This window comes from Planktotalea sp. (genome assembly GCF_965659345.1).
GTDB lineage: Bacteria > Pseudomonadota > Alphaproteobacteria > Rhodobacterales > Rhodobacteraceae > Planktotalea.
On record NZ_CBFHVK010000008.1, the window covers coordinates 115,343 to 169,930 of the forward strand.

61 protein-coding genes (1 of these 61 running past the window's edge) are annotated in these 54,588 nt (G+C 52.7%); 24 read left to right on the forward strand and 37 right to left on the reverse strand.

What is annotated here, in order from left to right; all coding sequences use genetic code 11:
* The 5 genes in view from ACTG3Z_RS08270 to purC are tightly spaced (at most 46 nt apart) and all read right to left on the reverse strand, a layout consistent with a single transcriptional unit that may run on beyond the window.
* On the reverse strand, positions 1–15 hold the 5' portion of the coding sequence (locus tag ACTG3Z_RS08270) for a sigma-54-dependent transcriptional regulator (protein ID WP_439142481.1). It extends 1,320 nt beyond the left edge of the window; the window shows 15 of its 1,335 coding nt (coding positions 1–15); its start codon is at positions 13–15; the stop codon falls past the left edge of the window.
* 5 nt (positions 16–20) lie between these two features.
* Positions 21–1,853 (reverse strand): sensor histidine kinase, encoded by a 1,833-nt coding sequence (locus ACTG3Z_RS08275; RefSeq protein ID WP_439142482.1) that lies wholly within the window; start codon positions 1,851–1,853, stop codon positions 21–23.
* A 46-nt stretch (positions 1,854–1,899) separates the two neighbouring features.
* A complete protein-coding gene (purQ, locus tag ACTG3Z_RS08280; protein WP_439142484.1) occupies positions 1,900–2,568 on the reverse strand; it encodes a phosphoribosylformylglycinamidine synthase subunit PurQ in 669 nt (222 codons plus the stop codon).
* Entirely contained in the window at positions 2,568–2,798 is a 231-nt protein-coding gene (purS, locus tag ACTG3Z_RS08285; protein WP_439142485.1) for a phosphoribosylformylglycinamidine synthase subunit PurS, read from the reverse strand. Before purS ends, purQ begins: the two co-directional genes overlap by 1 nt.
* Before the next feature lie 33 nt (positions 2,799–2,831).
* Positions 2,832–3,593, reverse strand: coding sequence for a phosphoribosylaminoimidazolesuccinocarboxamide synthase (gene purC / locus ACTG3Z_RS08290; protein WP_439142486.1), 762 nt, complete (start codon positions 3,591–3,593; stop codon positions 2,832–2,834).
* 217 nt (positions 3,594–3,810) lie between these two features.
* Here purC and ACTG3Z_RS08295 point away from each other — a divergent pair, with 217 nt between their 5' ends.
* The 4 genes from ACTG3Z_RS08295 (at position 3,811) to ACTG3Z_RS08310 (ending at position 7,041) form a co-directional block, all read left to right on the forward strand.
* A complete protein-coding gene (locus tag ACTG3Z_RS08295; protein ID WP_439142488.1) occupies positions 3,811–4,125 on the forward strand; it encodes a DUF1476 domain-containing protein in 315 nt (104 codons plus the stop codon).
* Between the two features lie 357 nt (positions 4,126–4,482).
* The gene (gene bmt, locus ACTG3Z_RS08300) at positions 4,483–5,499 is read left to right on the forward strand and encodes a betaine--homocysteine S-methyltransferase (protein WP_439142489.1); all 1,017 of its coding nucleotides are present in this window, start codon (positions 4,483–4,485) and stop codon (positions 5,497–5,499) included.
* Between the two features lie 136 nt (positions 5,500–5,635).
* Positions 5,636–6,337, forward strand: coding sequence for a corrinoid protein (locus tag ACTG3Z_RS08305; RefSeq protein WP_439142490.1), 702 nt, complete (start codon positions 5,636–5,638; stop codon positions 6,335–6,337).
* 71 nt (positions 6,338–6,408) lie between these two features.
* Entirely contained in the window at positions 6,409–7,041 is a 633-nt protein-coding gene (locus ACTG3Z_RS08310) for a DUF1638 domain-containing protein (RefSeq protein WP_439142491.1), read from the forward strand.
* Positions 7,042–7,043: 2 nt separating this feature from the next.
* Here ACTG3Z_RS08310 and ACTG3Z_RS08315 read toward each other — a convergent pair whose 3' ends face one another.
* Entirely contained in the window at positions 7,044–8,186 is a 1,143-nt protein-coding gene (locus ACTG3Z_RS08315; protein ID WP_439142492.1) for a HupE/UreJ family protein, read from the reverse strand.
* 1 nt (position 8,187) lies between these two features.
* On the opposite strand from ACTG3Z_RS08315, the gene ACTG3Z_RS08320 reads away from it, so the two are divergent.
* The 4 genes from ACTG3Z_RS08320 (at position 8,188) to ACTG3Z_RS08335 (ending at position 11,594) form a co-directional block, all read left to right on the forward strand.
* Positions 8,188–8,997, forward strand: coding sequence for a DUF4198 domain-containing protein (locus ACTG3Z_RS08320; RefSeq protein ID WP_439142493.1), 810 nt, complete (start codon positions 8,188–8,190; stop codon positions 8,995–8,997).
* Positions 8,998–9,037: 40 nt separating this feature from the next.
* Positions 9,038–9,931: a PfkB family carbohydrate kinase gene (locus ACTG3Z_RS08325; protein ID WP_439142495.1), complete on the forward strand. Its 894-nt coding sequence runs from the start codon at positions 9,038–9,040 to the stop codon at positions 9,929–9,931.
* Complete coding sequence (locus tag ACTG3Z_RS08330; RefSeq protein WP_439142496.1) at positions 9,928–10,848, forward strand: pseudouridine-5'-phosphate glycosidase; 921 nt, start codon at positions 9,928–9,930, stop codon at positions 10,846–10,848. Before ACTG3Z_RS08325 ends, ACTG3Z_RS08330 begins: the two co-directional genes overlap by 4 nt.
* Positions 10,849–10,919: 71 nt before the next feature.
* Positions 10,920–11,594 (forward strand): DUF502 domain-containing protein, encoded by a 675-nt coding sequence (locus tag ACTG3Z_RS08335; RefSeq protein WP_439142497.1) that lies wholly within the window; start codon positions 10,920–10,922, stop codon positions 11,592–11,594.
* Positions 11,595–11,597: 3 nt separating this feature from the next.
* On the opposite strand, the gene ACTG3Z_RS08340 is transcribed toward ACTG3Z_RS08335, so the two are convergent.
* The gene (locus ACTG3Z_RS08340; RefSeq protein ID WP_439142498.1) at positions 11,598–12,617 is read right to left on the reverse strand and encodes a patatin-like phospholipase family protein; all 1,020 of its coding nucleotides are present in this window, start codon (positions 12,615–12,617) and stop codon (positions 11,598–11,600) included.
* A 5-nt stretch (positions 12,618–12,622) separates the two neighbouring features.
* A complete protein-coding gene (locus tag ACTG3Z_RS08345) occupies positions 12,623–14,164 on the reverse strand; it encodes a helicase HerA-like domain-containing protein (protein ID WP_439142499.1) in 1,542 nt (513 codons plus the stop codon).
* Positions 14,165–14,716: 552 nt separating this feature from the next.
* Here ACTG3Z_RS08345 and ACTG3Z_RS08350 point away from each other — a divergent pair.
* Entirely contained in the window at positions 14,717–15,328 is a 612-nt protein-coding gene (locus ACTG3Z_RS08350) for an invasion associated locus B family protein (RefSeq protein WP_439142500.1), read from the forward strand.
* 51 nt (positions 15,329–15,379) lie between these two features.
* Here ACTG3Z_RS08350 and ACTG3Z_RS08355 read toward each other — a convergent pair whose 3' ends face one another.
* The 4 genes from ACTG3Z_RS08355 to ACTG3Z_RS08370 all read right to left on the reverse strand — a co-directional run bounded on the left by ACTG3Z_RS08355 (position 15,380) and on the right by ACTG3Z_RS08370 (position 19,704).
* Entirely contained in the window at positions 15,380–16,591 is a 1,212-nt protein-coding gene (locus ACTG3Z_RS08355; protein WP_439142501.1) for a beta-ketoacyl-[acyl-carrier-protein] synthase family protein, read from the reverse strand.
* Positions 16,588–16,845: an acyl carrier protein gene (locus tag ACTG3Z_RS08360; protein WP_439142503.1), complete on the reverse strand. Its 258-nt coding sequence runs from the start codon at positions 16,843–16,845 to the stop codon at positions 16,588–16,590. Before ACTG3Z_RS08360 ends, ACTG3Z_RS08355 begins: the two co-directional genes overlap by 4 nt.
* Positions 16,846–16,881: 36 nt before the next feature.
* Entirely contained in the window at positions 16,882–17,973 is a 1,092-nt protein-coding gene (gene lpxD, locus ACTG3Z_RS08365; RefSeq protein ID WP_439142504.1) for a UDP-3-O-(3-hydroxymyristoyl)glucosamine N-acyltransferase, read from the reverse strand.
* Between the two features lie 120 nt (positions 17,974–18,093).
* Entirely contained in the window at positions 18,094–19,704 is a 1,611-nt protein-coding gene (locus ACTG3Z_RS08370) for a L,D-transpeptidase family protein (protein WP_439142505.1), read from the reverse strand.
* Between the two features lie 329 nt (positions 19,705–20,033).
* On the opposite strand from ACTG3Z_RS08370, the gene ACTG3Z_RS08375 reads away from it, so the two are divergent.
* Positions 20,034–20,636: a YcbK family protein gene (locus ACTG3Z_RS08375; protein ID WP_439142506.1), complete on the forward strand. Its 603-nt coding sequence runs from the start codon at positions 20,034–20,036 to the stop codon at positions 20,634–20,636.
* Positions 20,637–20,696: 60 nt separating this feature from the next.
* Here the strand turns inward: ACTG3Z_RS08375 and ACTG3Z_RS08380 are convergent, their stop codons facing one another.
* Entirely contained in the window at positions 20,697–21,434 is a 738-nt protein-coding gene (locus ACTG3Z_RS08380) for a heme-dependent oxidative N-demethylase family protein (protein WP_439142507.1), read from the reverse strand.
* A 135-nt stretch (positions 21,435–21,569) separates the two neighbouring features.
* Here ACTG3Z_RS08380 and dddP point away from each other — a divergent pair, with 135 nt between their 5' ends.
* Together dddP and ACTG3Z_RS08390 are read left to right on the forward strand one after the other, a co-directional pair.
* Positions 21,570–22,910 (forward strand): dimethylsulfonioproprionate lyase DddP, encoded by a 1,341-nt coding sequence (gene dddP / locus ACTG3Z_RS08385; RefSeq protein ID WP_439142576.1) that lies wholly within the window; start codon positions 21,570–21,572, stop codon positions 22,908–22,910.
* A gap of 118 nt (positions 22,911–23,028) precedes the next feature.
* Entirely contained in the window at positions 23,029–24,234 is a 1,206-nt protein-coding gene (locus tag ACTG3Z_RS08390) for a bifunctional alpha/beta hydrolase/OsmC family protein (protein WP_439142509.1), read from the forward strand.
* A 57-nt stretch (positions 24,235–24,291) separates the two neighbouring features.
* On the opposite strand, the gene ACTG3Z_RS08395 is transcribed toward ACTG3Z_RS08390, so the two are convergent.
* The 3 genes from ACTG3Z_RS08395 to ACTG3Z_RS08405 form a co-directional block, all read right to left on the reverse strand.
* Complete coding sequence (locus ACTG3Z_RS08395) at positions 24,292–24,891, reverse strand: biotin transporter BioY (protein WP_439142510.1); 600 nt, start codon at positions 24,889–24,891, stop codon at positions 24,292–24,294.
* 103 nt (positions 24,892–24,994) lie between these two features.
* The gene (locus ACTG3Z_RS08400) at positions 24,995–25,408 is read right to left on the reverse strand and encodes a DUF6314 family protein (RefSeq protein WP_439142511.1); all 414 of its coding nucleotides are present in this window, start codon (positions 25,406–25,408) and stop codon (positions 24,995–24,997) included.
* Positions 25,405–25,752 carry a hypothetical protein gene (locus ACTG3Z_RS08405; RefSeq protein ID WP_439142513.1) on the reverse strand — a complete coding sequence of 116 codons (348 nt, stop codon included), beginning with the start codon at positions 25,750–25,752 and terminating at the stop codon, positions 25,405–25,407. The genes ACTG3Z_RS08400 and ACTG3Z_RS08405 overlap by 4 nt, the downstream gene beginning before the upstream one ends.
* Positions 25,753–25,835: 83 nt before the next feature.
* Between ACTG3Z_RS08405 and purB the strand changes: the two genes are divergently transcribed.
* The 6 genes from purB to ACTG3Z_RS08435 all read left to right on the forward strand — a co-directional run bounded on the left by purB (position 25,836) and on the right by ACTG3Z_RS08435 (position 30,538).
* Positions 25,836–27,143, forward strand: coding sequence for an adenylosuccinate lyase (gene purB / locus ACTG3Z_RS08410; protein ID WP_439142514.1), 1,308 nt, complete (start codon positions 25,836–25,838; stop codon positions 27,141–27,143).
* A 115-nt stretch (positions 27,144–27,258) separates the two neighbouring features.
* Positions 27,259–28,308: a flagellar motor switch protein FliG gene (locus ACTG3Z_RS08415; protein WP_439142515.1), complete on the forward strand. Its 1,050-nt coding sequence runs from the start codon at positions 27,259–27,261 to the stop codon at positions 28,306–28,308.
* A gap of 87 nt (positions 28,309–28,395) precedes the next feature.
* Positions 28,396–28,701, forward strand: coding sequence for a ScnB-like protein (locus ACTG3Z_RS08420; RefSeq protein ID WP_375265099.1), 306 nt, complete (start codon positions 28,396–28,398; stop codon positions 28,699–28,701).
* Positions 28,698–29,015 carry an SH3-like domain-containing protein gene (locus ACTG3Z_RS08425; RefSeq protein ID WP_439142516.1) on the forward strand — a complete coding sequence of 106 codons (318 nt, stop codon included), beginning with the start codon at positions 28,698–28,700 and terminating at the stop codon, positions 29,013–29,015. The genes ACTG3Z_RS08420 and ACTG3Z_RS08425 overlap by 4 nt, the downstream gene beginning before the upstream one ends.
* Positions 29,005–29,646, forward strand: a complete 642-nt coding sequence (locus tag ACTG3Z_RS08430; protein WP_439142518.1) for a nitrile hydratase subunit alpha — start codon at positions 29,005–29,007, stop codon at positions 29,644–29,646. Before ACTG3Z_RS08425 ends, ACTG3Z_RS08430 begins: the two co-directional genes overlap by 11 nt.
* Positions 29,647–29,677: 31 nt before the next feature.
* On the forward strand, positions 29,678–30,538 hold the full coding sequence (locus ACTG3Z_RS08435; RefSeq protein WP_439142520.1) for a lysophospholipid acyltransferase family protein: 861 nt from the start codon (positions 29,678–29,680) through the stop codon (positions 30,536–30,538).
* Between the two features lie 3 nt (positions 30,539–30,541).
* On the opposite strand, the gene ACTG3Z_RS08440 is transcribed toward ACTG3Z_RS08435, so the two are convergent.
* Complete coding sequence (locus tag ACTG3Z_RS08440) at positions 30,542–31,237, reverse strand: DUF1223 domain-containing protein (RefSeq protein ID WP_439142522.1); 696 nt, start codon at positions 31,235–31,237, stop codon at positions 30,542–30,544.
* Positions 31,238–31,475: 238 nt separating this feature from the next.
* Between ACTG3Z_RS08440 and acnA the strand changes: the two genes are divergently transcribed.
* Both acnA and ACTG3Z_RS08450 read left to right on the forward strand, forming a co-directional pair.
* Positions 31,476–34,160, forward strand: a complete 2,685-nt coding sequence (gene acnA, locus ACTG3Z_RS08445; protein ID WP_439142524.1) for an aconitate hydratase AcnA — start codon at positions 31,476–31,478, stop codon at positions 34,158–34,160.
* A 156-nt stretch (positions 34,161–34,316) separates the two neighbouring features.
* Complete coding sequence (locus ACTG3Z_RS08450) at positions 34,317–34,541, forward strand: SDR family oxidoreductase (RefSeq protein WP_439142577.1); 225 nt, start codon at positions 34,317–34,319, stop codon at positions 34,539–34,541.
* A 15-nt stretch (positions 34,542–34,556) separates the two neighbouring features.
* On the opposite strand, the gene ACTG3Z_RS08455 is transcribed toward ACTG3Z_RS08450, so the two are convergent.
* From ACTG3Z_RS08455 to ACTG3Z_RS08515, 13 genes are all read right to left on the reverse strand, one after another.
* The gene (locus ACTG3Z_RS08455; RefSeq protein ID WP_375265073.1) at positions 34,557–35,096 is read right to left on the reverse strand and encodes a DsbE family thiol:disulfide interchange protein; all 540 of its coding nucleotides are present in this window, start codon (positions 35,094–35,096) and stop codon (positions 34,557–34,559) included.
* A complete protein-coding gene (gene ccmD / locus ACTG3Z_RS08460) occupies positions 35,089–35,241 on the reverse strand; it encodes a heme exporter protein CcmD (protein ID WP_375265072.1) in 153 nt (50 codons plus the stop codon). Before ccmD ends, ACTG3Z_RS08455 begins: the two co-directional genes overlap by 8 nt.
* Positions 35,238–35,966 (reverse strand): heme ABC transporter permease, encoded by a 729-nt coding sequence (locus ACTG3Z_RS08465; protein WP_439142526.1) that lies wholly within the window; start codon positions 35,964–35,966, stop codon positions 35,238–35,240. The genes ccmD and ACTG3Z_RS08465 overlap by 4 nt, the downstream gene beginning before the upstream one ends.
* 41 nt (positions 35,967–36,007) lie before the next feature.
* Positions 36,008–36,664 carry a heme exporter protein CcmB gene (gene ccmB / locus ACTG3Z_RS08470; protein ID WP_439142527.1) on the reverse strand — a complete coding sequence of 219 codons (657 nt, stop codon included), beginning with the start codon at positions 36,662–36,664 and terminating at the stop codon, positions 36,008–36,010.
* On the reverse strand, positions 36,661–37,278 hold the full coding sequence (gene ccmA / locus ACTG3Z_RS08475) for a heme ABC exporter ATP-binding protein CcmA (protein WP_439142528.1): 618 nt from the start codon (positions 37,276–37,278) through the stop codon (positions 36,661–36,663). Before ccmA ends, ccmB begins: the two co-directional genes overlap by 4 nt.
* Before the next feature lie 6 nt (positions 37,279–37,284).
* Positions 37,285–37,647 (reverse strand): Mth938-like domain-containing protein, encoded by a 363-nt coding sequence (locus ACTG3Z_RS08480; protein ID WP_439142529.1) that lies wholly within the window; start codon positions 37,645–37,647, stop codon positions 37,285–37,287.
* A gap of 6 nt (positions 37,648–37,653) precedes the next feature.
* On the reverse strand, positions 37,654–38,406 hold the full coding sequence (locus ACTG3Z_RS08485; protein WP_439142530.1) for a TSUP family transporter: 753 nt from the start codon (positions 38,404–38,406) through the stop codon (positions 37,654–37,656).
* On the reverse strand, positions 38,399–39,370 hold the full coding sequence (gene secF / locus ACTG3Z_RS08490) for a protein translocase subunit SecF (RefSeq protein ID WP_439142531.1): 972 nt from the start codon (positions 39,368–39,370) through the stop codon (positions 38,399–38,401). Before secF ends, ACTG3Z_RS08485 begins: the two co-directional genes overlap by 8 nt.
* Position 39,371: 1 nt before the next feature.
* On the reverse strand, positions 39,372–41,033 hold the full coding sequence (secD, locus tag ACTG3Z_RS08495) for a protein translocase subunit SecD (RefSeq protein WP_439142532.1): 1,662 nt from the start codon (positions 41,031–41,033) through the stop codon (positions 39,372–39,374).
* A 39-nt stretch (positions 41,034–41,072) separates the two neighbouring features.
* The gene (gene yajC, locus ACTG3Z_RS08500) at positions 41,073–41,360 is read right to left on the reverse strand and encodes a preprotein translocase subunit YajC (RefSeq protein WP_375265064.1); all 288 of its coding nucleotides are present in this window, start codon (positions 41,358–41,360) and stop codon (positions 41,073–41,075) included.
* A gap of 431 nt (positions 41,361–41,791) precedes the next feature.
* Positions 41,792–42,541, reverse strand: a complete 750-nt coding sequence (locus ACTG3Z_RS08505) for a maleate cis-trans isomerase family protein (RefSeq protein ID WP_439142534.1) — start codon at positions 42,539–42,541, stop codon at positions 41,792–41,794.
* Positions 42,538–43,677 carry a M24 family metallopeptidase gene (locus tag ACTG3Z_RS08510; RefSeq protein WP_439142536.1) on the reverse strand — a complete coding sequence of 380 codons (1,140 nt, stop codon included), beginning with the start codon at positions 43,675–43,677 and terminating at the stop codon, positions 42,538–42,540. Before ACTG3Z_RS08510 ends, ACTG3Z_RS08505 begins: the two co-directional genes overlap by 4 nt.
* Positions 43,677–44,663 (reverse strand): pyridoxal-phosphate dependent enzyme, encoded by a 987-nt coding sequence (locus ACTG3Z_RS08515; protein ID WP_439142538.1) that lies wholly within the window; start codon positions 44,661–44,663, stop codon positions 43,677–43,679. Before ACTG3Z_RS08515 ends, ACTG3Z_RS08510 begins: the two co-directional genes overlap by 1 nt.
* A 139-nt stretch (positions 44,664–44,802) precedes the next feature.
* Between ACTG3Z_RS08515 and purL the strand changes: the two genes are divergently transcribed.
* The 3 genes from purL (at position 44,803) to grxD (ending at position 47,663) form a co-directional block, all read left to right on the forward strand.
* Positions 44,803–46,962: a phosphoribosylformylglycinamidine synthase subunit PurL gene (purL, locus tag ACTG3Z_RS08520; RefSeq protein ID WP_439142539.1), complete on the forward strand. Its 2,160-nt coding sequence runs from the start codon at positions 44,803–44,805 to the stop codon at positions 46,960–46,962.
* Positions 46,963–47,030: 68 nt separating this feature from the next.
* On the forward strand, positions 47,031–47,267 hold the full coding sequence (locus ACTG3Z_RS08525; protein ID WP_439142541.1) for a BolA/IbaG family iron-sulfur metabolism protein: 237 nt from the start codon (positions 47,031–47,033) through the stop codon (positions 47,265–47,267).
* A gap of 33 nt (positions 47,268–47,300) precedes the next feature.
* Positions 47,301–47,663 carry a Grx4 family monothiol glutaredoxin gene (gene grxD / locus ACTG3Z_RS08530; RefSeq protein ID WP_439142543.1) on the forward strand — a complete coding sequence of 121 codons (363 nt, stop codon included), beginning with the start codon at positions 47,301–47,303 and terminating at the stop codon, positions 47,661–47,663.
* 36 nt (positions 47,664–47,699) lie between these two features.
* Here the strand turns inward: grxD and ACTG3Z_RS08535 are convergent, their stop codons facing one another.
* The 3 genes from ACTG3Z_RS08535 to ACTG3Z_RS08545 form a co-directional block, all read right to left on the reverse strand.
* Entirely contained in the window at positions 47,700–48,539 is an 840-nt protein-coding gene (locus tag ACTG3Z_RS08535; RefSeq protein WP_439142544.1) for a lysophospholipid acyltransferase family protein, read from the reverse strand.
* Positions 48,539–49,306 (reverse strand): GNAT family N-acetyltransferase, encoded by a 768-nt coding sequence (locus ACTG3Z_RS08540; RefSeq protein ID WP_439142545.1) that lies wholly within the window; start codon positions 49,304–49,306, stop codon positions 48,539–48,541. The genes ACTG3Z_RS08535 and ACTG3Z_RS08540 overlap by 1 nt, the downstream gene beginning before the upstream one ends.
* A 138-nt stretch (positions 49,307–49,444) precedes the next feature.
* Entirely contained in the window at positions 49,445–49,630 is a 186-nt protein-coding gene (locus ACTG3Z_RS08545) for a DUF3553 domain-containing protein (RefSeq protein WP_439142546.1), read from the reverse strand.
* Positions 49,631–49,671: 41 nt separating this feature from the next.
* Between ACTG3Z_RS08545 and ACTG3Z_RS08550 the strand changes: the two genes are divergently transcribed.
* Complete coding sequence (locus ACTG3Z_RS08550) at positions 49,672–50,298, forward strand: histidine phosphotransferase family protein (protein WP_439142547.1); 627 nt, start codon at positions 49,672–49,674, stop codon at positions 50,296–50,298.
* Here ACTG3Z_RS08550 and ACTG3Z_RS08555 read toward each other — a convergent pair.
* The 4 genes from ACTG3Z_RS08555 to ACTG3Z_RS08570 all read right to left on the reverse strand — a co-directional run bounded on the left by ACTG3Z_RS08555 (position 50,295) and on the right by ACTG3Z_RS08570 (position 54,400).
* Positions 50,295–51,560 (reverse strand): glutamate-5-semialdehyde dehydrogenase, encoded by a 1,266-nt coding sequence (locus ACTG3Z_RS08555; protein WP_439142548.1) that lies wholly within the window; start codon positions 51,558–51,560, stop codon positions 50,295–50,297. The two genes, ACTG3Z_RS08550 and ACTG3Z_RS08555, sit on opposite strands and share 4 nt — an antisense overlap.
* 12 nt (positions 51,561–51,572) lie before the next feature.
* Positions 51,573–52,673 (reverse strand): glutamate 5-kinase, encoded by a 1,101-nt coding sequence (gene proB, locus ACTG3Z_RS08560; RefSeq protein ID WP_439142549.1) that lies wholly within the window; start codon positions 52,671–52,673, stop codon positions 51,573–51,575.
* Positions 52,661–53,698: a GTPase ObgE gene (gene obgE, locus ACTG3Z_RS08565; protein ID WP_439142550.1), complete on the reverse strand. Its 1,038-nt coding sequence runs from the start codon at positions 53,696–53,698 to the stop codon at positions 52,661–52,663. Before obgE ends, proB begins: the two co-directional genes overlap by 13 nt.
* Positions 53,699–53,794: 96 nt before the next feature.
* Positions 53,795–54,400, reverse strand: a complete 606-nt coding sequence (locus ACTG3Z_RS08570; protein ID WP_439142551.1) for a LysE family translocator — start codon at positions 54,398–54,400, stop codon at positions 53,795–53,797.
* Positions 54,401–54,588 lie beyond the last annotated feature (188 nt).

Below are 54,588 nucleotides of genomic sequence, written 5' to 3' on the forward strand. Positions count from 1 at the left end.
CATTGCATTTGCCATGTCTTTTACTCCGCTGCGGGTTTGGCGATAACCGCCTCATCCAAATTCGTCTCATCCAAGCTTGTTGCTGACTCATGTAAGATCGGCAAACGGATTTCAAAGACCGCCCCACCCTGCGCTGCATTTCGCGCAGTCATGCGACCGCCCAAGTCGTTGACGATGCCCGACGAAATGGCAAGGCCAAGCCCGACACCATCACCGGGGGCTTTGGTGGTGTAAAACGGCTCAAACAATGCATCGAGGTTTTCAATACCCTGCCCATTGTCACGCACAGTCAGAATTGCAGTTTCCCCAGCCGCCAGCAAAACATCGACCTGTGGATCTTCAACCGACTTGGTCGCATCCAGAGCATTGCGCAACAAGTTGATCATCACTTGCTCAACGCGCACTCTATCCCCCATCACCATGACTGGTTCCTGTGGTAGCGTTTTATTGATTTGTACCAACCTTTGACGCAGCTGTGGCTCCATCATGGATAGGCTAGACGCCAACGCATCACACAGGTTTACAGGGGCGAAGCTGTCCCCGCCTTTGCGCGCGTAGCTTTTAAGTTGTCGTGTGATCGCCCCCATACGCCCTATCAAATCGTCAATGCGCTGAAAGCTTGCCAGCGCTTCGTCTGGGCGCCCGCGTCCGACCAAAAGCTTCGCGCCCGCAAGATAGGTTTTCATCGCAGCAAGCGGTTGGTTCAACTCGTGGCTCACGGCTGCGGACATCTCACCCAGGGCCGCAAGTTTCGAGCTTTGCGCAAGAGTTTGCTCCGCGACTGCAAGGTTCTCTTGCACCTTCTGACGCTCGGCGACTTCTCGCTGGAGACGAATGTTGAGTTGGCGAAGTTCTGCCGATTCACGCTGGAAGAGCGCCATGCGCACAGCCGTTTTTCGGTTCAAAAAGTAAAATGCCAGCGCCAGCAGAATCGCGAATCCCATAATTTCGAGGGCAAGCACACCATTCACGCGTTCGCGCACAGACGCATAGGACGTAAAACTGGCGATCTGCCAGCCGCGAAACGGTACGCGCGCTTGCGAGCGCATCAACGTTTCTCCGCGCAGATACGCATCGCCAGGGACACCACCCCAATCAGCCGTCGCTTGAAGCGCGCGCGAGATCGCCCCGGAAGGCGGTTGCCTTTGCAACGCCTCTTCTTCCGTCAAACCCCGCCAACGCGGCTCGGTCGACAAAATAATCGTACCTTCGGAATTGGTGATCAAAACCGCGTCTGAGATTCCTGCCCAAGCGCGTTCAAACTTTTGCAAGTCCACTTCCACCACAACAACGCCAAGCACATCATTATTGCTTTCGACGCGCCGCGAATATGTGAATGAGTACCCGCCGGATTCACGCGGCATTAGGGAAAAAACCGTTTCTTTTGAACGCAATGCATTGACAAAATACTGATCAGAGCGGTGCAAAGACTGTAGTCGATTGCGGTCCGTCGCGGCGACAGAGCGGCCATCGCGGTCTAACAGCATCAACGATGCGGCCCCAATTTCTTCCACAAAGCTGATCAAGCGCTGTGTCGAATTGGTAAAATCATTTGAATTCAAAGCACCGATAAGCGCTGGGTCGCGCGCGAGCAGTTGCGGCACAATGGAGTTACGGCGCAGTTCTGAAAGGATGTTGCCACTATAAAGCGCAAGGCGTAGCTCTGCTTGGTTGCGTGTGGTTTCCGTAAAGCGATCCGTTAGAAAACGATTGCTCAAAAAGACTGTTACGCCCGCAAGCACAATCAGCCCAAACAGGAAAAACCTAACCCGCCAAGGATCAAATCGCGCAGTTCTGCGCGGGATCCGTTGGGGTCTAACTGGTTTTGGCAAAGATGTGGGCGCATCACTCATGGGCTTGATGCTAATGCGCCGATCAGGATCGCTCAAGACAGCTTGCTCACGCAGTCGTCATTGCCCCAAGCAAACCAGCGAAAAGCCGCGCGCCATCAGCAGACAAATGTGCCTCTTCCATTGCGCGTTCCGGATGCGGCATCATTCCAAGGACACGGCCATTGGCCGATGTAATCCCGGCGATATCGCGATCAGAGCCATTCGGATTGTCAGTGTAGCGAAAGGCAACGCGCCCCTCCCCGACCAAGCGGTCAAGCTCATCCGGCGTGGCTGTATAGTTACCGTCATGGTGCGCAATGGGCACTTGGATGGTCTGACCCGCCGTGTAGTTGCTCAGAAAATCACTGTCGCAAGCCCCCACCTCAAGACCAACGGTCTTGCAGATGTACTTAAGCCCAGCGTTGCGCATCAATGCGCCGGGCAACAAACGCATTTCAGTCAAAACCTGAAAACCGTTACAAACACCGAAAACAAATCCGCCCTTTTCAGCGTGCGTTTTTACAGCGGCACAGATCGGGGAATTCGCGGCAATTGCCCCACAGCGCAAATAGTCGCCATAAGAAAAACCACCGGGGATGCCGACAAGGTCGATATCCTCTGGCAATGCGCTGTCTTTATGCCAAACGCGCGTGACCTCCGCGCCGACCATTTCCAAACCGACAGCAAGGTCGCGATCACAATTGGAACCGGGAAACGTAATGACTGCCGCGCGCATCAGCTCAGCTCCACCGTGTAGGATTCGATCACAGTATTCGCGAGCAGCTTTTCGCACATCTCGTTTACCTGAGCTTCTGTCGTACCATCCGCGAGATCAAGTTCGATCACTTTGCCCTGACGCACACCGTCCACACCCTCAAAACCAAGCGCCCCGAGCGCGTGACGCACAGCTTCGCCTTGCGGATCCAAGACACCATTCTTCAACATGACGTGTACACGAGCTTTCATCGATAAGTCCTTTATGGCGTTCTTTAGTCAGAGTTAGTTAATCAAAGTCGGCTTGGTCACCGGCTGTTGGTTCTTGGGCAACACGCCCAAGCGTCGCGCAACTTCTGTGTAAGCATCAGTCAGCGAGCCTAGGTCACGGCGGAAAACATCTTTGTCGAGTTTTTGATTGGTCTCAATATCCCACAAGCGGCAGCTATCAGGGCTGATTTCGTCCGCAAGGATAAGGCGTTGGTAGTCACCCTCGTACACGCGACCAATCTCGATCTTGAAATCGATCAGTTTGATCCCGACGCCGTACATGATGCCAGACAAGAAGTCGTTCACGCGCAGTGTCAAAGACAGGATATCTTCCATGTCCTGCTGGGACGCCCAGCCGAAGGCAGCAATATGCTCTTCAGAAACAAGCGGATCGCCAAGTTTGTCGTCTTTCAGGCAGTATTCGATAATCGGGCGCGGCAATTGCGTGCCCTCTTCAATGCCAAGTCTTTTGGACATGGTGCCAGCGGCATAGTTGCGCACGATAATTTCCAGAGGAACGATCTCGCAGGTGCGCACCAATTGCTCGCGCATATTCAGGCGCTTGATAAAGTGTGTCGGCACACCGATGCTAGCAAGACCGACCATGAAATACTCGGACAGCATGTTATTCAACACGCCCTTGCCCTCGATCACGTCTTTCTTTTCCGCATTGAACGCGGTTGCATCATCTTTGAAGTATTGGATCAAAGTTCCCGGCTCTGTGCCCTCATAAAGGGCCTTCGCCTTTCCTTCGTAAATCTTTTTTCCGCGCGCCATGGCAGTGACTTTCTTTGCAGCTGATACGCGATGCGCGATTCCAATCGCGGCGTATTCTAGGGCTCTCATAGGACAAGGGGCACGTCGGGGCAAGTTACCTCTCTGGGCGATTTGTCTGGCCGATCTGTTCACCCACTGTACGCTTGGGCCTTGCAGCGCGCTTCGTGGCAACGCATATTCATTTGCAAAGCAGTGACACTTGAGGAGTGTGAATAAGATGAGCACATTTGACGACCGTGAAAACGCCTTTGAAAACAAGTTCGCACATGATGCAGAAATGCAGTTCAAAGCCGATGCACGCCGTAATAAACTGGTGGGCCTTTGGGCCGCTGAGTTGATGGGGAAATTCGGTGATGACGCCGCAGAATACGCCAAAGAGGTCATCAAGGCTGACTTTGAAGAAGCAGGCCATGAGGACGTTGTGCGCAAACTGACTGCTGATTTGGGTGATAAAGCCAGCGATGCAGAAATCCGCGCGAAAATGGACGAGTGCCTTGCGATTGCGAAGTCGCAGCTGATGTCAGACACCTGATTTTTTAATCTCTGTACGATTTGAACCGCAGCCTGTTCCAGACAGGCTGCGGTTTTTTGACTGTTGCATTTAGTCTCGCCCAAATTCTTTGACTGGACGCGTGAAGGAACTCAGTTGTTAGCACTGATGGGAATGCGTTGCGAAAACGCCCCAGCCTCTCGTCGCCAAAAGCAACGCTGACACTCTTGCTTAGACCTATTTCCTGAGCAGCCTTGCCCCAAAAACCTTTCTATAAAAAGTCTCAAAGGTGCCCTGCTCCAAGCGCAATAGATGCTTAGCTCATTATCATTATGATGATTATGAATTTGTTTCAGCATCTCGATTGTGAAACACGGTTAGAAAAACACAGGTACAGATATGACAAACGCTCTTGAGAAAATGCTCGCCGACCGTGACTGGATTTTGGCGGATGGCGCAACCGGCACGAACCTATTCAACATGGGTCTGATGTCTGGCGACGCACCAGAGCTTTGGAATGAACAACATCCCGAGAAAATCAAAACACTTTATAAATCCGCGGTTGATGCGGGGAGCGATCTGTTTTTAACAAATTCTTTCGGCGGCAATGCGTCGCGTCTGAAGTTGCACGATGCACAAGATCGCGCATTTGACCTGTCTCGCATGGCCGCGGAAATCGGTCGCGATGTTGCCGATAGCGCAGGACGTCAGATAATTGTTGCAGGTTCTGTTGGTCCGACTGGCGACATCATGGAACCTGTCGGAACACTGTCACATAGCGATGCTGTAGAAATGTTTCACGAACAAGCCGAAGGTCTGAAGGCTGGCGGCGTCGATGTTCTCTGGCTCGAAACGATATCAGCGCCTGAAGAGTATCTTGCGGCTGCGGAAGCCTTCAAGCTGGCTGACATGCCTTGGGTTGGGACCATGAGTTTTGACACGGCCGGTCGCACCATGATGGGTATGACAAGTGCTGCGATGGCTGAAATGGTTGATACAATTGAGAATTCACCGTTAGCCTATGGCGCAAACTGCGGCACGGGCGCGTCTGATCTGTTGAGGACAGTTCTAGGCTTTGCAGCCCAAGGAAATACCACCCCAATCATCGCCAAAGGCAATGCAGGAATCCCGAAATATGTTGATGGGCACATCCATTACGATGGAACGCCAGAGCTTATGGGCCAATATGCATGTCTTGCGCGCGATTGTGGCGCGAAAATCATCGGCGGATGCTGTGGAACGATGCCAGAGCATTTAAGTGCGATGCGCGCCGCTCTCGAAAGCAATGCAAAAGCTGACGTGCCAAGCCTTGATCAGATCACAACCGCACTTGGCCCGTTTTCATCTACAGGGGATGGCACCGAGGCGGATGCGCCTGTTGCGCGCCAAACGCGACGTCGCCGACGCGAGTCATAACCTCAGAAGTTCTTAAAAACTGGCAATAGGTCGGATGTGAACGCGGCAATGTCGCTAACGTCGAAGTGTAACTGCGACATTCTGACCAAATATTGTAAAGAAAACAGGCAATTGCCCACCATCAAAGGAACGGCTTATGTCCGACGAAGAAGACGACATCATCCTGGCGGAACTGGACGACGAAGAACTTGTCCAACAAATGTTCGACGACCTCTATGATGGTCTGAAAGAAGAAATCGAAGAAGGTGTGAACATCCTTCTCAGCCGTGGTTGGGCCCCTTACGACATTCTGACCAAAGCTCTGGTCGGTGGCATGACAATTGTTGGCGCAGACTTCAGAGACGGCATCTTGTTCGTGCCCGAAGTTCTTTTGGCTGCAAACGCGATGAAGGGTGGCATGTTCATCCTCAAACCACTGCTTGCAGAAACTGGTGCGCCACGTGTTGGCAAAATGGTGATCGGCACAGTCAAAGGCGACATCCACGACATCGGCAAAAACCTCGTGTCGATGATGATGGAAGGTGCCGGTTTCGAAGTTGTTGATCTTGGTATCAACAACGCCGTCGACTCCTACCTTGAGGCGCTGGAAGCGGAAGAGCCTGACATTCTTGGCATGTCTGCCCTGCTTACCACCACGATGCCTTACATGAAGGTCGTGATCGATACGCTTGTTGAGCAAGGAAAGCGCGACGACTACATCGTGCTCGTTGGTGGTGCTCCGCTGAATGAAGAGTTCGGTAAAGCCATCGGTGCTGACGCCTATTGCCGTGACGCTGCTGTTGCAGTTGAAACCGCAAAAGAATGGGTTGGTCGCAAGCACAATCAATTGGCAGGCTAAGCGCCTTAGCTTGAAAACAAAAAGCTCCGGCGCGAAAGCGTTCGGGGCTTTTTTTGTTTAAGGACAGTGAGATGCAGATTGAAGACGATGTTCTAGCCCAAGACGGTCTAACGCTACACGAGGGCGGCAAGTCCTTGATTATCGCCTGTGGTGCCCTTGCGCGCGAGATCCTTGCGCTCAAAGAGCTCAATGGTTGGGATCACCTGGATCTCACCTGCCTTCCTGCGATCTATCATGTCCATCCTGAAAAGATTACCGATGCCGTGGAAGCATCTGTTGTAAAACACAGATCAGTTTACGCACAGATTTTCATCGCCTACGCAGATTGTGGTACCGGAAGTCTGTTGGCTGCCAAATGCGCCGAACTAGGTGTCGAACTGATCAAGGGCCCCCATTGCTATTCTTTTTTCGAGGGCAATGCCGCATTTGAAAAAATCTCTGAGGATGAGTTTACCGCCTTTTATCTGACGGACTTTCTGGTTCGTCAGTTCGATGCCTTCGTGATCAAGCCCATGGGTTTGGACCGCCACCCTGAACTTCGCGATATGTACTTTGGAAACTATGAAAAACTGGTCTATCAGGCACAAACTGAAGATGCAGAGTTGACCGAAAAGGCCAAGCACTGCGCAGACCGTTTAGGTTTGCGCTTTGAGCGCCGCTTCACCGGCTACGGTGATCTTGAAACGGCGCTCGCGCAGGTGTGATCTTACAGGAAAACGCGCTCTACGAACCAATAGGCACCAACTGCAGCAATCACCAGTGATGCTGGGATGGCGATACGTTGGCGGTACCACTCTTTCGAGCCAAACCAGTAACCTACAGCCAGGAATGCGAGTGCAATGACTGTCAACTGACCAAGTTCGACACCAATATTAAAGCCGATCAATGCGGCAACAAACTGTCCTGCCGGAAGGCCAAATTCACCAAGCACAGACGCAAACCCAAGACCGTGCAGCAAGCCGAATATGAAAATAATGACAGGACGCCAGCGGTTCAATTTACTTGAGAAGACATTCTCGATTGCAACGTAAACGATCGATGCGGCGATGATCGGCTCTACAATGCTGCCCGGGATCGTCACAAGGCCAAGCGCGCCGAGCGCTAGGGTGACGGTATGCGCCAAGGTGAAAGACGTCACTTGGATCAACAAAGGCCGCAATGCGGTCGAGAAAAAGAAAAGCCCAAGGACGAACAAGATATGATCAAGTCCTTTAGGCAAGATGTGGTCAAAACCGACAGGAATGTACTCGGCAAAAACGGCAAAGAAGCCGCGTGCTTCACCGCCAGCGATCAAAATCTCAGGGCTTGTTTGCCCCCCCGCTATGTAGCCTGTGAAGGGGTTTTCGGGTCCGATTTGGCGAAGTAGCAATGACCCATACTCATCGGGCCAGCTCAGTTGCATCGTCTTTGAATTGCCCGCAACTGCCCCGCGCAATTCGAGCGTTGATGTGCGAGGCAATTCCAGATTGGACACGTCAGGAATGTCTAAGCTGTTAATATCAAGCGGCACTGCACTTCCATCGACACTCAACGTCATCGCACCAAGCATCTGCGGTGCAAAATCACGCACTCGGGCTTCTAGCTCGTCCGCAGAAAGAGCGCGCAACGCGTCGTAATCAGCCGCTTGCGGAACAATGTCGGTATCTTGCGCACTATCCAGATCGATCCCAGCAATAAAACTCTCCAGAGTGATGCGGAGGCTCAAAATCACTTCGTCTTGCTCAACGCTCAAATCGGCGACAGTCGGAACGACTTCGTGACTACGCGCAGACGTCATCGTGATAAGCAAAAGGGTTGACACGGCCAGCATCTGCACCAGCATGTTCTTTAAATTATAGAAAGCAGACATAATGACCCCCAAAAAGTTCGTTTTCGCCACGTTGATGAGCATCACCGCAGCACCCCTCGTTGCACATGAGTTTTGGATTGATAGCAAGGCGTTTCAAGTCGAAACGGGCGAGAATCTCGAAGTTTATACGAAGAACGGGCAAGAATTCGCAGGGGTTGATCTGGCGTATTTCACCCGTCGGGTTGTGCTCTTTGATCGTATTGATGCGGATGGTCGTGCAGCCGTGACACCACGTTTGGGCGATTCACCGATGACAATCGACGCGATTGAGAACGATGGGCTACTCACGCTCGTGTATCAAAGCAAGCCTGACAAACTCACATACAGGGAATGGGCGAAGTTTGACAAATTTGCCAAGCACAAAGCGTTTGGCGACGTGCTCGAAAAACATCGCGCACGCAATTTGAGCGAAGAAGAGTTCAAAGAAACTTATTCTCGCTTTGCCAAAGGCCTGTTCGCGGTTGGCGACGGTGCAGGCCAAGATGCCTTGCAAGGTTTAGAGGTTGAAATCGTTGCGCTCAAAAACCCCTACACGGATGATGTCACTGATGGTTTACCTGTGCAGGTATTTTACCGCGAAATGCCGCGCGTGAATGCGCAAGTCGAAATCTTTGAGCGCAATGCAGAGGGGATTACCGAGGTATCAACAGTTCAAACAAACGCGGAAGGTATTGCGATGGTTCCTGTAAAATCAGGATATACATACCTGCTCGACAACGTTGTTTTACGAGAACCGAGTGAAGCACTTGCAAAAGAAACAGGCGCAGTATGGGAAACGCTTTGGGCTGCGCTAACTTTTGAGGTGCGTTAACCCCCTTGTGAACCGGCTGTGCGCGCGGCACTAAGAGGGCATGAGCGACACATCAAATATCCTTTGCATCGGTTCCGTCCTTTGGGACGTAATTGGACGATCAAGCAGTTCGATGCGCCAAGGCAGTGATGTACCAGGACGCATCACACAATTGCCCGGTGGCGTTGCTTTGAACATCGCCATGACTTTGCGCCGCTTTGGGCTAAGCCCTGCGTTGCTCAGTGCGGTTGGCCAAGACCCTGCAGGCACACAGTTGATTGCCGAAGCCAAAGCGTTAGGACTGAATTGCGATTATCTTTACCGCTCAGCTGATTTGCCGACAGATAAGTATATGGCTGTCGAGGGCGCGAATGGTTTGATTGCAGCCATCGCAGACGCGCATTCGTTAGAGGCAGCTGGCGAAAAAATCCTCGCGCCTTTGCGAGACGGCACATTGGGGAGCCTAGACGCGCCCTACTCTGGCTTGATTGCCCTTGATGGCAATCTAACCCTATCGCTGCTCAGCAAAATTGCGAAAGACCCGTTGTTTGATAAGTCTGATCTTCGAGTTGCCCCCGCATCCCCGGGCAAGGCAGAACGGCTGCGCCCTTTCCTAGATCAGACGCGTGCAACTCTTTATGTGAACCTAGAAGAAGCAGAATTACTGTGCCAAACAACTTTCGAAACGGCCACTGACGCGGTGCAAACCCTGATCGAGCGCGGCGCTGCACGAGCATTGGTTACAGATGGTGGCAAACTCGCTGCCGAAGCCGATGCTGACGGTGTGCGCCAAGCTGCGCCGCCGCAAGTCTTGGTATCGCGCGTGACAGGTGCAGGTGATACGTTCATGGCCGCACACATCAGCGCAGAACTCAGCGGCGCACCAAAGCAAGATGCATTAGAACAAGCGCTGCAAGCCGCCGCGCGCTACGTTTCAGGAGAGACCACACATTGAGCCCCCTTCCCTTTATTCGCTCCGAGGCTGTGCAAGCCGCAAAAGACGCAGGCTTGCCCATCGTCGCTTTGGAATCGACGATCATCACCCATGGCATGCCCTATCCGCAAAACCTAGAAATGGCGCGCAAGGTTGAAGCAACTGTGCGCGCAGGCGGCGCAGAACCTGCGACAATCGCGGTATTGGATGGTGTTTTGCATGTCGGATTAACCGACGATGTATTGGAAAAGCTGGCGCAAACCAAAGGCGCCGCCAAGCTCAGCCGCGCCGATATGGCGGTGTGTATGGCGACAGGTCGCACCGGAGCCACAACTGTAGCGGCCACCATGATTGCTGCAAACCTTGCAGGAATTTCAGTTTTCGCAACCGGCGGCATCGGTGGCGTGCACCGCGGCGCAGAGCAAAGCTTTGACATATCAGCCGACTTGCAAGAGCTTGCACAAACTCCAGTGACGGTGGTCGCCGCAGGTCCCAAAGCAATTTTGGATGTATCTAAAACACTGGAAGTGCTGGAAACATTGGGCGTCCCTGTGATTGCGTTTGGCCAAGATGCTGTGCCGGCATTCTGGTCGTCGCAAAGCACTTACAAAGCCCCTTTACGGCTGGACACGGCCGCAGAAATCGCCAAAGCGCATAAAATGCGCGCACGCCTTGGGTTACCCGGTGGACAGTTGATCGCAAATCCCATTCCCGCAGATGCAGAGATTGTACGCTCTGAAATGGAACCTGTCATCGAACGCGCGCTCCAAGATGCGCAAACCCATGGAATCATCGGAAAATCTGTAACGCCTTATCTTTTGCAGCGCGTCTATGAACTGACCGAAGGACGTTCACTCACCGCGAATATTGCGCTTGTGCTCAACAATGCAGCACTTGCTGCACAGATTGCATGCGAAATGGCGGACAATAGAGCGTAAGTGAGCGACCAGCCATTGTGCCTTTGCAAAGCTGCGCTTAACTAAGCGTCAATGACGTTTGGAATGATCCTATGAACACCCCTTTTGATGAGAAACCACGCCGTCCTGGCCTGTTTGCTTCGCTGCGTGCGAGCTTTCTGACCGGATTGATTGTTATCGCTCCTGTTGGCCTGACGATCTGGCTGATCTGGTCGGTCATCGGTTGGATTGACGGTGTTGTTCTGCCGCTCGTGCCATATGATTTCCAGCCGGAAAAATATATCGGTATCAATCTCCGCGGCATCGGCGTTATTATCTTTTTGCTCTTCACTATTGTGGTGGGCTGGCTGGCAAAGGGCCTATTGGGTCGCTCGCTGATCCGCATCGCTGAAAATATGGTGCAAAACGTACCTGTCGTGCGCTCGATCTACTCAGGTGTGAAGCAAATCGCCGAAACCGTATTTGCGCAGTCAGAACGCTCGTTTGAGAAAGCGTGTTTGTTTGAATACCCGCGCAAAGGGATTTGGGCGATCGGTTTTATTTCGACAACGGCGAAGGGCGAAGTTGCACAGCGCGCAACAACAAGTGGTGACTTGATCAGCGTATTCGTTCCGACGACACCAAACCCAACCTCTGGCTTTTTGCTGTTTTTCCCGCGCGAGGACATCATCGAGCTCGATATGAGTGTTGAAGACGCTGCTAAGTTGGTAATTTCAGCCGGCCTTGTTTATCCAAATGAAAAAGACCCGAGCAAACCAAAGAACTAGGGTTCAGCCGAACATCGCCTGAAGATCAACACTGCTGCGTTTGCCCACATCGCCTCGATGCTTTTCTAAAAACGTGATTGCAGCGGCCTGACCCGCCCCTTTCAGGGCTGTCAAAACAGACGGAATCGCCACGGTCTTGGTTGCGACAGACAGTTCGTTCATCAGCGCATCATCCGCAATCATATGCACGTGTACACGCTTCATCGCCCCCTGATCTATTGTGCCGTCACTTATAAGACGCTGTACGAAAGAGATCGCGCGCAACTCGCGCAGAAGCGATGTGTTGAACCCGATTTCATTGATCCGGTTCTGGATTGCTTGCGGCGTTTGAGGCACCTCATCTCGCTCCAAAGGGTTGATATTTATGACCAAAATATCCTCTGGATACTGTCGCGCAAACAGCGGGAACAACGGTGGATTACCTGTGTAACCTCCATCCCAATAGGCTTCCCCCTCAATCTCGACCGCGCGAAACAGCGTTGGCAGACAAGCCGACGCAAGCAAAGCATCCGGACCAATTTCTGCACCCTGGAACACTTTGACCTTGCCGCTACGCACATTTGTCGCGCCGATGAACAGATCCGGACCTTCAGATGCACAAACGTCACCGTAATCTAAGCCCTCGACGATGGATTGCAGCGGATGATTGTAAAACGGGCCAGACGCATAGGGCGATGTCATGCGGTTTATCGCATCGGCGAAAGCATAGACTGGCGAAAGCTCAAGTGCTTTGCTCATAATCGAGGGCGAAAACAGCTCTTGCCCAAACCATTGTCTCATACCGGCTGTAGAACTGCGCGCCACTGCTTCCCAGAGCGCATCAAGCGCGGCACGACCGCCGTCATGTCCACCGCCCAGCATACCTGATTTCAAAGCAGCGGCATTCAATGCACCCGCAGAAGTCCCTGAAATAGCAGCGATCTCTAGATCATCCTCTTGCAGGAGCCGATCTAGAACACCCCAAGTGAACGCCCCATGCGCCCCGCCCCCTTGTAGAGCGAGGTTGATACGCAGCTTTGTCATTTATCTTATCTCGCTTTGAACAGACCACCGAGGATGCCGCGCACAATGCGCCGTCCTGTGGTCCCTTTGAGTTCTTTGATCACCACTTGCGCCATCGCTGCGCCAAAACCGTCGCTCTTTTTGCGGCCACGACTGGTTGAACGACTGACGCGTGTTCCATTGTAGCGGCGCGCAGATTTATACTCGCGCTCTGCGATCTCCATTTCTTCTTCTTTCGCCTCCGCCTCGGCTGCGGCTTTGGCGGCCTCATCCGCACGGGTCATCAGAATTTCGTAGGCAGATTTGCGATCAATCTTATTTTCGTATTTGCCCGCGATATGCGACGTGGCAAGGACTTGCGCGCGCTCTGCTGGCGTTATCGGTCCAAGCTGCGAACTTGGTGGGCGAATAAGGGTGCGTTCCACAACGCCGGGAATACCCTTCTTTTGCAGCATCGATGTAACTGCCTCGCCCACACCAACTTCGCGAATAGCTTCACCCGTGTCAAAACGCGGGTTATCGCGGTAGGTTTCTGCCGCTTCTTTCAATTGGCGACGATCCCGCGCTGTGAAGGCGCGCAAAGCGTGTTGAATACGATTGCCAAGCTGGCCAAGAATATCCTCGGGCACATCGGACGGGCGTTGCGTCACGAAGTAGATGCCAACCCCTTTTGAGCGGATCAGACGCGCGACTTGCTCGACCTTGTCCACTAGCGGCTTGGGTGCGCCATCAAAGAGCAAATGCGCTTCATCAAAGAAGAACACCAGCTTGGGTTTGTCAGGGTCCCCGACTTCGGGCAGTTCTTCAAACAATTCGGACAAGAGCCATAGTAGGAACGTCGCATAAAGGCGCGGTGCGCCCATCAGTTTGTCAGACGCTAGAATGTTGATACGACCACGACCATCGCTGGCGGTGCTGATAATATCACTCAGCGCGAGCGCAGGTTCGCCAAAAAGCTGCGCACCACCTTGGTTTTCAAGCACCAACAAGCGCCGCTGGATCGCGCCGATGGACCCTGTGGAGACGTTGCCATAACGCAGTGTCAATTCATCACGGTGCTCGCCCACCCAAACCAGCAAAGCTTGCAAGTCTTTTAGGTCAAGCAGCGGCATACCTTGCTCATCGGCCACGCGGAAGGCGATGTTGACGACACCCTCTTGTGGCTCAGACAGCTCAAGAAGACGTGAAACCAACAAAGGCCCCATCTCCGCGACGGTTGTGCGCACGGGATGGCCCTGTTGGCCGAACAAGTCCCAAAACGTTACTGGAAAGCGATCGTAGCTATAATCGTCAAAGCCGATCTTTTCAGCGCGCGAGGTAAAAGCCTCATGCAGCTTGAATGTCTCAGACCCGATACCCGCGAGCCCCGAAAGATCACCTTTCACATCGGTCAAAAATACCGGAACACCAGCATTTGAGAAGTTTTCAGCCAAAATTTGCAGCGTCACAGTCTTACCCGTGCCTGTCGCGCCTGCAATCAAACCGTGCCGGTTGGCATATTTCAGATTAAGCCATTGTTTGTCCGTATACTCCGGGCCGCCACCACCGACGAAAATATGATGTTCCATTGCGCACTCCAGAATTAACTTAAAAATTTAGTGCTGAGGCCTCCTCAGCGAAACGGCACGTTAACTTATTCATGTCAGAGTGCAATCGTCCACAGCCAAGTGTCCTTGTGTTGTGGGCGGACTTCCTCCCTGTCAGACTGACCGCGTCCCTTGTGGCGCGGTCTTTTTTCGTTGGGTGGATCGGTTTAATATTCTGCCTGTTATGAAAACGTTTATTTCTGGGCATCTCGCAGCTTGTTCTGCGACAATTTGTCGATTTTGCTGTTGACGCTTTGGAAACCCAACAATAGGTTACACTCAATAAGTTGGCCGGTCCGACGGGGAGAATAAAAGAAAAGGAAGACCCGCAGAGGTCTTCCTTTTTTTGTTGAGGGTCCTGCATCTATTTTGATAGCCGCCTGAAGCTTCTCGACGTGGTGAAGGGTCTTGCCAACCAAGTCGGTTTAAGCAAGATAAGCGTAATTTCGCCGCTCTATTGTGTCCAAAGCGCTGACAGTTCTTTTTACACATGATAGGCACCCACAAACGACCCTAATTCAGGACGAATTTTCTATGTTCAATCGTATGACCGCGCTTGCAGCGCTTGCATGTTTTGCCCTTATTGGCGCCGCGATGGCGCAGGAAACTGCGACAGAAGAAGAAACGCCCAACACAGTTCCCTCAAGCGAAGGCGATCTTAACCTTGGTGAGGACACATCCATTCCGCAGGTCGGCCAAACATACGTGCGCGAAGTCGTTCAAGATTGGGAAATCCAATGCGTAAAGACTGAAACTGGCGAAGGCGAACCTTGCCAGATGTATCAGTTATTGCAGAACGAAGCAGGTAACCCTGTCGCGGAAGTAAGCCTGTTTAAATTGCCGCAAGGTGGTCAGGCGGTTGCGGGCGCTACAGTGATTGTGCCTTTGGAAACCGCCCTTCAAGCGCAATTGCGTATCGCGGTTGATGGTGCGCAGAGCAAACGCTACCCCTATTCCCTATGCAACCAAATCGGATGTTTTGCGCGTATTGGTCTGACAGAGAGCGATCTCAACGGTTTCAAGCGTGGCGCGAAAGCAGTCGTAACGATTGTCCCATTCGTTGCACAAGATCAGCAAATCCAGTTGAACATGTCGTTGAGCGGCTTCACGGCAAGCTACGACATGACAACCGTTGCTCAGCAATAATCAAATCGCATTTCAGTTGATACGAAAGCGCGCCTTTGGGCGCGTTTTTTGTTAGGGAACTTTGCGCAGCGCCAAAACAGCATTCAGCCCACCAAAGGCAAACGCATTGCTCAAGGCAACGTCGACGCGCACCTCACGTGCTTCATTCGGGACAACATCTAGCGCACATTCAGGATCGGCTTCTTCATACCCGATCGTCGGGGCGATCACGCCATCCCGCAGCGCCATAATACAGGCGAGCAATTCGACAGCCCCAGTGCCGCCAATTAAATGACCATGCATCGATTTGGTCGAACTGATCATCAAATCATCTGCATATGGTCCAAACACATCTGCAACTGCGGCACATTCTGTTTTGTCATTTGCAGCTGTTCCAGTGCCATGAGCGTTGATGTAGCCGACTTCAGAGCGATCAATCCCCGCATCTTTCAAGGCCCCCGCAATTGCGCGTGCAGCCCCTTGTTTGGAAGGCATCACAATGTCGGCTGCATCAGAAGACATCGCGAACCCAGCCACTTCACAAAGAATGTCTGCTCCGCGCGCTTTGGCGTGTTCCATTTCCTCAAAAACAAAAACACCCGCCCCCTCACCTTGCACCATGCCATTGCGGTTGGCCGAAAACGGACGACAGGCATCTTTAGACATGACCCGCAGCCCTTCCCAGGCTTTTACGCCCCCAAAGCACAGCATCGATTCAGAGCCACCCGTCACCATGACATCCGCCATTCCAGTGCGCACCATTGTGAAAGCTTGCGACATTGCATGGTTGGAAGAGGCACAGGCGGTTGAGACCGTAAAGCTTGGCCCTTTAAGATTATGCTGCATCGAAACATGGCTGCACGCAGCGTTGTTCATGAGTTTAGGCACCACAAAAGGATGCACACGATTCTTGCCATCCTCATAGACAGAACGATAGTTATCATCCCATGTGCTGACGCCGCCACCAGCCGTACCCAACACAACGCCAGAGCGCGCAGACAGATCACCGGTGAATTCGAGACCTGATTGATCAATCGCTTCTCGCGCGGCGCAAAGAGTGAACTGAGTGAAACGATCATAAAGCGTCATCTGCTGTCGATTAAACAGACCTTCAGCTTCAAACCCTTTGACCTGCCCGCCAATCTGGATCGAAAGACGCTCTACATCGCGAAACTCCAGCGGACCAATACCGCATTTGCCCTCACGCATCGCGGCCATATTGGCCTCTGCGCTATGACCCAACGCACTGATCGCGCCTGCACCGGTGATGACAACGCGTCTCACGATTTCGCTGCAAGCAAACTTTCGATGCCCGCAACTATGCTCTCGACTGACGATATGTCAAAGTCACTCTTGGATGGCTCATTAGCATTGAAGGGAATGCTTACATCGAACTCTTCTTCAATCGCAAAGATGCTCTCAACAAGGCCAAGGCTATCAATACCTAGGCTTTCCAGCGTGCTCTGCGCGGTTACATCACTCGCATCGAGCATCGCTTGCTCGGCAATAATCTCGAAGACTTTTTCACGAACGCTCATGGACGTATCCTTTGTGCATGATCCGATGAGGTGGATTTAGTCACTGTCATGCGACTTGGAAACACCCTTTTGCAAAGTTGCGACATCCTTGAACAGACGTGGCAAACGTCGCAGCAATTTATGAAGCTCTATTTGCTTGTCCATTTTAACGGCTGGATAGCCAAGCATCACACGTCCTGCTGGCACATTTGAAAGGACTTTCGTCGCGCCACCAGTGATCACATTGTCCCCGATGAAAACATTGTCGCTGACCCCGGTTTGCCCGCCAAGCACCACATTGTTGCCAATGCGCGTAGAGCCTGCGACACCGACCTGAGCACAGATGAGGCAGTCATCCCCAATCACCACGTTGTGGCCAATTTGGGCTAGGTTATCGAACTTGCAGCCATTGCCGATGACTGTGTCGCGCACATTACCGCGATCCACACAGGTATTTGCGCCGAGCTCGACATTGTCGCCAATCTGCACAGCGCCAAGCGAATGAATGCGCGCCCAACTTTGGGCCTGCGTCTCCCCTTGATCACCAAGACTGTCGCGCACGCGCTCAACAGCACCTTGTTCAGGCGTGACAAAAGAAAAGCCATCTCCGCCCACGGTTGCCCCTGGCTGTGCGATAAAATTCGCACCAATGCGCGTGCGTGCGCCTATCCTGACACCCTCACGCAGATAAACGTTTTCACCAATAAGCGCATCGCGCCCGATAAATACTTGCGCGCATAGCCGGCCACCCGCAGCAATCTGGGCACCCGCTTCAATGACGCAAAGTGGTCCGATTGAAACGCCGTCTCCCAGAACCGCGTCGGGGTGCACCACGGCGGATGGATGGACACCTGCTTCAAAATCAACATCCGCGTCCATCATCGCGCTTAAGCCAGCCATCGCAAAACGCGGGCGTGAGGCAAGGATCGCGCCGCTTAGGCCATACTCTTGCCACGGTGCATCTGACCAAAGCAGCGCGGCCTTGGCGTGACCCTCTGTCAACGTATTTGCAAATTCGGGTTTCAATGCGAGCGCGAGTTGATCAGCGCTGGCGGCGGCAGGTTCAGCAAGAGAGTGAATGACAATATCAACATCACCGACAGCTTTCGCACCGAGCGCATCCGCGATTTGTTTGATCGTATATGTCATCTGAAACCTCATCGCGGCGATTGTATCACGAAGGCGATAACACGCGGTTGTAACGAAAAAAAGCCGAGGTTTCCCCCGGCTTTCTCTATTCTTTATAGCTCGTCTTGATAGCTAGTGCTCTCAGCCACCAACGGCACGCAACCGAACCCCGGCTTTTACAAGCGCAGAGAAGATCTTCGCATCACGACCATAGATGTCGCGGCGGAAGTTCACGTTGCCCTTCGCCGTTACGTAAGCTGTGCGATAGACGATGTGCACTGGCACAGGCTCATTTAGGTTCACACGTGCTTCTGAGCCAGTCTTTAGCTTGGCTTGAAAGAACCCTTCGGGATCATTTGTCTGCTTGGCCAGCAAAGCGTAAGCGAACTCAAACGGCTGGTGCAGTCGGATACAGCCGTGGGAATATGCGCGTACTTCACGGCTGAACAGGTTCTTCGCAGGCGTGTCATGCAAGTAGATGTTATGACGGTTCGGGAACATGAACTTCACCAAACCCAGCGCGTTTCCACGGCTTGGCGGCTGCTTCAAGCTGAACGGAAATGTCCTGGCATTATACGCTGCGAAATTCACCGAAGAACGCGAAACAGTACGCCCACGGCTATCAATCACCTGCAAATGACTAACCGCGTTGCGGTTGCTTTGCATCAAAGGAAGATACTCTTTTGTTGTGATCGAGCGCGGCACATACCAGGACGGGTTGATGACCATGAACTCCATAACATCAGAAAACTCAGGGCTACGGCGATCACTCTGGTTCTTGCCGATGACGGAACGTGTTCTGAATGTTTCTTTGTTATTGTCCATGATAACAGCGGAGAAATCAGTCAAATTAACCCAGATATGACGTTTGCCGCGTGGGCGGTTCATCCAACGTTCACGCTCCATCGCAACCATTACGGCCTGAAGGTGGGACTCGATCGGGCGGTTGATCTCACTCATTGTACCCGGGCCAGCAACGCCGTCAGGATTCAAACCTCGTGAAATTTGAAACTGCTGAACGGCAGATTGCATCGCACCATCGTATGTTTGCGCGGAAGAGCGCTTGAGATAGCCCATCGTCTGCAAACGGTTGCGCATGATCACAACAGCATTGCCGCTTTGACCTGGCTTCAAGGACTTCGCAGGTACTTTCTGGCCCCAGCCCCCCTTTGCCAATTGACGCTCCATCAAAAGCTTTGCTTTCATTAGGCGCGCATACTCAGGCGCGGTCGGTGCGAGCGCCTGAAGGAAGCGTTTCGGAGACGATTTCGAAAAATTAGTAAGGTAAGACAGGCGATCGCGCAAAGGAATCTGGCGCACAATCTCGCTATCGACTTTAGAGGGGGTCAAAACACCCGTCTGTAAATCGCGCGCATACTGCAAGAAAATGCGGCTCATCTCGACTTCAACAGCACCACGATCTCTTGGGCTGCGGGCTTGCTTCAAAACAGCTTTGAGCTGCTCTGGATTATAACGGCTCACGGGCAAGCCGTGATCAGCTGCATTTGTCACAGCATTCAAAAGCGCATTGCGACGCTGGCGGTCTTTATTACCCCGCCCTGTCCAGATCGATTTGTATTTGTTCGCTTGATAAAACGCCGCGATGTCTTTGTCTTTCGCGGCAGCTTCAGCAACGGCCTGTTTAAAGGCTGTGACCTGAGCATCTGCTGGCGAAGCAAAAAAACTGACAAGTAAAAGAGCGAGCGCTGTAAAGAGCGCTTTGATTGAAAAAACTGTCTGACTGCGAAGCATGTGCATCGTTGTCCCCCGTTATGTACCCTGTTCGCGTCGGCAGGACGCAAAGTTATGTAAAATGGCATCCTTCATAGCCCGAGCATGAGTCCATTCACATTTTCAACAGAACACACAAAAGACACAGTGTGGTGCAGCCTTGCACCGACACAGCGCACCAGTTGGCTAGGCGAGAGACAAAGTAATGATATATTTACACGATTGAGCAAAAAAATGCCGAAATATGTTGTTAAAACTTGGTTTGTGAAATCGATGCTTGGTTGGCGATTCGAATTATGCAATAGAAGCAGCACTGCGGGGATGATTAGGCAGAGTATCCGTAACATCGGATGCGAACAGGTAAGAACGGGACGAAAAAAGTGACTACAGACAGCAAAAGTACCGGCGTAACGCGCCGTGGCCTGCTTCGCGCTTTTGCAGCGACGGCAGTCGTAGCAGCACCGACCTACTCGAACGCAGCAGGCTTTTTGCGCGGCGGCGGCGACATTCGTCGCATTAAGATGTACTCTGGCCGTACGGGCGAGCGCATCGACATGATTTACTGGGTTGAAGGTAAATACATCAAAGAATCCTTACAAGAAGTGCACCGCTTTATGCGCGACTGGCGTACAAACGATGTGAAATTTATCGACCTGCGCACCATCGACGTGATGGCAGCGGCACATAACCTGTTGGATTCGAGCGAGCCTTACATGCTGCTCTCTGGCTACCGCAGCCCGAAAACAAACAATATGTTGCGCGCGCGCTCAAAGGGTGTAGCAAAGAATTCACTGCACATGAAGGGCCAAGCGGCAGATTTGCGTTTGTCTTCTCGCTCTGTGAGCCAAGTCTCTCGTGCCGCAGCAGCTTGTAAGGGTGGTGGAGTCGGACGTTATTCAGGCTCCAACTTCGTCCACATGGATTGCGGTCCTGTGCGCGTCTGGGGTCGCTAAACCACTGACACAGATCTTTTATTTGCAAAGCCCAGCTATTCCGCTGGGCTTTTTCGCGTTCTACGCAGGCCGTAGATCGATCACATACGTGTGGATAGAAAACACAACTGCACGGGTTTTTGGCAAACGCACCAAACATTGCCGCTCTGATCGCAAAAAATCTCGCGATACGGTCATGTCAGTCGTTCCATAATCTTTCTCTAAACGCGGTTGAAACAAACTCGCACCCGCATGGGCGCGATTGAAACGCCACAACGGACGATCAACCTGCACACCATCAAACAACCGCTGCACGCGGCGACGGATATTTTCATCATACTCCTCGACAGGTTCATGAATGCGCCCCATCGGCTTGCCAATTTTTTCGCTCAACGTCCAGTGCGCCGGAAAACAAAGCAAAGCTGCGCTTAGAAAATGCTCACTGCCGTCTTTTGGTTTTTCCAGAATACAAATGTCTTCTTGTATAATTTCGCCCATGACCAGCAATGGATCGCCACTCAACTCAACGCATCGCCCATCGGGACAACGCATTTGATCGCCGTCCCTTTGGAAACCCGAAAGCTCTTGAACCGCTTCAATAATCAGATCTAGTGTTTCACAAACAGCCTCGTGACTTCCTGCTGTTGTTGCGCGAACTGCGTCGGGCTTATGGGCCATCAATCTGATGCGTTCGCCCATTTGCTCCGCATAGGCATCATCGACGCGCAGCCAATCGCGCATATCAAGTGGCTGAACACCCGGCAAAGCGCGCTCAATTCGCATCTCTTCTGGCAGCTTACTCTGAAAAATCTCGCTCATGCTAAAAGTGGTAACAAAGCCGCCTGCCCGCGTCACCCGCTCTTTATTGACTAAAAACGACGCAGAAAGAAGTCGCAGCCGTGCATGCCAAATGACGAATCGATGCTCATCTTGATGTCATTGGGAGACCTACACATGAACCAACACTACCGCGACATCCGCAAGATTGATCCACATCAAGGCGAAATCCTTGGCGACGGCACACCCAATGACAACAATCGGATCGAGATTGGGCCAACGCAACTTGCGTTTCATGAATGGCGTGCCGCGGGTTTAGAACTGCCAAACCTTGCACGTATGCGCGAATATCGCTGGAAACGACTGACCCAACATATCGTAGATCGCGGTTATGGCGGATTGCTCATGTTTGATCCACTTAACATTCGCTACGCCACTGACAGCACCAATATGCAGCTCTGGAACACCCACAACCCGTTTCGCGCGGTCTTGCTTTGCGCTGACGGTTACATGGTCATTTGGGACTACAAAAACTCTCCTTTCTTAAGCGAATTCAACCCCTTGGTCCGCGAACAACGATCTGGCGCAGACCTGTTCTATTTTGATCGTGGCGATAAAGTTGATGTCGCAGCGGATGTTTTGTCCAACGAAGTGCGCGTGCTGATCGAAGAGCATGGCGGCAACAACAAACGCCTCGCGGTTGATAAGATCATGCTCCATGGGCTGCGCAGTCTAGAAGCGCAAGGGTTTGAGATCATGGAGGGCGAGGAAGTCACCGAAAAATCCCGTGCGATCAAAGGGCCGGATGAAATTCTTGCGATGCGCTGCGCCAATCATGCCTGCGAAACGGCTTGTGCGGAAATGGAAGCCTTTGCCCGCGCAAACGTACCCAATGGCACCACGTCAGAAGATGATATCTGGGCGATCCTTCATGCCGAGAACATCAAGCGCGGAGGCGAGTGGATCGAAACCCGCTTGCTCGCCTCAGGTCAACGCACCAACCCTTGGTTTCAGGAATGCGGCCCAAGGATTACCCAAAACAATGAAATTATCGCATTCGATACCGATCTCATTGGTTCATATGGCATCTGCATCGACATTTCCCGCACTTGGTGGATTGGCGATCAAAAACCACGCCAAGACATGATAGATACGATGCGTCATTCGCATGATTTCATCATGCACAACATGTCTTTGCTCAAACCCGGTGTGATGATTCCTGATCTGATTGATCAATGCATGGAACACCCTGCAAAGTTCAAAGCCCAGCAATATGGCTGTATGATGCACGGGGTTGGTTTGTGTGATGAGTGGCCGTTGATCGCGCACAAAGACCACTATGTCCCCGGCTCGTTCGAGTACCCCCTCGAGCCCGGTATGGTGCTTTGTGTCGAAGCCGCATGTGGCGAAGTTGGGGGTGATTTCTCTATCAAGTTAGAAGATCAGGTGCTGATCACTGAAGACGGCTACGAGAATTTAACGACCTATCCATTTGATGACGCATTAATGGGACGATAGGGAGCAATGCGTTTCAACGGCTTGGTTTCTCATCACCTCCGCGCGACCCAGTTGTAACACACCTTTCCTTAGTGCTGGAAAACCCCCACCCTAGGGACCAGCACTAGGAGTCGTCCCCATGCCCACTGAACGCCTGACCTTTCCCGGCCACTCTGGTCACGACCTTGCCGCGCGGCTTGATATGCCCGACGGTCCACATTTGGCGACCGCGCTGTTCGCGCATTGCTTTACCTGTTCCAAAGACATCCCCGCCGCGCGCCGCATCGCGCAGCGTCTTGCGGATCAAGGCATTGCCGTTTTACGCTTTGATTTCACAGGTTTGGGCCACTCGCAGGGGGAGTTTGCAAACACAACCTTTTCTTCTAACGTCTCGGATCTGAAAGCCGCGTCTGAAATGCTTGCAAAACGGGGAATGGCACCGAGCTTGCTTATCGGACATTCACTAGGTGGCGCAGCAGTCTTGAAACTCGCGCCTGATCTTGAAGACATCAAAGCGGTCGTCACATTGGGTGCGCCATTTGATCCCAATCATGTCACGCATAATTTTGCAGGGGCGTTGGATGAGATCGCTGAGACTGGAAAGGCCAGTGTTAACCTTGGTGGACGCCCGATTACGATTGGCAAAGACTTCGTCGAAGACGTCAGCGCAACCAACCTGAAAGCATCCATAGCCAAGTCAAAAGCTGCGCTTCTTGTGATGCACGCCCCGCTTGACGCGATTGTTGGCGTTGAGAATGCGACGAATATCTTTGTTGCGGCACATCACCCGAAAAGCTTTGTTACTTTGGATGATGCAGATCACCTGATCACAAATGCGGACGATGCGTGCTACGCCGCTGACGTCATTGCCTCGTGGAGCACGCGATACCTTAAATTAGCGCGACCAGCCCCGCCTATTGGCACACCCGAGGGCATTGTGCGCGTGCGCGAAGCAGACGCGCGTGGGTTTTTACAAGACGTGTACGGTGGTTCGAACCATCACGCGCTTGCGGATGAACCCCTTGCGTATGGTGGTACAAATCGCGGCATGTCGCCTTATGGGTTTCTGTCTGCGGCCCTTGGCGCGTGCACATCTATGACAATACGCATGTATGCGCGTCGAAAAGGGTGGCCCCTAACAGATATCTCAGTCGACGTGAGCCATGATAAGATGCACGCACAGGATAGCGGCACTTTGGAAAAGGTGGATGCGTTCAAACGTGTGATAACATTAAAGGGTAAGCTTGATAGCACCCAGCGCGCGCGGTTGCTTGAGATTGCGGATAAATGCCCTGTTCACAAAACGTTAGAGCGTAGCTCTGAAGTTGTGACCGAACTCGTTTAAACAAAAAAGGCGCAGCATATTGTGCTGCGCCCTTTCTATTATTCTGTGCTGCAAACTTTAGCCGCGTGCGCGACCGACCATTTTCCAAACAAGTGGCAAAACAACCGCAGCCAAAGCAAGCTTTAGAAAATCGCCGAGCAAAAACGGTGTCAAACCCCACTGCAAGATTGGCTTGTCCCAGCCGTAAAGCATGCCAAGCCAGATCAAGCCCGGAACGTAAATCAAAGCATTACCCAGCAGCATTGCACCTGCCATTTTGGGTGCAGAGCGATCCCAACCAGCACGCGCGAGCGTTCCAAGTGCGAGTACCGCAAGCACATAGCCTACCAAGTAGCCGCCTGTGCCGCCCATCATATACTCCAGACCAAATTTTTCAGCCGAAGAGCCCGCGAACACATCAAACCCGAGCGCACCAATGATCATGTAACCAAGGATCGTCACCAAGCCCAAACGCGCACCATAGGCGGCACCCATTGTAAGCACTGCAAACGTTCCGAGTGTCATCGGAACCGGAAACATCGGAACTTTGATTTTTGCAGCGATCGCTAGAAACAGGATCCCAGCGACAACCAATGCCATCTTTTTGACAAGCAAAAGCGAGCCATCCTGCGGTGCGATTAAATCGCTGAGTGTTTTGTGAGTAAGCGACAGGTTCATAATTTCTCTCCTGTTATATTGCGTTGCAGCATATGGGCGTGCCAAATGCAAAAGTGCAAGTGCAAATTCGTTGGAGGTGTCGCTTAGTCTTAACCTTGTTTCTTCAAACAGGCTTGTAAGTGCTTTTCATTGTGTAGTTTTTACGTGGCCCTCTTACAGACCAGGTCACACGCCAAACCGGCCAATCAGTAAACTCATACGATACATCATATTGATCAGGGTCACACCAATGCGCCGCTTTTGCTGCGCCTGCGAGAGCCATGCAGTGAAAAAAGCGCCCATCCTCAAAGTACACGTCAACGCCGTCCTCAACTGCTCGCCAAAGATAGCACCGCTCTGCTGTCATTAAAGGCGCGGTCCCCATCTTCAATTCGCCAGTTTCGCGATAAAGCCAGTGATCAGCCCCATCTGAAATGTCTGCAACGCCTGTAAAAACCACCTGTTGTCCAGTCAACGCATCAAAGATGTTTCGCTCTATTGTCCAACGGCGCAAAAAGTTCTCGGCTGTCAAAGTCATTTGCGGATCGTTCCGAAACTTACGTCGTCATAGGCGCCTGTAAATCGCACCTGATCTTCAAACACGGCAACATCATAACAATCCCATAGATCACGCGGCGGCCACTGGCTGCAATATTGATCGTTTTCCACCCGCCAGTTGCCCCAACTGTTCGTCCCCGCATTATAAAGCGTCTTGCCGCTGGCTCTGAAGTCCTGCCACGCGTTATCATATTCCAAGGTCACACCAATCAACACATCAGCAATCTCTGATCCCGAAAGCATACGCCAATCATCTTCCTGTTGTGCTAGCGCAGCAGCGGCAAAACACACCAAAACGCCAACGTAGATGCCAAAGCGTCTCATCTTGCCCTCCTCGCTTGAACCAAAATCGCGCGCAGACTAAGAGAGCGTAACGCAAGCTGAAAGTCACAAAAGGACAATCGCGCATGATCCCTCGTTATTCCCGCCCCGACATGGTCGCTATCTGGTCGCCAGAGAGCAAATTCCGCATTTGGTATGAGATTGAAGCCCATGCCTGTGACGCGATGGCTGATCTTGGTGTGATCCCGCGTGAAAACGCCACCGCTGTTTGGAAAGCCAAGGACGTTGAATTTGATGTCGCGCGCATTGATGAAATCGAAGCGGTAACAAAGCACGATGTCATCGCGTTCCTGACCCACCTTGCGGAACATGTTGGCTCTGAAGAAGCACGCTTTGTGCATCAGGGCATGACAAGCTCCGACGTACTCGACACATGCTTCAACGTTCAATTGGTACGTGCCGCTGACATCCTTATCGAAGACACTAAGGGTCTGCTCGCCGCGCTAAAGCGCCGTGCGATGGAGCATAAAAACACCATCCGCATCGGTCGCAGCCACGGCATTCACGCAGAACCTACGACAATGGGCCTTACCTTCGCGCGTTTTTATGCGGAAATGGATCGCAACCTCGCACGTCTCAAAGTGGCACGTGATGAGATCGCGACAGGTGCTATCTCAGGTGCTGTCGGCACATTTGCCAATATTGATCCCGCTGTTGAAGAGCATGTCTGTGCGCAACTTGGCTTGTCCCCTGAACCGATCTCAACACAAGTCATTCCACGCGATCGCCATGCTGCATTCTTTGCAGCGCTAGGGGTTGTCGGGTCCTCTATCGAAAACATCTCTACAGAAATTCGCCATATGCAACGTACAGAAGTGCTTGAAGCGGCTGAGTTTTTCTCCATGGGGCAAAAGGGTTCATCGGCCATGCCACATAAAAAGAACCCTGTTTTGACGGAAAACCTGACGGGTCTTGCACGCCTTGTGCGTATGGCCGTTATTCCTGCCATGGAAAACGTCGCGCTATGGCATGAACGCGATATTTCGCACAGCTCGGTAGAGCGTAACATCGGGCCAGATACGACGATCACCCTTGATTTCGCACTCGCGCGGTTGACGTCTGTGATCGACAAGCTCTTGGTTTACCCAGAGAATATGATGGCCAACATGAACAAGTTCCCGGGTCTTGTGATGAGCCAACGTGTGCTTTTGGCGCTCACACAGGCGGGGACAAGCCGCGAAGATGCATACCGTCTGGTGCAACGTAACGCCCTTAAAGTCTGGGAAACCGGTTGTGATTTCAAAGAAGAGCTGCTGGCAGATGAAGAAGTCGTAGCAGCGCTTGGTGTTGATCAGATCGAAGCAAATTTCGATCTCGGCTATCATACGAAACATGTGGATACGATCTTCCGCAGAGTTTTCGGCGAAAGCTAAGTGCCTGATACATCGATAAAAGATCATTGGCTGAAGAAAAAGGTGACCTCTTCAGCCAATGTTTACAATTTGACGTCAAACACAAAAGCAATCCGCAACGATAAGGCGATTGCATATGCAGTTAGGTCAAATAACGCCGGCGAACGCGCAAGCGCGGCTGCCAGCACGCACTGTCACCTCCGCTGAAAAAGCCGCGATTGTCGTGCGCTTTTTTATGAATGAAGGTGCACATGTTCCTATCGATACATTGCCAGAGGGTTTGCAGGCAGAGCTGACCCACCAAATGGGCAGTCTACGAAGGATAGATCGCGCAACACTTGTCAGCGTTATCGAAGAATTTGCCACTGAACTCGAAGAAACTGGCCTGACCTTTCCAAAGGGGGTCGCTGGCGCATTAAATGAATTAGATGGCAAGATCAGCCCCGGTGCCGCCGCACGAATTCGCAAGCGCACTGGCGTTCGTGCGATTGGCGATCCTTGGGAGCAGCTCTTTGAGCTCGAAGCTGAAAAGCTCTTATCGTTAATTGAAGACGAGAGCATCGAGGTTGCGGCGGTGTTACTGTCCAAGATCGACGTGAAGAAAGCAGCGACAATGCTGGGACAAATGCCGGGGGAACGCGCGCGACGCATTACATATGCTGTGTCACTGACCAATTCTGTAACGCCTGATGCGGTGGATCGTATAGGGCGCTCATTGATTTCCCAACTTGATGATGAGCCAATCCTAGCCTTCACAAACAAGCCAGAAGAACGCCTTGGCGCAATCTTAAATTCATCACGTAGCATGACACGCGATGAGCTTCTGGATGGCCTAGATGAAGCCGATCAATCGTTTGCAGCAGAGGTGCGCAAAGCCATTTTCACGTTCAAGCACATTGCAGAACGCGTCGATGAACGCGATGTGCCTGCTGTTTTGAAATCTGTGGACAACGATATGCTCGTGACAGCCTTGGCAAGTGCGACGGCTCCAACCACGAAAGCGTCTGCTGACTTTATTTTTGCCAATATTTCCAGCCGCATGGCGGAACAGCTGCGCGAAGCGGTGCAAGAACGTGGCCAAGTCGGTGATGAAGATGGAGAAATCGCGATGGCAGAAGTTGTCACCGCCGTTCGCGATTTGGCGCAGACCGGCGAAATCCTTTTGAAGGAAAGCGAAACAGCTTAATCAATCGACCAAACGCTAGACAGAACAATCGCGCGTCGCTAGCTTTGGACTATGGAAAAACGTATTAACGGACGCCGGTGGCACGATATGGGTGGCCAAGAGGCGGGACCAATCTGTGACGACCAACACGACTTTTCTTTGTGGGAAAAGCGCGTCGACGCCTTGATGATTTTGTGCAGCTCGAAAGGGTATTTCACAGTAGATGGCCTTCGACGCGCCCTAGAAGACATGGGCGAGGATGCGTTTGAAACCATGACGTATTATGAGCGTTGGATCGCATCGATTAATCAAAACCTGATCGAGAGCGGAGCTTATACGATCGAAGAATTAGGTGCAAAAATGGCTGAGGTTCAAGCGCGTGGGGAAACCTATGGCGAAGCAAGTCTCGGATGATGACGCCTATCGCTGAAAATAAGGTGCTGAAAGCGGGAACCAAAGTGCACATCCGCGCGATCATGCCCCCAGGGCACGTACGTGCGCCAAGTTATCTTCGCGGTAAATCAGGGGTAATCGAGCGCGCGATCGCTCCATTCCCCAACCCAGAACAACTCGCCTATGGCCTACCTGCCAAAAACCAAATGCTTTATCGCGTGCGTTTCAGCGCAGCTGAGCTTTGGGAAAAAGCCGCAGAAAAACCAGACGACGTCATAGAAGCAGAAGTCTATGCGCACTGGATAGATGAATTGGACACCGTCGATGCCACATGATCATCATGACCACCTCTCCCCGTCTGGTCACCCATACCGCAAGGATGATGATACGCCACTAAGCTATTGGCAAAGCATGGAAATAGCTGTGCGCGAATTGCTTGTCGAAAAAGAGATCACCAACTTTGAAGAAATTTCGGCGCAGATCGAAAAGATGGATGCGCGCAGCCCCGCAATCGGCGCCGCAGTGGTGGCACGCGCTTGGATTGATCCTGAATTCAAGGCGCGTTTGTTGGATAACGGCTCCACCGCGACGGCAGAGCTGGGCTTCGATGTCGGTCCAATGAATCTTATCGCGCTCGAGAACACGGCCGATACACACAATATCGTCGTGTGCACTCTGTGTTCTTGCTATCCACGCAATCTTCTTGGTTTACCGCCGGATTGGTATAAATCGCGCGCGTATCGGTCACGTACGGTCAAAGAGCCGCGTAAAGTTCTGTCTGAATTTGGTGTGACCTTGCCCCAAACCACCCAAATTCGGGTACATGATAGCACTGCGGATATGCGTTACGTCGTTATCCCCGCCCGCCCAATTGGCAGCGAGGCATTAGACGAAGCAGAGCTTGCCAAGCTGGTGACGCGCGATTCTATGATTGGAACGGGTTTGGCATTAGCGCCAAACGCTTGAGCATTACGCGTAAGCGCAGTAAGCCGCCGATATGAAACGCGTCTCGCAGTATATCATAAATCTCTTTTTGCGTAGTCTCATCGGGCTGGCGCTTTTGTTGCCCTACGCCGCGCGTGTGCGTACAATGGGTTGGCTCGTTGAAAAAATCGTTTCGCCACTGGCAGGGTATCCAAAACGCATCCGCGCAAATCTTAAGCATGTGCTGCCAGACTTGCCCGAAACAGAAATTGCGCGGCTGTGCAAAGCCGTGCCCAACAATGCCGGCCGCACATTAATCGAACTCTATTCCGGCGATGCTTTTGTGCGCCGCGCAATCACAGCCCCCATCACAGGCCCCGGCTACGCGGCCCTTGAAGCCGCACGGGCGGAAGGGCGCCCGGTGATCCTTGTCACGGGTCACTTTGGAAATTACGATGTGAGCCGCGCCGCGCTGATCGCAAAGGGTCACAATATGGGGGCGTTATATCGGCGCATGTCGAACCCATATTTCAATGAACATTACGTAAAATCGATCACGACGATTGGCACACCGATGTTTGAGCAAGGTCGCAAAGGCATGTCTCAAATGGTACGTCACATTAAGTCAGGAGGCGTCTTAGGGATTTTGACGGACCTGCACGCACATGGTGGCGCACGTCTGAATTACTTCGGAAAACCTGCGATCACCTCTTTGATCACTGCAGAACTCGCATTGAAATACAATGCGGCGCTGATTCCAGTCTACGCAATCCGACAAGACAACGGACTGGATTTCAAGATCGTCGTCCAAGACGAAATTGCACATAGTGATGCCGAGACAATGACCCAAAAGGTAAACGACGGTTTAGAGCATCTGGTGAGTGAAAATATGCACCAATGGTTCTGGATCCATCGTCGCTGGAAGAATACCTAAGCTTTAGTTAACCGCGGCTGCCGCATCTATGGGGCCATGACCCACGCGTTGGATCAAGACAACCATAGGACCGGTTCCCACGTTTGCGGCCAAGGACAGTGGTGCGCGCCCGTCCCATTTCTTTACTGTTTTGAAATCAGACACGACGTTGACATAGGTAATTGTTTTACCTGCATTTTCCCCGCGCCTGATCGCTGTTGTGCGCTTTTTGGAATAGCTGACCAGCTTAACTTCGTATTTCGCAGCACGGCGCGCCGTTGCAGAGATTGTCAACTTGCCGCCAGAACGTGCGACGTTCATTGCAACATCCTGAGTTTTTGACGCGTGTTTGCGAATAAGATCGGCCACGTCCATGGGATGCGTGCCAACAACCGAATCTTCACCTGCAATAATCATCTGCGGCGTGTAAACAGAGCGACGTCCGGCAGTCTGCGCATAAGCGCGCTGGCGTGCCGCATTTTCTGGACGGCCAAATTCGTCTTTCCAGCCGATATAATCCCAATAATCCACATGCATCGAAAGCGCGATAACGTCACTACGCTGTGCAAGTTTATGCATCAAAGCATCCGCAGGCGGGCAAGACGAGCAGCCTTGGGACGTAAACAACTCTATGACCACCGGCTGCGGCTGCGTTTGCGCCTGTGCCGTCCCAGTCAAACCGATCCAAAGCGCGACGAAGAGTGCGGAGAGCGTTTTCATATAGGTCGGTCCATCTGATATTATTGCGTCACGGGTGTGATAATTCGAAACCTTTGTAATGACCAATCACCCTTTTGCGAGAGGCGCGCGAGCCACTGGAACACTTTGTTTCCTATTTTGATTAAATTTCAGTGTACAATCGTATACAATTTGCTTTGCACCCCTTGATTGAAGCTTCACCATAGGGCAAATAGCAACCAATTCGTCAGTAATGTAGCATCTAGATCAGGAGGCTTTTATGCCCATCACAGTCGGTCAAGACACCAGCAAGACACGCAAGACCTTAAAGGTCGGCGACGCGTCCATCGCCTATTACTCTATCCCTGCCGCGACAGAAGCTGGCCTTGGTGATTTCTCCAAACTACCGGCTGCTTTGAAAGTGGTTTTGGAAAACATGCTGCGCTTTGAAGACGGCAAGACGGTTTCTGTCGATGACATCAAAGCATTTGCTGAATGGGGTGCTCAAGGTGGTAAAAACCCACGCGAGATTGCGTACCGCCCTGCCCGCGTCTTGATGCAGGATTTTACCGGTGTTCCAGCGGTTGTTGACCTCGCAGCAATGCGCGACGGCATTAAGTCCCTCGGCGGCGATCCGCAGAAAATTAACCCGCTGAACCCGGTTGATCTTGTCATTGACCACTCTGTAATGATTGACGAATTTGGCAATCCACGTGCGTTCAAGATGAACGTTGATCGCGAATACGAACGCAACATGGAGCGTTATACATTCCTCAAATGGGGCCAATCCGCGTTTTCCAACTTCCGCGTTGTGCCTCCGGGCACAGGCATCTGCCACCAAGTGAACCTTGAGTATCTCAGCCAAACCGTTTGGACCGATGTTGACCAAAACGGCGTTGAAGTTGCCTATCCTGACACGCTTGTGGGCACAGACAGCCACACAACCATGGTGAACGGTGCCGCTGTTCTGGGTTGGGGCGTTGGCGGCATCGAGGCGGAAGCGTCCATGCTCGGTCAACCGATTTCCATGCTGATCCCCGAAGTTATCGGCTTCGAGCTGACAGGCGCGATGATGGAAGGCACGACAGGCACGGACCTTGTTCTTAAGGTTGTGGAAATGCTGCGCGAGAAAGGCGTGGTTGGCAAGTTCGTTGAGTTCTACGGCAAAGGTTTGGACACGCTTCCACTGGCAGATCGTGCAACAATCGCCAACATGGCGCCAGAGTATGGTGCGACATGTGGTTTCTTCCCGATCGATGGCGAGACACTGCGTTACTTGCGCACAACAGGCCGTGATGAAGACCGCATTGCATTGGTCGAAGCTTATGCAAAAGAGAACGGTTTCTGGCGCGGCGACCATTATGCACCGATCTATACGGACACTTTGAGCCTCGACATGGGCACAATCGTTCCTGCGATTTCTGGCCCGAAGCGTCCGCAGGATTACGTGGCTCTGACCGGTGCAAAAGAAGCATTCCGCGAGGAAATGGAAAAGACTTTCAAGCGTCCGATGGGCAAAGAAGTCGCGGTTGCGGGCCAAGACTACACAATGGAATCAGGCAAAGTTGTTATCGCCTCCATCACATCTTGTACCAACACATCCAACCCATACGTCATGATCGGCGCGGGCCTTGTCGCGCGCAAAGCAGCAGCATTGGGTCTAAACCGCAAGCCTTGGGTCAAGACATCCCTCGCCCCAGGGTCACAGGTTGTGACTGCGTATCTTGAGGCCGCAGAGCTTCAGGACGATCTTGATGCGCTCGGCTTTAACCTTGTTGGCTATGGTTGCACAACATGTATCGGTAACTCTGGCCCACTTCAGGAAGACTTGAGTAAGGCCATCCATGAGGGTGATTTGGTCGCGACGTCGGTTCTGTCCGGCAACCGTAACTTTGAGGGCCGTATCAGCCCAGATGTGCGCGCCAACTACCTTGCATCACCGCCCCTTGTTGTGGCGTATGCGATTGCGGGCACGATGGATATCAACCTTGCAACCGATCCAATCGCGCAAACAGCGGATGGCAAGGACGTTTACTTGAAAGACATATGGCCAACCACGCAAGAAGTAGCTGAACTGGTTGAACAGACTGTGACACGCGAAGCGTTCCAGACAAAATATGCCGACGTGTTCAAGGGTGACGAGAAATGGCAGGGCGTTTCTGTGCCGCAGCAGGAAGTTTATGACTGGCCAGCGGCATCGACCTACATTCAGAACCCACCCTATTTCCAAGGCATGTCCAAGGAACCAGGCGTGATCACCAACATTGAGGGCGCTAAGGTCTTGGCATTGCTCGGTGATATGATCACGACGGACCACATTTCTCCTGCGGGCTCCTTCGCGGAAAGCTCCCCTGCGGGTCAGTATTTGGTGGATCGTCAGGTGCCTGTACGTGAGTTCAACTCATACGGTTCACGCCGTGGTAACCATGAGGTCATGATGCGCGGCACATTCGCCAACATTCGCATCAAGAACGAAATGCTCGATGGTGTTGAAGGTGGTTACACCAAAGGCGTAGACGGTGCACAAACCTCAATCTTTGACGCAGCAATGGCGCATCAAAACGCGGGCACACCGCTGGTTATCTTTGGCGGTGAGCAGTATGGCGCGGGATCTTCACGTGACTGGGCCGCTAAGGGCACAGCACTCTTGGGTGTGAAGGCCGTGATCGCGGAGAGCTTTGAGCGAATTCACCGCTCCAACCTTGTAGGCATGGGCGTTATCCCGTTCGAATTCACGGGTGGCGATAGCCGTAAATCACTTGGTCTGACGGGCGATGAAAGCGTTTCAATCTCTGGTCTGGACACGATCGAACCACTGCAAGTCGTGCCATGCACGATCACAATGGCCGATGACACAGTGAAAGAGATCAGCTTGAAGTGTCGTATCGATACAGCGATCGAGATCGAATATATCGAGCACGGTGGAGTTCTACACTACGTGTTGCGCGACCTCGCGGCGGCGTAAAAGTATTTCTGAATACTTTTGAAAAAGGGCCTCGCACTTGCGGGCCCCTTTTTTGCGGCTCTTGATCATCGCGGCGATATACGCGCAAGATAGCGTACGAAACAGTGGTAATTACAGGCGGCACACGTGGTAGCGGACGTGATATCGCACAAGAGTGTGCGTGCGATCATGACACGAGTTGTAAGCCCTCGCCCACCAGACCTCATTGCGAAGTTTGTTGAAAGGACTGCGTTGGCGTGCTCTGGTTTACCCAAAGATATCGCAAAAGCCGTTCAATTTTTGGCATCCGATGATCCAAGCTTCATCACTGATAAAATATTATCCGCGTCGGGCGGATACCAGCTGTCGCGCGCATTGAGAGATCGGATGAGTTTATTTTGAAAAATGAAGCTGGGGTTATTTCCCTAAAGCTTTGTTCAGTTCCGGCAAGAAACGTTGCTCATAGTCACTGCCAATCAACGGGCCTGCGAACCGATAAAGAACCGTGCCATCGCCATCCAGAATGAAGGTTTCTGGCGGTGCCGTCACGCCCCAGTCAATCGCCGTGCGGCCCAGTGGATCGAACGCAACACCCGCGAAAGGGTTGCCATCATCGGTCAGATAACTGCTTGCCGCACGCGCCGTGTCTTTGAAATTCACGCCTATGATATTATGCTCTTTTGCCAGTTCGAGCAGTTTTGGATGTTCCGCACGGCACGGGGGGCACCAGCTGGCCCAGAAGTTCACTAGCGTGACTTCGCCCTTGGCGAGATCGCTTTGTGAAGCGGGCGTAAAGCCCGGCAGCTCAGCAGTGGTTTCTATTGAAGGCGCTGGCTTGCCTATAAAGACTGATTGCAAATCATCTTTGCCCTCGCGAAACATGCCCACGTAAAAAAGCACTGCCAGCCCTGCGAATATCGCCGGCGGCGCTATCATGAGGGGCGAGATTTTAGCCATTGCGGCGATCCTCGATCTCTTTCAGCGCGGCTTTTGCACGGCGGCTTTGCACCCAGCTAAAAATAACAAGCAAAAGGATCAAAGCGATTGTCGCAGCGTAGGCGCTGAGAACGGCATCCGCGTATTTTCCAAGATCGGGCATCATGCCATGCGCTCCCGTGCCAGAAGCGCTTTTGTGCGGCGCGCGCGAATTTCAGTGCGCGTGCGCAACAGCATAAGCGCCACAAAAAGCAGAACAAACCCTGCGATACAGACCAACAGCGGCTGATAAAAGACATCCGCTACGTTCTTTTCTTTATCAAGAGAAAGCGACGCGCCCTGGTGGAGCCCTTGGTTCCAGAAGTTAACCGCATAGCGCGATAGAATCGCGAAAACCGAACCGACCAAACACAGGATCGAAGTGAGGTCTGCTGCTGTGTCATTGTCTTCGATCGCAGCCCAAAGCGCGATGTAACCAAGATAAAATAAGAACAGGATCAAAAACGAGGTAAGGCGCGGATCCCAGACCCACCATGTGCCCCACATCGGTTGACCCCAAATGGCCCCAGTGATCAAAGCGATCAGCGTCATGACGACACCAATAGGCGCTGCCGCCTTGGCCGCAAGCGCACTGATGTGATGGCGGCGAATGATCCAGATGAGCGATGTCACAAGCATCATAAACCACACGTTAATCGCCATAAGGGCTGACGGTACGTGAAGGTAGATGATCTTGACGGTTGACCCTTGTCGGAAATCGTCAGGCGTGAAGAAAAACCCCCAGATCAAACCTACCACAAGGCAGATCGCTGAAAGCGCGGCTGTCCACGGCAAAACACGGCCCGAAAGAGCCATGAATTTCACCGGATTTGCGTATTCCCATAAAGACATAAGGTCGATGTAGTCCCTAACGATTGTGGCTTCAATTCACATTAACGAATGTTTACCCGCAAAACAGCGGCAGAGGCAAAAGGTAGCAGTGCGATTGTGCCAAAAGTAATGCCCGCGAGCATGATAATCGGTGTGCTGTATGTAAGCCCTTCCGCTCCACGGCGTGCCACTTCAGCACCAAAGATCAGCGTTGGCACATAGAGCGGCAGAACAAGCAGCGACAAAAGAAGACCACCGCGTTTGATACCAACTGTGAGGGCTGCACCAAAGGTGCCAATCACGCTCAGCGCAGGCGTTCCAAGCAAAAGCGAAAGAATGAGCGGCGCATATCCTTGGCTTGGCAAGTTGAGCAGAAGCGCAAAAAGTGGTGCAGAGAAGATGAGTGGCAAGCCTGTTGTGATCCAATGCGCGAAAGCTTTGATCGACACAGTCCCCTCCATCGGCAAGGGGGCACAGGCAAGCAGATCCAATGTGCCGTCTTCCCAATCAAGCGCAAGAATGCGATCCAGCGAAAGAAGGCACGCAAGCAACGCACCAAGCCACAAAATTCCAGGCGCGATCGTTGCCAGCAGAGCGCTATCAGGGCCAACGCTGAAGGGCACAAGAACCGTCACGATCAAGAAGAACGCAAGCCCAAGCCCAAAGCCACCCCCTGCCCTGATGGCGAGACGCAGATCGCGAATAAGAAGGGCCTTCACAAAAAGCCCTCCATCTCATCATTTTGTATGTTCACTGGTTTTGCTTTGAATGGCGCAATGTCAAGGATGTCTGCTTCCAGTCCTAGATCAATATGGGTTGCGATAAGAGCGATGCCTCCTGTCGCAAGATGGGACCTAATTGCATTCGCAAACATCGCAACCGCATGGGTGTCGAGAGACACCGTCGGTTCATCCAAGATCCAGATGGGCCGCGCCGTCACGAGCAAACGCGCCAGACCTAGCCGGCGCTTTTGACCTGCCGAAAGCGCGCCGGCGGAGCGACTGGCCAAGGGCTCCAGCTCAAAGGCGCTCATCGCGGGGGAAATATCTGTTGTTCCAAACACGTCGGCCCAGAATTCAAGATTTTCGCGCACGCTTAGGACATGTTTGATGCCGTCAGAATGCGCGGCATAAGCGATGCTTTCGCTGGGTGCGTTTATGTCACCGCTCAGCGCGGTTTGAAGACCCGCAAGTGCACGTAACAGCGTGGTCTTGCCGATCCCATTGGGCCCGCGCAAAATAAGTGCTTCGCCGGGGGTCACACGAAACGACACCCCTTCCAGTACGGCAATGCCACCCCGTGCGACAGAAAGGTTATCAACGCTAAGCTGCATCCCTGATCAGGTCTTCGTTACAGGAAGGAGAGCTGCGGCTACGCGGCGGCCCTCAGACACGAGCACATTGTACGTGCGACAAGCTGCAGGGGAGTTCATCGCCTCAACCCCGATGCCCGCATCATCGAGCGCGTCTTTCAACTCACGCGGCAAATACCCGATTTCATCCCCTGTACCGAAGAAGATAACGTCAATCTCGCCCTTCATGTTCAATAGTGTATCCAAATCGGTGTACCCCCCCCAAGGGCCTGCACCGCTTGCGGTCACAATCAAGGGCGCAGCAACCACTTCGCCTGCGATGCGGAAAAACCCGGGGCCATAGCCTTGCACAGGCTGAGCATCGTCAAATTCAAGTTCCGTCAAACGCATTGCGCATCACCCCCAAGTTGGCAAACCATAGAGTGCTGACACTCCGATAATGACATAAGCCAGTGCTCTATAAACCGTTTCATATGCGGGGCGAAAGAGCCATGTTCCTATGAGAATTCCGATCATCATAGGTGTGATCAAGACCGCCCCCAAGACCAAAGTGGCACCTGATAAGAGACCCTGGACACCTGCCATTGCGAAAAAGATCACATCAAAAGCAACGAGAAACACCATGGTCGTCGCACGAATAATGGCAGGCGCATGTGTGCTCGCCATATAAAGTAGGATAACAGGCGGACCGGGAAGACCGACTGCGCCACCAAGAACTCCCGACATTGCGCCAATGCCATAGATTTTTGGTGCGCTTAGGCGTCCCGAATAACGCAGCCCAAGGATCAGAGCCGCCAGAAGCGCGAGCGAAACAAGTGATACAGCACTGCGAAACACATCCGCCGGAACGTTGATCAGCACCCAAATTCCAACGGGCATGCATAGAAACATACCAAAGATGAGACGACGCAGATCCTGCCAGTCTGCTTCGCGCACCGCACGTGGAAGCGCTGGTAGCGGGCCGAAACTATCGATCACCATGAGTGTCATGACCGCGCCAAGCGGTGTCAGGAATTGTCCGGCGATAGGCAGATAGATCATCGCAGTGCCAAACCCAGCAAAACCGCGCACAAGCCCTGCGAGCAAACTACCCAAAGCGATCCATATCAGCCCATCTGTTGCGAGGGCTGATACAAGGATGTCAGGCATCTATGTTGGCAAATTGCGTTCCCGCATTGGCGTCAGGCTTGTTGGTCCAATCGCGCTTTACCCCGAGATAGAGTAGGATCGCAGAGGCCACGAAGACAGAGCTATACGTTCCAACAATGACGCCCCAGATCATCGCAAACACGAAGCCACGGATCACATCGCCGCCGAGCACAAACAATGCAATCAACGCCAGAAGCGTGGTGACAGAGGTCATGAATGTCCGGCTCAGCGTTTCATTGATCGAAATGTTAAGCACTTCATTCAGCGGCTTTTTCTTATATTTGCGCAGGTTTTCACGGACCCGGTCGAAGACAACAACCGTATCGTTGAGCGAGTAACCAACAATGGTGAGCAGTGCCGCGATAATCGCGAGGTCGAACTTGATCTGAAGCTCGGAAAAGATACCGATTGTGAGGATCACATCGTGCACAAGCGCCGCAACCGCACCTAAGGCAAATTGCCATTCAAAGCGTAGCCAGATGTAGATCAAAACGGCTGCAATCGCGAGAACAACGGCAATTGCGGCAGTTTGGATCAGTTCGCCAGAGACCTTCGGACCAACGGATTCGACAGACACAAACTTGATGTCTGGCGCGATGACCTGCAGCGCAGTTTGTACTTGTGCGATGATATCAGAATTCACCGCTTCTTGACCGTCTTGCGCTTCAATCCGCACCATGGCGACGTTTTGATCTGCTTCGAAAGTCGGATCAAACACTTCGGAAATCGTGATGTCGCCCAACTCAAGTGGTGCAATCGCGTCGCGGTATGCGCCAACGTCAATTGGCGTGCTGCTGTCCGTTCGGATTGTCGTGCCACCTTTAAAGTCGATGCCGAAGTTCAACCCTTGATACATGAAAGAGGCGAAACCAACGATCATCAGCACCAAAGAGATCCCTAACCACATTTTCCAACGGGAAAAGAAATCAAAATTCGTATCTTGCTTGACTAATCTCAGGCGCATCTCACACCTCCAATGTTTTGGGGCGTTTACGCTCGAACCACATCACAACAATAAGCCGTGTGACGAAGATAGCAGTAAAGACCGAAGTGAGAATGCCAAGGCCAAGCGTAATCGCAAAGCCTCGTACAGGGCCGGAGCCCATAACAAACAGGATCACAGCCGTGATGAAGGTTGTGATGTTGGCGTCAATAATCGCGCTCAGCGCTTTCTCGTAGCCAAGATCAATCGCACGGGCCGGACCCTTTTTCGATTTGATTTCTTCGCGAATCCGCTCAAATACCAACACGTTGGCATCAACCGCCATACCAATCGTCAGAACGATACCAGCAATACCGGGCAGCGTGAGCGTTGCACCGACCAAACTGAGCAGGCCAAAGATCAAACCAACATTAATGATAAGCGCAATGTTGGCGAACAATCCAAACGTACCATAGCTCAAGAACATGAAGATCAAGACGGCCGTGAACGCGACGATACACGCAATTTGACCCGCTTTAATGCTGTCTGCACCCAGCTCTGGTCCAATTGTACGCTCCTCAAGAAAGTCGAGCCCAGCAGGCAAAGCACCCGCGCGCAACAACACCGCAAGGTTTGTTGATTCTTCCACTGTGAAGTTGCCCGTAATGATTCCCGAGCCGCCCGGAATATGACTTTGGATCACGGGAGCAGAAATAACTTCGCTATCGAGCACGATCGCAAACGGATTACCGATATTTTCAGCCGTGTAGTCACCAAACTTGCGAGCGCCTGCTGGATTAAATCGGAAATTCACCGCAGGGCGGCCGTTTTGATCAAATGCAGGCTGTGCATCCACCAGTTCTTCACCTGTAACCACCGGAGCGGATTCAAGTGTGTAATACGCCCCCTCTTCATCGAGTGACGGGAGAATTTCATTACCAATGCCAGCATTCGCATCCGGATCCGAGCCGCGACCAACAACTGGTTGGAATGTCAGTTGCGCCGTGGTGCCAATAATCGCTTTGAGTTCCGCAGCAGAACCGATGCCGGGCACTTGGATTAATATACGATCAGTTCCTTGGCGTTGGATCGTTGGCTCACGCGTGCCCACTTCGTCGATTCGACGTCGAATGATTTCAAGCGACTGTTGCATCGTGCGCTCATCCGTGGCGCGCTTTTCCGCCTCAGACAGTCGCACAGTAAGAATGCTCCCGTCCGCGCTGACCTCAATATCAGACGCCCCGACGCCGGACAGCGAAACGACTTGTTGCGCTAAACCACGCACAACTTCCATTGCGCGGGCCATCTGGTCTGGCTCTGAGATTCGGACTTTGAGCTCATCATCAGCCGAGGGTTGAAGCCGGATCGTACCGATCGTTGCTCGTTCAGGGCGAAGGGCATCACGCACCTCTGGCCAAAACGCTTTCATGCGGGCGGAATAAACGTTTTGGACCTTCACCTCAGCCAGCAAATGCGCGCCACCCCGAAGATCAAGACCAAGGTTCACAAGACCTGAGGGCATGAACGTCGGCCAAAGCGCGACCATTGCATCGCGTTCTGGTGAATTTCCAGACACCTCAATCGCTGCCAAGCCATCATTATGCTGTTCGACTTTTGAGTAAAAGGCATTTGGAACCGCAAGGAGCAAACCAAGCGCGCACAGCGCCCAGATCACCACCCGTTTCCACAGGTCAATTTGCAACATCTGTCAGGCCTCTCACACCATCCAAGCGCCGCGCGTTATTTACGCGGAGGCTGGCTCGGTTTTGTTGATGACATTGGTGATCGTTGACTGAACAACGCGGACTTTCACGCCCTCGGCAAGTTCAACTTCGATCTCATTGTCGTCTTTGACTTTGGTCACCTTACCGATCAGGCCACCCTGCGTGATCACCTGATCGCCACGGCGCAGACCTTCGACCATTTTCTGGTGCTCTTTCAGCTTTTTCTGCTGAGGGCGGATCAACAAGAAATACATGATCGCAAAGATCAAAATAAGCGGAACGAATTGGCCAAGTGCGCCAGCATCCATGTGGTATATCCTTTTTAAGAGTGGCCTGCCCGTGCAAGCACTGTCTGAATTTTGCCAGAACCTATGGTCTGACAGAGGGCTTTGCAATGCCCTTAGGCACTCTGTTTTTAAGGTCCGTCAGTAGGGCCGGAAAGAAGCTATGCAGAATCCGCATAGCGGCCATGCTGCGACTGCGGCATTTTATGCCTTGATTGCGGGCATTACGCACATTAATTGGGTCGTACAAGAACGACGATGGCGCTGAGGTGCTTAGTTCTTGTACCTCCCTGTTGGACTTCGGCCGAGCTTTGCGCTCGGCCTTTTTTTTGGCTCTAAGCCAAACCTCAAAGCGGGATTGAAGGGCGTCGCAATTCCGTACAATCAGCGCCTCTATAACAAACGCTTTTTACCACTACGCAGAATCTCCGTCGTCGGACCAAGCTAAAAATAAATCAGTGCACCGCGTGGTCCCAAAGTAATCCGCAGGGACGCGCGCAAGTGGTGCCTGCCAAGCCAAGCATATGCCAAAAGAACGCTTGATTAGACGACAACGCAGCTTTTCCAATCGCGCTTTCAACGTCTTGCAAAATGGAAAAAGTGCGAAGATTTGTGCAGCTCATAAACACCGCATCAGCCCCAGTGTCGCGTCCCAATTTGATTGCAGCATCGCGCACGCTGCTCGGATCAATCCTTGCGACTTTGGTTTCAACTGGCTCATCGAACGTTCCAAAAACTGGCGTTTCAATACCCTTTGCAAGAAGCGCAGATCGTAAGCTTTCGCTCACTGCCTCTGTATAAGGTGTCAGAAGTGCCAATTTACTAACGCCCAACGTGTTGCACGCAGCGACCAAACCACTCACCGGATTCGTCACAGCTTTCGTCTCACAAACACTGCCAACCAAGTCAGCAACGCGCTCTGTCCCAATTATGCTTGACGCAGATGTACAGCCATAGCCGACGACATCAAAGCTAACGGTCTTGGGCAACAGTTCCGCCGCACGGGGCAAGTCCGTCTCCATCGCGGCAAGGCTATCGTTCGAAACTTCTGACGCGCTCGGGATACGAGAGATGAAAGCCCCCACATCGCTGTTAGGAACCACTTGGCGCAATTCATGTTCCATCGTCTCGTCAGATTGCAAAACGATAAGGCCTATACGGCCATCTGTCCCGATTTGCGGGGCGAGTGTGTAAGGCAAACTCATTTGTCGAGCCGCATCATTTGCTCTGGGGGCGTAGGTGACAAGCGTTCCCATCCAGTATCAGTAATCACGTAATCATCCTCATGAACCATCAATCCAGCCCCCCCTGAAACAGACACACCCGGCTCTAGCGTAATCACCATCCCCGCCTCCAACACCGTATGATCCTCTGCGATGAAGGATAGTCCCTCTGTCAGCTGCAAGCCCAGGCCATGCCCCAAACGACCCGCACTTTGACCACCTGCGCCACCTGTGCAGAGCTTATCCATCGCATGAAAAATATCCGCAGCAGTGTTTCCCGGTTTCAAAACGGCTTCGCCAGCGCGCATGGCGTCCATGAGTTTATCGTAGGCGCGCGCCGCCGCATCCCTTGGCGCGCCCACACTATAATTGCGATCAAAGTCACTGAAATACCCTTGCCGAATAACACCGGTGTCGAGCATCAGAACTTCACCAACCTGCAATGGATCATCGCTCGCGGGGGAAATCACATCGTCGTACCCATCGCTGCCTTTAGCACCAGCAAGATACGGCACCCAGTCAGCGCCTTCTTCCAAGCAAAGCATTTGAAAACTGCGAAACACGTTGCTTAACGCTGTGCCAGCACAGGCTTTTTCTGGAACCCTAGCAAATGCACGCCCCGCGATCTGGCAAGCCTCACGAACAGCTTCAACTTCACAGGGTGTTTTCACCATCCGCGCGGCGCGCATCACTTGCATGTCGCTACCGATGTCCACGTCTTTTGAAAGGCGAATCCAATCGCCAAGCGGCATGCGCAAATGGCTCTCTATCCCTTGCGGTGTCCCGATGCGACCAGTGCCAGCAACTTCGCCTAGCGTGTCACGCAAAAGCGAAATGCCGTCGTCAGAATAATCAGGGGCAGACCAGGTTCGAATATCTTCCACGATCGTGCGTCCCATTAAAGCCGCACCAATTGACGGGATCACAGCGATAGGCAGGCCGCTTGCAGGCAAAACCAAGAACCAAGGGCGCGTCGGGCTTTCCCAAAACCGCGTGAGGTAGCCAGTGAGATAGCGAATATCGGCTTCTTGAGTAAGCAACAGCGCAGATAAATCATGCGACGCCATGCGCGTTTGCACGGCTTTGATCCGCGTCAGATATTCACTTCGCTCAAACACTATGCACCCTCGCTCAGAATACACAGCACCTTTGCATCGCTTGGCAAATCACTGAGCAACGCCGCGGCAATCCCGGCGGCACCAGATGTACTTGATGCCAAACCTTGTTCTGCAAGTTTAGGCAAAACATCCGCAGCTTCTGTTTCAGAGATCAAAACGCACGCGTCCGCGTCTCGCGATAGCCCTTTGAGCGCGATGAGCGACGCCTCTTTGCAATCAAGCCGCCCCATGTCAGAAACCGCGCCAGTGCTCGACACAAACGCCCCTGCTTTGATTGAGTCGAAAATCGCCGGTGCAAATTCAGGCTCAACCACAGTTATCTTGGGCCCGTTTCCCCAAACATCACGAAACAGCGCCGCACAAGCCCCCGCAAGGCCACCAACGCCAGCTTGCAAAAAGATATGCGTTGGTTGCTCCATCTGTTCCGTGCATTCCGCCGCCATGGCGAGATAGCCCTCCATCAAGCGATGTGGCAGATCGAAGTAACCATCCCAAGAGCTGTCGGACAACAAAGTCCATTCGTTGTCTTTGGCAGCTTTCAAAGCCCCAGCCATGCTTGCCTCATAATCATCGCCTTCAATGACCACGTCCGCGCCTTTCTCGCGCAAACGATCTGCGAACTCGCTTGGAACAGTTTTGGCAAGATAGATCACCGCCTTCGCACCGAAGACCTTTGCACCCGCAGCAACGGACATACCGTGATTGCCCGCACTCGCGGTTACATATACGCGCCCTTCAAGCGATCCTTGTTGAGCTTCGTGGGCGATAACATAGGCCGCTCCGAGCGCTTTGAAGCTCCCGAGCCCCATGCGGCCACGTTCATCTTTTATGTGCAAACCAAGCGCGCGAACCATCGGTGTCGCGTGATGCACAGGGCATCGTTCCAGCAAGGCACGTGGCGCATTTGAATTGATCGAAGGTGACGGCACGCTTCCCAGCCCAACGTCGATCCCCTGCCCGCGATATGGGTTTTCCAAAAATTGCATCGTTCACTCCCAGTATTTGCGATACCTCAGGACAAAAAACATCACAGGTCAACGCCTCAAATCGCTTGCTTGTTGCATTGCCCCTAGGACGCTTTGGCATTAAGACACGCGCAAGTTTACGTTTTGGGGACCAAACTTGATGCAAGAGCCTGCTATCACCACCGATCTCATCGCCTCTCATGGCCTGAAACCAGATGAATACGAGGTGATTTTAGAAATCATCGGACGTGAGCCGAGCTTCACAGAATTGGGCATCTTTTCCGCGATGTGGAATGAGCATTGTTCATATAAATCATCCAAGAAATGGTTGCGCACCTTGCCCACGACCGGCCCTCAGGTCATATGCGGCCCCGGTGAAAATGCAGGGATCGTTGATATTGGCGACGGGCAAGCTGTTGTTTTCAAAATGGAAAGCCACAACCACCCTTCCTACATCGAGCCTTATCAAGGTGCGGCGACAGGCGTTGGTGGCATCTTGCGCGACGTCTTTACGATGGGCGCTCGCCCGATTGCAGCGATGAATTCTTTAAGCTTTGGCGAAACATCGCACCATAAAACACGCCAGTTGGTAAACGGTGTTGTTGAAGGCGTTGGCGGTTATGGCAACTGTTTTGGCGTGCCTACAGTTGGCGGAGAAGTACGCTTTGACCCTGCTTACAATGGCAACTGTCTTGTAAATGCTTTTGCCGCCGGTCTCGCAGACACAGACAAAATTTTCTACTCTGCAGCGTCGGGCGTTGGTATGCCAGTGGTCTACTTGGGCGCGAAAACGGGCCGCGACGGTGTTGGTGGCGCGACGATGGCCTCGGCTGAGTTTGACGACACGATTGAAGACAAACGCCCTACAGTTCAGGTTGGCGACCCGTTCACCGAAAAACGCTTAATGGAAGCGACCCTTGAGCTGATGCAAACAGGCGCTGTGATTTCGATCCAAGATATGGGCGCGGCTGGTCTAACCTGCTCCGCTGTTGAGATGGGCGACAAAGGCGGGCTTGGTGTGCGCCTTGATCTTGAAAGCGTTCCTGTACGCGAGGTCAATATGACCGCCTACGAGATGATGCTATCGGAGTCCCAAGAGCGCATGTTGATGGTTCTCAAGCCTGAACTTGAGGCCGAGGCGAAAGCGGTCTTCGACAAATGGGACCTCGATTTCGCAATCGTTGGCGAAACTATCGAAGAAGATCGCTTCTTGATCGTGCACAACGGCGAGGTCAAAGCAGATCTTCCTTTGAGCAAACTCGCCTCTTCTGCGCCTGAATATGACCGCCCTTGGGTACCGACACCTGCGGCTGAGGAACTCAGCGACGTGCCGCAGATTGACCCGATTGATGGTCTGAAAGCACTGCTGAGCAGCCCGAATTACGCGTCCAAACGTTGGGTTTACGAGCAATATGATGCGCAAGTCATGGGCGATACCATCCGTATTCCCGGCGCAGGTGCAGGCATTGTGCGCGTGCATGGCACACCTAAGGCGCTCGCGTTTACGTCTGATGTGACCCCTCGCTACGTGATGGCAAACCCTGTTGAGGGGGGCAAACAAGCCGTTGCAGAGGCGTACCGCAACTTGACCGCCGTGGGGGCAAAACCTTTGGCCACCACAGACAACATGAACTTCGGCAACCCTGAAAAACCGGAAATTATGGGCCAGTTTGTTGGCGCGATCCAAGGCATCGGAGAGGCTGTTAAAGCGCTCGATATGCCTATCGTGTCTGGCAACGTCTCGCTTTACAATGAAACTGACGGCACGGGTATTCTACCGACACCAACGATTGGTGCCGTCGGCTTACTTGCTTCAGAGGAAGAGTTGATCATTGCGGACGTACGTGATGGTCATGTCGCGATGGTGATTGGTGAAACAACTGGCCACCTTGGCCAATCCGCCCTGTTGGCTGAAGTGTTCAACCGTGTTGAGGGCGACGCGCCAAGCGTCGATCTGGACGCCGAAGCAAAGCACGGCGATTTCATCCGCGCCAACCGCGATTGGATCAAAGCTTGTACTGACCTGTCAGATGGTGGTCTTGCGCTTGCCGCGTTCGAAATGGCGGCCAGTGCAGATGTGGGCGTGACACTTGACAGCGCAGATACCCCCGAACTGTTCGGCGAAGATCAAGCGCGCTACCTTGTGGCGTGTAACTTCGATCAAGCCGAAGCCTTGATGAGTGCGGCGGGTCAAGCAGGCATCTCTATCGCATTCGTTGGTAAATTTGGCGGTACTGATGTGACCATTGGCGGGTCTAGCGCGAGCTTGGCAGAGCTTAGAGACGTGTCAGAAAGCGTGTTTCCGACACTCTTTTCTTAAGCGGCTCTTGCGAGCCCCTCGCCCCGCTTCTACATTCGACCCAAGTTAGACACGAAAGGGCACGATCCATGGCGATCACAGCACAAGAGATTGAAGCGCTTTTGCGCGAAGGTTTTCCCGAAGGACAGATCACCGTGCAAGGTGATGACGGCCAGCATTTCGCCGCCGAAGTGATCGATGCCTCTTTCGAGGGCAAGAACCGTGTGCAACAACAGCGCGCTGTGTATGCCGCGTTAAAAGGTAAAATGGATGGCAGCGCGGGCGAGCTACACGCGCTGGCCCTGACAACCAAAGCCCCAAGCTAAAAGACAAGCGCAGCCGCGCGAATGGAGACGACAATGAGCGACGTTAAAGAAACCATCCAAAAGACTGTGACTGACAATTCTGTTGTTTTGTTCATGAAAGGCACGAAAGAGATGCCGCAATGCGGATTTTCATCCCGCGTCGCCGGTGTGTTGAATTATATGGGCGTTGAATTTGCTGACGTGAACGTGCTTGCTGATGAAAACATGCGCCAAGGGATCAAAGATTTCTCTGATTGGCCAACGGTTCCACAGCTTTATGTCAAAGGCGAGTTTGTAGGCGGCTGTGATATCATCACGGAAATGACCTTGTCAGGCGAACTCGACACGCTCTTTGATGATCAAGCGATCACCTATGACAAAGACGCCGCGGATAAAATTCGCGAAGCAAACGGCTGATTTAAAACGCTGATTTTTTAAAGAATCGTGCGTCTTTCAGTCCTCTAATCCTGCAATATGGTGGGCGCGCCGCACGGCGCGTTCGCAATCCAAAGCCAGTGATTTGCGGTCTTGCGCATCCAAAACACGCAGCGGCGGGTGATACACCACCTCAACCCGCCCAGCTTTGTGCACTGCTAAGGTCTTGATCAGATGTGGAAAAAAATCCATGTCGCCCCACCAACCATAAAAACGTTTTTCTTCGCCGTTCGGGGCGTGATAATTCACCGTAACCGGTTGCACCCACAAAATTTCTTTTAAGTCCGGTGCAAAGAATGCGGCAAACAAGGTCGATTTAAACGGCAAAACACGTAAGCCATCCGTCGACGTGCCTTCTGGAAAGAACAAAAGCTTGTGTCCCGCTTTCAAACGGGCCTCGAACACCTCTTTTTGCGCTTTTGCTTTACGCGGGTTACGTTCGATGAAAACGGTCCCCGTGGCTTTGGCGAGCGCTCCAATCCCCGGCCAGCTAGCAACTTCGGATTTGGAAACGAAATACACGCGTTTCGCCGCATTCAGTGCAAAGATGTCCAACCAAGAGCTATGATTGGCCACCACAGCACCCCGCTGCGTCATATGCATGCCCTTTACGCTAAACGACATCCCCATAATTAGAAACGCACTCCGACAGACAAATTGCGTGACATAAGGCGTCATCGGTCTGCCAAGGCCAAACAAGGGGCGTTCGATCAAACGCAGGACTAAAAGCACTGTGAGACACATCAAGATCAACATAACAATCGGGATCGCACGAAGCGCAAAACGCAACCATCCCATCGTGCCAATCTGGCTCAAATCGACATGGTCATCCTCATTCGGTTTCCAAACATCTGCCATCACGTGCGTTCCATAAGGTAGAGTTTACGCTGCTTTTCGCTAATCTGTGCAACGTCGAGAACCAAACATACGTCTGTTGTGTTAAACGCATGATCTAGATAGGCACCTTGCCCGATATACCCGCCAAGTCGCAAATACGCTTTGATCAACGCAGGTATTTGCGTCATCGCAGATTTACGATCAATCTGTCCGCCTTGCTGGTCCAAAGGCACAATAGAAGGGTCTTGGGCAATTGGTCGCAAATCCTCAGGTGCGAGATGACGATCATGTAGCAGGCGCAAAGGTGCCTCCAGCTGTGTGCTGTCTGTGCCCTGAAAACTCGCAACGCCAAAGAGGATGTCAATGCGCTGCTCGAAAACATATCGCGCCAAAGCAGACCATAAATGATACATCGCTGTCCCGCCACGATACTCAATATGCAAACAAGACCGCCCCAATTCTAACAGCTTTATCGGAACTGACGTGAGCGGTGTCAGATCAAACTCTTTTGCTGAGTAAAAACCACCCGCGCGCGTGGCCCCGCTTTGATCCATCAAACGATAAGCGCCGACCAGCTGTTGGGAAATATCGTCTCCACGGGTTCGATCAAGGAGCATCAGATACATACTAAACGGATCAAACTGATCCATTTCCAACCCGTTTACATGATCGATCATTGGCCCATCACCGCCAAGTTCCGTTACAAAAACATCGTAACGAAGCGCTTGCACTGCACGACGCTCTTCCGGCGTGCGCGCAAAAATAACGTCGAACTCTAGGCTTGGCATGAACGCGGGTTCCTTCGCGCTGACCTGCGCAATTGTGCAGAGATTTAGGTAAAGCGCACCATGAGTTCAAGCAAAACACCAAGACGGTCTTGATTGACCCAAAATTCAACCTATAGTTGATTCACGAATAATTAACGTTCACGCCCCATCAAAGACAGGCACAAGCGCTATTCGAGAGCCATCAATGACCACTTTGCCCATCTCACGGAAATTCACGGTGATCCGACCATCGATGACGGATTGCACCTGCCCGAGGCCCCACTCAGTCTCATTCGGGTGGCGTACAATCATGCCTGGCTCAAGAAACGCGTTCAAGTCTGTCATCTTCGTTCAACCTTTTGGCACTTCATTAAAGGATATCCACAATGGGTGAACAAAACCTACATTTTTCGGCCTTGGTCGGATCGCGGATCTGCCATGATCTAATTAGCCCTATTGGCGCGATAAACAACGGGATGGAACTTTTGTCCATGTCCGGAACGCCCCCAAGCCCTGAAATGGCATTGATCTCGCAAAGCGTGGAAGCTGCGAATGCGCGCATCCGTTTTTTTCGGATCGCATTTGGAGCCCCTAGCGAAACGCAGCTTATGGGCCGCTCCGAAGTGACATTGCTGTTACGCGATATCACACGAGATTCGCGACTGTTTCTCAATTGGATGCCGAACGAAGATATGACACGCAGTGAAGTGCAGCTGGCCTTCCTTGCGATACAGTGCGCCGAACAAGCCCTGCCCTACGGCGGGCAGGTGACTATTGAGCGAGCGCAAGACAGATGGCAACTCACGTTGGAAGCAGACCGTATCAACCTTGACCCTGATCTTTGGGCCACGTTTGAAAAACACGCGGCTCAGCGCGAAATGCGAAACGACTGCGCTCATGACACAGTCGTTCCTGCACATGTCCAATTTGTCCTACTGCCAATGCATGCGCACGCAATAGGACGACATGTGCGCTATACTCAAGATGATACCAAAGTGGTTCTCACCGTTTAAGCACGCGTTGTACCGTCGCCGATCACTAGATACTTAAAGCTGGTCAATTGAGCTGCACCCACCGGACCGCGAGCGTGCATTTTGCCCGTTGCGATACCAATCTCGGCACCCATTCCAAACTCTCCCCCGTCCGCAAACTGCGTCGACGCATTGCGCATCAAGATTGCGCTATCCAACTCAGCAAAGAACTTTGCTGCACTTTGATCGTCCTCGGTCATGATACAATCCGTGTGGTTCGACCCATGCTTGCGAATATGCGCAATCGCATCGTCTACATCGTCCACCACTTTTGCGGCTATGATCATATCGAGAAACTCGTGGCCAAAATCATCTGCACTCGCTTTGTGCGTACCTGCGATTTCAGCCAAAGCACCCTCTGCGCGAACTTCGACACCCGCATCTATCAAGGCTTTCAAAACACCTTGCCCAAGCGTGTCGAGCGCGTCTTTGTGAATCAAAAGACATTCAGCAGACCCGCAAATGCCAGTGCGCCGCGTCTTTGCGTTCAAGACCACATCAAGCGTTTTGATCGGATCAGCGGCAACATCGACATAGATATGCACGATCCCTTCAAGATGCGCGAAAACAGGAACACGTGCTTCGCGCTGCACCAGTCCAACAAGTCCCTTGCCACCACGCGGCACAATCACATCAATCGCATTCGTCATCGTCAGCATTTCTTGAACTGCCGCGCGATCACGGGTTGGCACAAGCTGAATACTATCAGCGGGTAATCCTGCTTTTACTGCACCGTCCACCATCGCGGCATGAATCGCAGCAGAGCTGTGAAAGCTCTCTGATCCGCCGCGCAAAATGACTGCATTGCCGGACTTAAGGCACAAAGCCCCCGCATCCGCCGTCACATTTGGACGGCTTTCGTAAATCACGCCAATCACACCCAAAGGCGTGCGCACACGGCGTATGTTAAGACCAGATGGCATATCCCATTGCGCAAGCTCTTCACCGACAGGATCTTTTTGTTCGGCAACCGCACGCAAGCCATCGACAATGCCCTGAATACGATCCTCATCGAGCATCAAGCGGTCCATCATCGCATCAGACAAACCTTTGTCGCGACCATATTCCAGATCGAGCTTGTTCGCTTTAATGATCGCGTCACGTGTCGCCCAAACCGCTTGTGCGGCACCAATCAAGGCTGCATGCTTTCGCTCCGCGCTCGCGCTGGCAAGCTCCAACGATGCTGCTTTTGCACGGGCACCTATGTCAGCCATCAAGGCCGGAATGCTATCAAAATCTTTCATATCGGCCTCCATCTATAGCGCCATATCATCTCTGTGAATAAGGGCTGCACGCCCGGCATAGCCAAGCAATTCTTCAATCTCACCGCTTTGATGCCCTTTGATCGCGCACGCCTCTGTACTGCTGTACCGGCTCAACCCATAGCCCAAAACATGCCCGTCGGGTCCTTCGATTGCAACGCTATCGCCGCGATCGAACACACCGCTGACATCGGTCACCCCTGCAGGCAATAAGCTTTTCCCAGAGGCCAAGGCTTTAGCAGCCCCCCCATCAAGACGCACGACACCTTGCGGTTTCATCGCGAAAATCCAAGCCTTGCGTGCAGCATGTGGATCAAGCTGCGCTTTGAACCAAGTTGCGTTCGCGCCATTTTCCAAAGCGGTAATGGGCCGTAAAACAGACCCTTCCGTAATCGCCATTGCGCACCCCGCAAGCGTCGCGGTTTTCGCTGCCATCACTTTGGTTTTCATGCCACCTTTGGACAAGGAAGAGGTCGCATCACCAGCCATATCTTCGATCTCAGGAGAGATCAGCTCGACCTCAGCGATATGTTGCGCTGAGGGATCAAGCGAAGGGTTCGCCGTATAAAGCCCATCCACATCAGAGAGCAAAACAAGCCGGTCCGCCCCTATCGTCACAGCCACCTGCGCCGCCAAGCGATCATTGTCGCCAAAGCGAATTTCATCTGTAGCAACAGTATCGTTCTCGTTCACAATTGGTACGGCACCGAGGCCCAAAAGCTGTTCAAGCGTTGCTCTTGTGTTCAAATAGCGCCGCCGATTGGCGCTGTCCTCAAGCGTAACAAGCACTTGCGCCGCAGTTATTCCAAACGGGGCTAAAACTTCCTCATAGGCGCGGGCAAGCCTGATCTGGCCGACCGCAGCAGCCGCTTGGCTTTGCTCTAAGGGCAGCGCAGTGTTTGGCAACTTCAGCGCGCCGCGCCCCAAAGCGATAGAGCCCGAAGACACTAAAACAACGTCACAACCACGCGCGCGCAACATTGCGACGTCCTGCGCCAAGCCTTGTAACCACGCCGCACGCAAGGTGCCGTTCTCGACCAAAAGTGCGGAACCAATCTTGATAACAATGCGTTTGGCGTCGCTTAGGGTTGCCACGGCACATCCTCTTGCTCACCAATTTGGGCGCGCAATCGGTCATCATCAATCTGCACACGCAGGGCGCGCAAGACGTCAGTTGTGCCAAGCTTCGCAGCCCCTGACATCTCCATGACCGGCCCGCCGCACGCCTCTTCCAACGCGGCTTTCGCAGCTGCGCATGCATCGTCATCAAGTGCGTCAACTTTGTTCAACACAGTGACACGGTTCTTAAACGCAAGATCGCCGCCATAAGCCTCAAGCTCACCAATGATGGTATTGTAATCTTCCGCCACCGTTTCAGACGTCCCATCCACAAGATGCAACAAGACGGCACATCGCTCAACGTGGCCAAGAAAGCGCACACCAAGGCCAATACCCTCATGCGCACCCTCAATCAGTCCCGGAATATCTGCGACGACAAATTCGATACCATCGACACCAACGACACCCAAATTCGGATGCAATGTGGTAAACGGATAGTCCGCAATCTTCGGACGTGCGTTTGAAGTGGCCGCCAGAAATGTCGATTTACCTGCGTTGGGCAAACCCAACAAACCTACATCAGCGATCAGTTTCAGACGCAGCCAAATCGTGCGCTCAACCCCTTCTTGACCCGGATTTGCACGGCGTGGCGCTTGGTTGGTTGAGGATTTGAAATGCAGGTTTCCAAATCCACCATTACCGCCCTTGGCGATCAACACCCGTTGACCCAGCTCAGTCATATCCGCGATGACCGTCTCTTGATCTTCATCCAGAACTTCTGTGCCTACAGGAACGCGCAAAATAATATCGTCGCCGTCCTTGCCCGTGCGCCCCTGCCCCATTCCAGGCTGGCCGCTTTTGGCAAAGAAGTGCTGCTGGTAGCGAAAGTCGATCAACGTGTTGAGACCATCGACTGTTTCGACCCAGACCGAGCCGCCGCCGCCGCCATCGCCCCCATTTGGGCCACCGTATTCGATGAATTTTTCACGTCGAAAGCTTACAGCCCCGCCGCCACCGCCGCCGGAGCGAATATAGACTTTGGCAAGATCGAGGAATTTCATGTCAGTGCTTTCTACAAATTCAAAGGCGGTTTACGCCCTAAGTTCAACTTGCGCAAATAGGTCCATATAGGAACTGTGGCGTCGCGCTAAGATTATTCATACTTTCGCTCCTCCGAACAAAACAAACAGGACGGATGCCACAGTGAGCGCTGCAAGTGTCCACATCAAATAAGCTTCAGCACGCGTGCCAGCGACAGTTTGCGCGATCTTGTGACCAGCAAATGTCCAAATCGGGTGCAAGACGATCTGACACGCAAGCAAACAAGCCGCGATAACCGCAGTCGCATAAAGCGTCGATGTGCCAGGCTCGACAAAGGCCGTGAAGCCCCCCACAATCATCGCCCAAGCTTTCGGGTTAAGCGGATGTACAATCAGACCAGCAGCAAAACCGGGCGCTTTGGCAGCACTTTGATCAGTATTAAGGCGCAGATTAGCCACCTTCCAAGCGAGCCAAATGATATAGGCCGCAGAGATATATTTGAGCGCGTTAAAGAGCAACGGCACCGCTGCGATGATCTCCATCAGGCCAAACCCGATGGGCCAAATTATGAGCTGCTTTCCCAAAGCGACGCCAGCCACAAAAGGCAGCGCAGCCTTAAAGCCATAGCGCGCACCTGTGGCCATTAGCGCCATATTCGCAGGCCCGGGCGTGCCCACTTGCGAGGCGGCGAAAATGAGGAAAGCTCCTGCTGCGACTGACATCAGATAGCACCACGTCGCTGTTGTGAATTATTTCTTTGTAATCTGATGGTTAAGCCAGAAGCATCACGTGCTGCACGAAGATATATTAACTCTCGCATACGACACTGCTCCATCGCTTTAGGTGATCTAAAATAGAAAAAGGGACCGACGTTTCCGCCGATCCCTTGAATGTCTTACGTATTCAGAAA

Excerpts from the sequence above, each read along its gene's own strand:
- ACTG3Z_RS08430 (WP_439142518.1), top strand. The coding sequence starts at position 29,005 with ATGCCACATGATCATCATGACCACCTCTCCCCGTCTGGTCACCCATAC.
- ACTG3Z_RS08370 (WP_439142505.1), bottom strand. The coding sequence starts at position 19,704 with ATGCTTCGCAGTCAGACAGTTTTTTCAATCAAAGCGCTCTTTACAGCG.
- purS (WP_439142485.1), bottom strand. The coding sequence starts at position 2,798 with ATGAAAGCTCGTGTACACGTCATGTTGAAGAATGGTGTCTTGGATCCG.
- ACTG3Z_RS08455 (WP_375265073.1), bottom strand. The coding sequence starts at position 35,096 with ATGGCTAAAATCTCGCCCCTCATGATAGCGCCGCCGGCGATATTCGCA.
- ccmA (WP_439142528.1), bottom strand. The coding sequence starts at position 37,278 with ATGCAGCTTAGCGTTGATAACCTTTCTGTCGCACGGGGTGGCATTGCC.
- secD (WP_439142532.1), bottom strand. The coding sequence starts at position 41,033 with ATGTTGCAAATTGACCTGTGGAAACGGGTGGTGATCTGGGCGCTGTGC.
- ACTG3Z_RS08380 (WP_439142507.1), bottom strand. The coding sequence starts at position 21,434 with ATGAGCGAGATTTTTCAGAGTAAGCTGCCAGAAGAGATGCGAATTGAG.
- grxD (WP_439142543.1), top strand. The coding sequence starts at position 47,301 with ATGAGCGACGTTAAAGAAACCATCCAAAAGACTGTGACTGACAATTCT.
- ACTG3Z_RS08360 (WP_439142503.1), bottom strand. The coding sequence starts at position 16,845 with ATGAGCGTTCGTGAAAAAGTCTTCGAGATTATTGCCGAGCAAGCGATG.
- ACTG3Z_RS08275 (WP_439142482.1), bottom strand. The coding sequence starts at position 1,853 with ATGAGTGATGCGCCCACATCTTTGCCAAAACCAGTTAGACCCCAACGG.
- obgE (WP_439142550.1), bottom strand. The coding sequence starts at position 53,698 with ATGAAATTCCTCGATCTTGCCAAAGTCTATATTCGCTCCGGCGGCGGT.
- purQ (WP_439142484.1), bottom strand. The coding sequence starts at position 2,568 with ATGCGCGCGGCAGTCATTACGTTTCCCGGTTCCAATTGTGATCGCGAC.
- ACTG3Z_RS08550 (WP_439142547.1), top strand. The coding sequence starts at position 49,672 with ATGGGTGAACAAAACCTACATTTTTCGGCCTTGGTCGGATCGCGGATC.
- ACTG3Z_RS08395 (WP_439142510.1), bottom strand. The coding sequence starts at position 24,891 with ATGAACCTGTCGCTTACTCACAAAACACTCAGCGATTTAATCGCACCG.
- ACTG3Z_RS08335 (WP_439142497.1), top strand. The coding sequence starts at position 10,920 with ATGAACACCCCTTTTGATGAGAAACCACGCCGTCCTGGCCTGTTTGCT.
- ACTG3Z_RS08295 (WP_439142488.1), top strand. The coding sequence starts at position 3,811 with ATGAGCACATTTGACGACCGTGAAAACGCCTTTGAAAACAAGTTCGCA.
- purL (WP_439142539.1), top strand. The coding sequence starts at position 44,803 with ATGCAAGAGCCTGCTATCACCACCGATCTCATCGCCTCTCATGGCCTG.
- secF (WP_439142531.1), bottom strand. The coding sequence starts at position 39,370 with ATGCGCCTGAGATTAGTCAAGCAAGATACGAATTTTGATTTCTTTTCC.
- lpxD (WP_439142504.1), bottom strand. The coding sequence starts at position 17,973 with ATGACATATACGATCAAACAAATCGCGGATGCGCTCGGTGCGAAAGCT.
- purB (WP_439142514.1), top strand. The coding sequence starts at position 25,836 with ATGATCCCTCGTTATTCCCGCCCCGACATGGTCGCTATCTGGTCGCCA.
- ACTG3Z_RS08465 (WP_439142526.1), bottom strand. The coding sequence starts at position 35,966 with ATGTCTTTATGGGAATACGCAAATCCGGTGAAATTCATGGCTCTTTCG.
- yajC (WP_375265064.1), bottom strand. The coding sequence starts at position 41,360 with ATGGATGCTGGCGCACTTGGCCAATTCGTTCCGCTTATTTTGATCTTT.
- ACTG3Z_RS08515 (WP_439142538.1), bottom strand. The coding sequence starts at position 44,663 with ATGCAATTTTTGGAAAACCCATATCGCGGGCAGGGGATCGACGTTGGG.
- ACTG3Z_RS08390 (WP_439142509.1), top strand. The coding sequence starts at position 23,029 with ATGCCCACTGAACGCCTGACCTTTCCCGGCCACTCTGGTCACGACCTT.
- ACTG3Z_RS08435 (WP_439142520.1), top strand. The coding sequence starts at position 29,678 with ATGAAACGCGTCTCGCAGTATATCATAAATCTCTTTTTGCGTAGTCTC.
- dddP (WP_439142576.1), top strand. The coding sequence starts at position 21,570 with ATGAACCAACACTACCGCGACATCCGCAAGATTGATCCACATCAAGGC.
- ACTG3Z_RS08425 (WP_439142516.1), top strand. The coding sequence starts at position 28,698 with ATGATGACGCCTATCGCTGAAAATAAGGTGCTGAAAGCGGGAACCAAA.
- ACTG3Z_RS08400 (WP_439142511.1), bottom strand. The coding sequence starts at position 25,408 with ATGACTTTGACAGCCGAGAACTTTTTGCGCCGTTGGACAATAGAGCGA.
- ACTG3Z_RS08540 (WP_439142545.1), bottom strand. The coding sequence starts at position 49,306 with ATGCCAAGCCTAGAGTTCGACGTTATTTTTGCGCGCACGCCGGAAGAG.
- ccmD (WP_375265072.1), bottom strand. The coding sequence starts at position 35,241 with ATGATGCCCGATCTTGGAAAATACGCGGATGCCGTTCTCAGCGCCTAC.
- ACTG3Z_RS08525 (WP_439142541.1), top strand. The coding sequence starts at position 47,031 with ATGGCGATCACAGCACAAGAGATTGAAGCGCTTTTGCGCGAAGGTTTT.
- ACTG3Z_RS08310 (WP_439142491.1), top strand. The coding sequence starts at position 6,409 with ATGCAGATTGAAGACGATGTTCTAGCCCAAGACGGTCTAACGCTACAC.
- ACTG3Z_RS08485 (WP_439142530.1), bottom strand. The coding sequence starts at position 38,406 with ATGCCTGACATCCTTGTATCAGCCCTCGCAACAGATGGGCTGATATGG.
- ACTG3Z_RS08570 (WP_439142551.1), bottom strand. The coding sequence starts at position 54,400 with ATGTCAGTCGCAGCAGGAGCTTTCCTCATTTTCGCCGCCTCGCAAGTG.
- ACTG3Z_RS08345 (WP_439142499.1), bottom strand. The coding sequence starts at position 14,164 with ATGGAACATCATATTTTCGTCGGTGGTGGCGGCCCGGAGTATACGGAC.
- ACTG3Z_RS08340 (WP_439142498.1), bottom strand. The coding sequence starts at position 12,617 with ATGACAAAGCTGCGTATCAACCTCGCTCTACAAGGGGGCGGGGCGCAT.
- purC (WP_439142486.1), bottom strand. The coding sequence starts at position 3,593 with ATGGCGCGCGGAAAAAAGATTTACGAAGGAAAGGCGAAGGCCCTTTAT.
- ACTG3Z_RS08555 (WP_439142548.1), bottom strand. The coding sequence starts at position 51,560 with ATGAAAGATTTTGATAGCATTCCGGCCTTGATGGCTGACATAGGTGCC.
- ACTG3Z_RS08415 (WP_439142515.1), top strand. The coding sequence starts at position 27,259 with ATGCAGTTAGGTCAAATAACGCCGGCGAACGCGCAAGCGCGGCTGCCA.
- ACTG3Z_RS08375 (WP_439142506.1), top strand. The coding sequence starts at position 20,034 with ATGCGAACAGGTAAGAACGGGACGAAAAAAGTGACTACAGACAGCAAA.
- ACTG3Z_RS08305 (WP_439142490.1), top strand. The coding sequence starts at position 5,636 with ATGTCCGACGAAGAAGACGACATCATCCTGGCGGAACTGGACGACGAA.
- ACTG3Z_RS08350 (WP_439142500.1), top strand. The coding sequence starts at position 14,717 with ATGTTCAATCGTATGACCGCGCTTGCAGCGCTTGCATGTTTTGCCCTT.
- ACTG3Z_RS08405 (WP_439142513.1), bottom strand. The coding sequence starts at position 25,752 with ATGAGACGCTTTGGCATCTACGTTGGCGTTTTGGTGTGTTTTGCCGCT.
- acnA (WP_439142524.1), top strand. The coding sequence starts at position 31,476 with ATGCCCATCACAGTCGGTCAAGACACCAGCAAGACACGCAAGACCTTA.
- bmt (WP_439142489.1), top strand. The coding sequence starts at position 4,483 with ATGACAAACGCTCTTGAGAAAATGCTCGCCGACCGTGACTGGATTTTG.
- ACTG3Z_RS08505 (WP_439142534.1), bottom strand. The coding sequence starts at position 42,541 with ATGAGTTTGCCTTACACACTCGCCCCGCAAATCGGGACAGATGGCCGT.
- ACTG3Z_RS08535 (WP_439142544.1), bottom strand. The coding sequence starts at position 48,539 with ATGGCAGATGTTTGGAAACCGAATGAGGATGACCATGTCGATTTGAGC.
- ACTG3Z_RS08440 (WP_439142522.1), bottom strand. The coding sequence starts at position 31,237 with ATGAAAACGCTCTCCGCACTCTTCGTCGCGCTTTGGATCGGTTTGACT.
- ACTG3Z_RS08320 (WP_439142493.1), top strand. The coding sequence starts at position 8,188 with ATGACCCCCAAAAAGTTCGTTTTCGCCACGTTGATGAGCATCACCGCA.
- ACTG3Z_RS08325 (WP_439142495.1), top strand. The coding sequence starts at position 9,038 with ATGAGCGACACATCAAATATCCTTTGCATCGGTTCCGTCCTTTGGGAC.
- ACTG3Z_RS08545 (WP_439142546.1), bottom strand. The coding sequence starts at position 49,630 with ATGACAGACTTGAACGCGTTTCTTGAGCCAGGCATGATTGTACGCCAC.
- ACTG3Z_RS08480 (WP_439142529.1), bottom strand. The coding sequence starts at position 37,647 with ATGCGTTTGACGGAACTTGAATTTGACGATGCTCAGCCTGTGCAAGGC.
- ACTG3Z_RS08420 (WP_375265099.1), top strand. The coding sequence starts at position 28,396 with ATGGGTGGCCAAGAGGCGGGACCAATCTGTGACGACCAACACGACTTT.
- ACTG3Z_RS08315 (WP_439142492.1), bottom strand. The coding sequence starts at position 8,186 with ATGTCTGCTTTCTATAATTTAAAGAACATGCTGGTGCAGATGCTGGCC.